This is a genomic window from Streptomyces sp. NPDC051776, assembly GCF_040681345.1.
In the GTDB taxonomy this organism is placed as follows: domain Bacteria; phylum Actinomycetota; class Actinomycetes; order Streptomycetales; family Streptomycetaceae; genus Streptomyces.
The window spans coordinates 57,672-107,848 of record NZ_JBFAYQ010000025.1 but is presented as its reverse complement, the minus strand read 5'-3'; the positions used below and the strand labels follow the sequence as shown (position 1 = coordinate 107,848).

40 protein-coding genes and 1 riboswitch (1 of these 41 only partly in view) are annotated in these 50,177 nt (G+C 72.5%); of the genes, 19 read left to right on the top strand and 21 right to left on the bottom strand.

The genetic code is table 11. The features are described 5' to 3' along the window. The first annotated feature begins 172 nt into the window (after positions 1–172). Both AB0M26_RS20170 and otsB read left to right on the top strand, forming a co-directional pair. Positions 173–415, top strand: coding sequence for a DUF3263 domain-containing protein (locus tag AB0M26_RS20170; protein WP_365262902.1), 243 nt, complete (start codon positions 173–175; stop codon positions 413–415). A 306-nt stretch (positions 416–721) separates the two neighbouring features. Continuing rightward, positions 722–1,582, top strand: coding sequence for a trehalose-phosphatase (gene otsB / locus AB0M26_RS20165; protein ID WP_365262899.1), 861 nt, complete (start codon positions 722–724; stop codon positions 1,580–1,582). Positions 1,583–1,892: 310 nt separating this feature from the next. Here the strand turns inward: otsB and AB0M26_RS20160 are convergent, their stop codons facing one another. Both AB0M26_RS20160 and AB0M26_RS20155 read right to left on the bottom strand, forming a co-directional pair. Beyond that, positions 1,893–3,347 carry a trehalose-6-phosphate synthase gene (locus AB0M26_RS20160; RefSeq protein WP_365262896.1) on the bottom strand — a complete coding sequence of 485 codons (1,455 nt, stop codon included), beginning with the start codon at positions 3,345–3,347 and terminating at the stop codon, positions 1,893–1,895. 473 nt (positions 3,348–3,820) lie between these two features. Further along, positions 3,821–4,888: a glucosyl-3-phosphoglycerate synthase gene (locus AB0M26_RS20155; protein ID WP_365262893.1), complete on the bottom strand. Its 1,068-nt coding sequence runs from the start codon at positions 4,886–4,888 to the stop codon at positions 3,821–3,823. 257 nt (positions 4,889–5,145) lie between these two features. After that, a riboswitch (SAM riboswitch) is annotated at positions 5,146–5,289 on the top strand. A gap of 17 nt (positions 5,290–5,306) precedes the next feature. Between AB0M26_RS20155 and thrC the strand changes: the two genes are divergently transcribed. The 4 genes from thrC to groL all read left to right on the top strand — a co-directional run bounded on the left by thrC (position 5,307) and on the right by groL (position 9,764). Continuing rightward, entirely contained in the window at positions 5,307–6,593 is a 1,287-nt protein-coding gene (gene thrC / locus AB0M26_RS20150) for a threonine synthase (RefSeq protein ID WP_365262890.1), read from the top strand. Between the two features lie 112 nt (positions 6,594–6,705). Further along, positions 6,706–6,984 carry a MoaD/ThiS family protein gene (locus tag AB0M26_RS20145; protein WP_365262887.1) on the top strand — a complete coding sequence of 93 codons (279 nt, stop codon included), beginning with the start codon at positions 6,706–6,708 and terminating at the stop codon, positions 6,982–6,984. 476 nt (positions 6,985–7,460) lie between these two features. Next, a complete protein-coding gene (locus AB0M26_RS20140) occupies positions 7,461–7,664 on the top strand; it encodes a cold-shock protein (RefSeq protein WP_003986833.1) in 204 nt (67 codons plus the stop codon). A gap of 477 nt (positions 7,665–8,141) precedes the next feature. After that, positions 8,142–9,764, top strand: coding sequence for a chaperonin GroEL (gene groL / locus AB0M26_RS20135; RefSeq protein WP_365262883.1), 1,623 nt, complete (start codon positions 8,142–8,144; stop codon positions 9,762–9,764). Positions 9,765–9,973: 209 nt separating this feature from the next. On the opposite strand, the gene AB0M26_RS20130 is transcribed toward groL, so the two are convergent. From AB0M26_RS20130 to AB0M26_RS20110, 5 genes are all read right to left on the bottom strand, one after another. Further along, positions 9,974–10,846: a hypothetical protein gene (locus AB0M26_RS20130; RefSeq protein WP_365262880.1), complete on the bottom strand. Its 873-nt coding sequence runs from the start codon at positions 10,844–10,846 to the stop codon at positions 9,974–9,976. A 325-nt stretch (positions 10,847–11,171) separates the two neighbouring features. Next, positions 11,172–11,699: a histidine phosphatase family protein gene (locus tag AB0M26_RS20125; RefSeq protein ID WP_365262877.1), complete on the bottom strand. Its 528-nt coding sequence runs from the start codon at positions 11,697–11,699 to the stop codon at positions 11,172–11,174. After that, entirely contained in the window at positions 11,696–13,465 is a 1,770-nt protein-coding gene (locus AB0M26_RS20120) for a PTS transporter subunit EIIC (RefSeq protein ID WP_365262874.1), read from the bottom strand. The genes AB0M26_RS20125 and AB0M26_RS20120 overlap by 4 nt, the downstream gene beginning before the upstream one ends. Before the next feature lie 120 nt (positions 13,466–13,585). Beyond that, positions 13,586–14,527: an N-acetylmuramic acid 6-phosphate etherase gene (gene murQ, locus AB0M26_RS20115; protein ID WP_365262871.1), complete on the bottom strand. Its 942-nt coding sequence runs from the start codon at positions 14,525–14,527 to the stop codon at positions 13,586–13,588. Between the two features lie 369 nt (positions 14,528–14,896). Further along, entirely contained in the window at positions 14,897–15,889 is a 993-nt protein-coding gene (locus AB0M26_RS20110) for a MurR/RpiR family transcriptional regulator (RefSeq protein WP_365262869.1), read from the bottom strand. 66 nt (positions 15,890–15,955) lie between these two features. On the opposite strand from AB0M26_RS20110, the gene AB0M26_RS20105 reads away from it, so the two are divergent. Further along, positions 15,956–16,318: a hypothetical protein gene (locus AB0M26_RS20105; protein WP_365262866.1), complete on the top strand. Its 363-nt coding sequence runs from the start codon at positions 15,956–15,958 to the stop codon at positions 16,316–16,318. A 2-nt stretch (positions 16,319–16,320) separates the two neighbouring features. Then, a complete protein-coding gene (locus AB0M26_RS20100) occupies positions 16,321–16,581 on the top strand; it encodes a DUF4031 domain-containing protein (RefSeq protein WP_365262863.1) in 261 nt (86 codons plus the stop codon). Between the two features lie 271 nt (positions 16,582–16,852). Here AB0M26_RS20100 and AB0M26_RS20095 read toward each other — a convergent pair whose 3' ends face one another. Next, the gene (locus AB0M26_RS20095; RefSeq protein ID WP_365262926.1) at positions 16,853–18,151 is read right to left on the bottom strand and encodes a Cmx/CmrA family chloramphenicol efflux MFS transporter; all 1,299 of its coding nucleotides are present in this window, start codon (positions 18,149–18,151) and stop codon (positions 16,853–16,855) included. Positions 18,152–18,491: 340 nt separating this feature from the next. Here AB0M26_RS20095 and AB0M26_RS20090 point away from each other — a divergent pair, with 340 nt between their 5' ends. Together AB0M26_RS20090 and AB0M26_RS20085 are read left to right on the top strand one after the other, a co-directional pair. Further along, on the top strand, positions 18,492–21,596 hold the full coding sequence (locus tag AB0M26_RS20090) for a helicase-associated domain-containing protein (RefSeq protein WP_365262860.1): 3,105 nt from the start codon (positions 18,492–18,494) through the stop codon (positions 21,594–21,596). A gap of 410 nt (positions 21,597–22,006) precedes the next feature. After that, positions 22,007–23,656, top strand: coding sequence for a DNA repair helicase XPB (locus AB0M26_RS20085; RefSeq protein ID WP_365262857.1), 1,650 nt, complete (start codon positions 22,007–22,009; stop codon positions 23,654–23,656). A 191-nt stretch (positions 23,657–23,847) separates the two neighbouring features. Here AB0M26_RS20085 and AB0M26_RS20080 read toward each other — a convergent pair whose 3' ends face one another. Further along, entirely contained in the window at positions 23,848–24,039 is a 192-nt protein-coding gene (locus tag AB0M26_RS20080) for a hypothetical protein (RefSeq protein ID WP_365262854.1), read from the bottom strand. Positions 24,040–24,436: 397 nt separating this feature from the next. On the opposite strand from AB0M26_RS20080, the gene AB0M26_RS20075 reads away from it, so the two are divergent. Continuing rightward, positions 24,437–26,620, top strand: a complete 2,184-nt coding sequence (locus AB0M26_RS20075) for an AAA family ATPase (protein ID WP_365262923.1) — start codon at positions 24,437–24,439, stop codon at positions 26,618–26,620. 128 nt (positions 26,621–26,748) lie between these two features. Here the strand turns inward: AB0M26_RS20075 and AB0M26_RS20070 are convergent, their stop codons facing one another. Continuing rightward, on the bottom strand, positions 26,749–27,453 hold the full coding sequence (locus AB0M26_RS20070; protein WP_365262851.1) for a copper homeostasis protein CutC: 705 nt from the start codon (positions 27,451–27,453) through the stop codon (positions 26,749–26,751). A 56-nt stretch (positions 27,454–27,509) separates the two neighbouring features. Between AB0M26_RS20070 and AB0M26_RS20065 the strand changes: the two genes are divergently transcribed. After that, the gene (locus tag AB0M26_RS20065) at positions 27,510–28,187 is read left to right on the top strand and encodes an HD domain-containing protein (RefSeq protein WP_365262848.1); all 678 of its coding nucleotides are present in this window, start codon (positions 27,510–27,512) and stop codon (positions 28,185–28,187) included. A 75-nt stretch (positions 28,188–28,262) separates the two neighbouring features. Then, the gene (locus AB0M26_RS20060; protein ID WP_365262845.1) at positions 28,263–29,570 is read left to right on the top strand and encodes a hypothetical protein; all 1,308 of its coding nucleotides are present in this window, start codon (positions 28,263–28,265) and stop codon (positions 29,568–29,570) included. A 242-nt stretch (positions 29,571–29,812) separates the two neighbouring features. Here AB0M26_RS20060 and AB0M26_RS20055 read toward each other — a convergent pair whose 3' ends face one another. The 3 genes from AB0M26_RS20055 to AB0M26_RS20045 form a co-directional block, all read right to left on the bottom strand. After that, on the bottom strand, positions 29,813–30,706 hold the full coding sequence (locus AB0M26_RS20055) for an ABC transporter ATP-binding protein (RefSeq protein ID WP_365262842.1): 894 nt from the start codon (positions 30,704–30,706) through the stop codon (positions 29,813–29,815). Then, entirely contained in the window at positions 30,703–31,785 is a 1,083-nt protein-coding gene (locus AB0M26_RS20050; RefSeq protein ID WP_365262839.1) for an iron chelate uptake ABC transporter family permease subunit, read from the bottom strand. Before AB0M26_RS20050 ends, AB0M26_RS20055 begins: the two co-directional genes overlap by 4 nt. A 187-nt stretch (positions 31,786–31,972) precedes the next feature. Next, positions 31,973–33,001 (bottom strand): iron ABC transporter permease, encoded by a 1,029-nt coding sequence (locus AB0M26_RS20045; protein ID WP_365262836.1) that lies wholly within the window; start codon positions 32,999–33,001, stop codon positions 31,973–31,975. 181 nt (positions 33,002–33,182) lie between these two features. Between AB0M26_RS20045 and AB0M26_RS20040 the strand changes: the two genes are divergently transcribed. Further along, a complete protein-coding gene (locus AB0M26_RS20040; protein WP_365262833.1) occupies positions 33,183–33,899 on the top strand; it encodes a haloacid dehalogenase-like hydrolase in 717 nt (238 codons plus the stop codon). Here the strand turns inward: AB0M26_RS20040 and AB0M26_RS20035 are convergent. Continuing rightward, positions 33,785–34,045, bottom strand: a complete 261-nt coding sequence (locus AB0M26_RS20035) for a hypothetical protein (RefSeq protein ID WP_365262830.1) — start codon at positions 34,043–34,045, stop codon at positions 33,785–33,787. The genes AB0M26_RS20040 and AB0M26_RS20035 overlap by 115 nt on opposite strands. A gap of 172 nt (positions 34,046–34,217) precedes the next feature. Between AB0M26_RS20035 and AB0M26_RS20030 the strand changes: the two genes are divergently transcribed. Further along, complete coding sequence (locus tag AB0M26_RS20030) at positions 34,218–34,601, top strand: cold-shock protein (RefSeq protein WP_365262827.1); 384 nt, start codon at positions 34,218–34,220, stop codon at positions 34,599–34,601. A gap of 99 nt (positions 34,602–34,700) precedes the next feature. Here the strand turns inward: AB0M26_RS20030 and AB0M26_RS20025 are convergent, their stop codons facing one another. From AB0M26_RS20025 to AB0M26_RS20010, 4 genes are all read right to left on the bottom strand, one after another. After that, entirely contained in the window at positions 34,701–35,558 is an 858-nt protein-coding gene (locus AB0M26_RS20025; protein ID WP_365262824.1) for a 1,4-dihydroxy-6-naphthoate synthase, read from the bottom strand. Beyond that, positions 35,555–36,394 (bottom strand): futalosine hydrolase, encoded by an 840-nt coding sequence (locus AB0M26_RS20020; protein ID WP_365262821.1) that lies wholly within the window; start codon positions 36,392–36,394, stop codon positions 35,555–35,557. The genes AB0M26_RS20025 and AB0M26_RS20020 overlap by 4 nt, the downstream gene beginning before the upstream one ends. Positions 36,395–36,488: 94 nt before the next feature. After that, the gene (locus tag AB0M26_RS20015) at positions 36,489–36,989 is read right to left on the bottom strand and encodes a hypothetical protein (protein WP_365262816.1); all 501 of its coding nucleotides are present in this window, start codon (positions 36,987–36,989) and stop codon (positions 36,489–36,491) included. A gap of 26 nt (positions 36,990–37,015) precedes the next feature. Further along, positions 37,016–38,548, bottom strand: a complete 1,533-nt coding sequence (locus AB0M26_RS20010) for an MFS transporter (protein WP_365262813.1) — start codon at positions 38,546–38,548, stop codon at positions 37,016–37,018. Positions 38,549–38,836: 288 nt separating this feature from the next. Between AB0M26_RS20010 and AB0M26_RS20005 the strand changes: the two genes are divergently transcribed. Continuing rightward, positions 38,837–39,793 carry a DUF3027 domain-containing protein gene (locus tag AB0M26_RS20005; protein ID WP_365262920.1) on the top strand — a complete coding sequence of 319 codons (957 nt, stop codon included), beginning with the start codon at positions 38,837–38,839 and terminating at the stop codon, positions 39,791–39,793. Positions 39,794–40,788: 995 nt separating this feature from the next. Further along, positions 40,789–44,439 carry a molecular chaperone Hsp90 gene (locus AB0M26_RS20000; RefSeq protein ID WP_365262917.1) on the top strand — a complete coding sequence of 1,217 codons (3,651 nt, stop codon included), beginning with the start codon at positions 40,789–40,791 and terminating at the stop codon, positions 44,437–44,439. A gap of 29 nt (positions 44,440–44,468) precedes the next feature. On the opposite strand, the gene AB0M26_RS19995 is transcribed toward AB0M26_RS20000, so the two are convergent. From AB0M26_RS19995 to AB0M26_RS19985, 3 genes are all read right to left on the bottom strand, one after another. Beyond that, the gene (locus tag AB0M26_RS19995; protein ID WP_365262810.1) at positions 44,469–47,150 is read right to left on the bottom strand and encodes a cation-translocating P-type ATPase; all 2,682 of its coding nucleotides are present in this window, start codon (positions 47,148–47,150) and stop codon (positions 44,469–44,471) included. Between the two features lie 114 nt (positions 47,151–47,264). Next, positions 47,265–47,543 (bottom strand): DUF2530 domain-containing protein, encoded by a 279-nt coding sequence (locus AB0M26_RS19990; RefSeq protein ID WP_365262807.1) that lies wholly within the window; start codon positions 47,541–47,543, stop codon positions 47,265–47,267. Positions 47,544–47,998: 455 nt separating this feature from the next. Beyond that, on the bottom strand, positions 47,999–48,184 hold the full coding sequence (locus AB0M26_RS19985; RefSeq protein ID WP_365262804.1) for a ribbon-helix-helix protein, CopG family: 186 nt from the start codon (positions 48,182–48,184) through the stop codon (positions 47,999–48,001). A 163-nt stretch (positions 48,185–48,347) separates the two neighbouring features. Between AB0M26_RS19985 and AB0M26_RS19980 the strand changes: the two genes are divergently transcribed. Then, positions 48,348–48,785: a MarR family transcriptional regulator gene (locus AB0M26_RS19980; protein WP_365262802.1), complete on the top strand. Its 438-nt coding sequence runs from the start codon at positions 48,348–48,350 to the stop codon at positions 48,783–48,785. A 409-nt stretch (positions 48,786–49,194) separates the two neighbouring features. Further along, on the top strand, positions 49,195–50,177 hold the 5' portion of the coding sequence (locus AB0M26_RS19975; RefSeq protein WP_365262914.1) for an MFS transporter. Its footprint extends 310 nt past the window's final position; only the first 983 of its 1,293 coding nucleotides appear in the window; its start codon is at positions 49,195–49,197; its stop codon lies off the right edge, out of view.

Genomic DNA, 50,177 nt, shown 5'->3' with positions numbered 1-50,177 from the left:
GTGGTTCAAAGGGCACGGCCTGTATCAACTGCGTGGCACTATTCGCTACCCGAAGGCTGCGTAACCCTGTCAAGAAGATCATCGGTAAGCCGTGTGCGGGAAAACCGCACGCACGGATTGAAAGGGGACGGAGGAAACGGGCCCGTAAGGAGCACCGCGCCTCCAACTACCAATGACGCAAGGGGAGAGCGGGGGGCTGTCCGAACGGGACCGTGCCGTGCTCGCCGTGGAGCGCCGCACCTGGTCCGGGCCCGGCGACAAGGAACGGGCGATACGGGAACGGCTCGGCCTCTCCCCGACCCGCTACTACCAATTGCTGAACGCCCTGCTCGACGACCCGTGTGCGCTCGCCCATGACCCCGTGACGGTCAACCGCCTCCGCCGCGTCCGCGACTCGCGCCGAGCCAACCGCTGAGGCGGAGCCGCAGGCGAGGTCGCGGGACCGAGGCGGCGACCAAGGCGGACGACCGAGGCGGGCGACGGCGGTGGACGAACGAGGCGGACGACCGAGTCGGATGACGGCGGTGGACGAACGAGCGGACGACCGAGGCGGGCGACGGCGGTGGACGAACGAGCGGACGACCGAGGCGGGCGACGGCTCTGGACGAACGAGGTGGACGATCGAGTCGGATGACGGCGGTGGACGACAGCGGTGGACGACTGAGCGTGATCCCGCTGGGGCGAAGCCCGCGCCGCATCCGCCGCCGGTAGGGTCGGCCGCATGGGCATTCCGGAATCCCTGCCGACCCCGGTCACCCCCGCGGGCCGCGACGGTCTCGCCGTGCTGCTCGCCCGTCCCGAACAGGTCGTCGTGGGCCTCGACTTCGACGGAACCCTCGCCCCGATCGTTCCCGACCCCGATCAGGCCCGCGCCCATCCGGGCACCGTTCCCGCCCTCGCCCGGCTGGCGCCACTGGTCGGCTCGGTCGCCGTGATCACCGGTCGACCGGCCGAGGTCGCCGTGCGCTACGGGGGCTTCGCGGGCGTCGAGGGCCTGGAGCACCTGGTGGTCCTCGGGGCGTACGGCGCCGAGCGCTGGGACGCCGCCTCCGGCTCCCTCCACGAGCCCGCCCCGCACCCCGGCGTCCAGGCCCTGCGGGCCGAACTGCCGGACGTCCTCGCCCGCGACGGCGGCCACCCCGGCACCTACGTGGAGGACAAGGGCCGGGCCATCGCCGTCCACACACGCCGTACCGAAGATCCGCAAGCCGTTTTCGAGGCGCTGCACGAGCCGCTGTACGCCCTGGCCGAGCGGCACGGCCTGATCGTCGAACCGGGCCGCCTCGTCCTGGAACTCCGTCCGCCGGGCATGGACAAGGGCGTCGCGCTGGAGGAGCACGTACGGGCGGGCAACACGAGCGCGGTGCTCTACGCCGGCGACGATCTTGGCGACCTCGCGGCCTTCGCCGCCGTGGAGAAGCTCAGGTCCAACGGCCTGCCGGGACTGCTGGTCTGCAGCGGCAGCAGCGAGGTCACCGAACTCGCCGCGCGCGCCGACCTGGTGGTGGACGGGCCGCGGGGCGTGGTCGGGCTGCTGAACTGCCTGGCCGACGCGCTCACCACGCCTCGCTCCGCGCCGTAGCGTACGCCCGGCGCGGCGGCGGGCGTACGCAGCATGCGGCCCCCGAGCCACCGGCCGCGCACATGGCCCTGCTGAACCGGAGCGAGCCGGAGCGAACCGGCTTCGAACGGCGTCAACCGGCTTGACCTGAAGCGGCGTTGGGACAGGACAAGGAAGGAGAGCCCTGTCACCGAACCGGCCCACGGCCGCGACGCCTCCCGGCGAGGGGGAGGCGGCCGCTATCCGGTCAGCCCAGTCCGGTCAGCCCAGTTCGGTCAGCCCAGTTCGGTCAGCCCAGTCCGGTCAGCCCAGTCGGGTCCGACCCGTCCTGTCAGCCCAGGGCGTTGAGCTGGTCCAGGAACCACTTCTGTGGCGGCAGGGCGGTCGCCTCCGCGGCAAGCCGCTTGGTGCGCTCGGCTCGCTCGCCCTGTGCCATCGACAGCGCCTGGTGCAGCGCCTCCGCCGTGCCCGTCACGTCGTACGGGTTGACCACGAGCGCCTCCTCGCCCAGTTCCTCGTACGCGCCCGCTTCGCGGGAGAGCACCAGTGCGCAGCCCTCGTCCGAGACCACCGGAACCTCCTTCGCGACGAGGTTCATGCCGTCCCGGATCGGATTGACCAGGGCGACATCGGCGATCCGGTACGCGGCGAGCGATCGCGCGAAGTCGTCCTTCACATGCAGGACCACCGGCTGCCAGGCGTCCGTGCCGAACTCGGTGTTGATCTCCTCCGCGATCCGCTGCACCTCCTCGGTGTAGCCGCGGTAGACAGCGAGATCCTGGCGCGAGGGATAGGCGAAGGCGAGATGGACGACCAGCCCGCGCCACTCCGGATGATCGGTGAGCAACCGCCGGTACGCGTGCAGGCCACGGACGATGTTCTTCGACAGTTCGGTGCGGTCGACCCGGACGATCACCCGCCGCTCCCGTCCGCCGATCTGTTCGCGCAGGGCGGCCATGCGCTCGATCACGTCCGGCCGGTGCGACCGCTCCCGCAGGAAGTCGGCGTCGGCACCGAGGCCGTGCACGCCGAGCCGCGTCGTACGGCCCTCGCAGGTGACGGCGTAGGCACCGGTGTCACCGGTGTCCACCTCGCCGTCGAGCACGGCCGCGGCGCAGTCGGCGAAGGCGTCCGCCCAGCGACGGGTGAGGAAGCCCGCCCGGTCCGCCCCGAGCACGCCGCGCAGAAGCTGCCGGGCGATGTCGTCGGGCAGCAGCCGGAAGTAGTCCACGGGCGCCCATGGCGTGTGCGAGAAGTGCCCGATGCGCAGATCGGGGCGGCGCCTGCGGAGCATGCCCGGGACCAGGCACAGGTGATAGTCCTGCACGAGCACCGCGGCGCCCTCCGCGGCGTCCTCGGCGAGGGCGTCGGCGAAGGCGGCGTTGTACGACTCGTAGGACGCCCACTGGGCGCGGAACTCGGCGTCGAAGGTCGGCTCGAGAGGGGTCTGGTAGAGCAGGTGGTGCACGAACCACAGCACGGAGTTCGCGATGCCGTTGTAGGCGTCCGCGAAGATCTCGGGGTCGATGTCGAGCATCCGCACCTGCTGCCCGCCGGTCTCGGTGGGGTCCAGACGCGTGCCGAGGCGGCGTACGGCCTCGCGGTCGCCTTCGCCGAGCGCGGCGCACACCCATAGCGCGCTCGCGTCGGGGCCGATGGCCGACAGCCCGGAGACGAGACCGCCTCCGCCGCGCTTGACGTCGATCGAGCCGTTCTCACGGTGGGTGTGCGAGACCGGGCCGCGGTTGGACGCGACGAGAACCCGGGCAGCCTGCTCTGCGACCATGCGGCGAGCCTAGCCCGTGACCGATCCGCGCAAACGTGCGCTTCGCCATCCGGCGGGGGTGACGGGGGCGGCGGGGGGCGGGGACGGCGGATCCGCTTCCGCCGGAGCGGAAGGCGGGCCGCTCGCGCCATGGTGCGGGGCCGTGCGCGGCACACCGCACCCGCGTCCGCCGGTTCTCCCCTCCGTCCGCGACGGAGCCGGCGTCCTGCCGGAGACCCAACCGGGGCTCCGGCCGTGGCCGACGCTTGGTGCTCGGCGCCCCCCGGGGGGCCGGTCGTGTCCGTCGGCCACCAGCCACTGGCTCACGGTGGCCCGGTTGTGTCCACCCGCTCCGCCCGCGGAACGATGGCCGCGACCCGGAGCGGCCCGCGACTGCACGCCTGTGACGCGGCGGTACCCGCCCGTTCCTCCCGGGGGGCCGGTTGTGTCCGCCCGCTCCGCCCCGCGGAACGACCGCACTGCCCGCCACCGCGTCACGCCACGCGGCCGCCCGTCGGTGCGCGCCGCGCCCGGTACTCCGGGACCGTCGTCATCGGAGGCCGCTCCTCCGCCGCCACGTCGTGCACCGTCGGGGTGAAGCCCTCGTCCGTGCGGTCGAACTGTGTCAGCACCGGCCGTACGAGGTGCCCGCGCGCCAGCCGTGCCTGGGCCGTGCGGTAGATCGTCGCCGCCATCCTCCCCAGCGCCTGACCGTCCTGGTGACGGTGCAGCCGTACGCCGACGTCGACCTGGGCCAGCGCGTCGAGCCCGGCCAGGTCGAGTGCGTCGATCAGCATCGCCAGTTCTACGCCGTAGCCGACGGGAAACGGGAGCTGCTCCAGCAACGACCGCCGCACCGCGTACTCGCCGCCGAGCGGTTGCACGAAGCCCGCAAGCCGCGGCCAGTGGAGGTTGAGCAGGGGGCGGGCCACCAGCTCGGTGACGCGGCCGCCCTGCTCGGCGGGACCGAGCCGGCGGCCCTGCTCCGCTCCGTTGCCCCCTGACTCACGTGCGCCGCCCCCGGCCGCCGCTCCGTTGCCCCCGGACTCAAGCGCGCCGCCCTCGCTCAGCGGGCGGTCGTACATCGCCTTGACCAGCTGGACGTCCGGTTCGGTCAGCAGAGGTCCGACGATCCCGGAGACGAAGCTCGCCGAGAAGGCGCGCAGGTCCGCATCCACGAAGCAGACGATTTCGCCGCTCGTGACCAGCAGCGAGCGCCACAGCACCTCGCCCTTGCCGGGTTCCGCGGGGAGCCGCGGCAGGATCGTGTCGCGGTGCACGACGCAGGCCCCGGCCGCCGCGGCCACCTCGGCCGTACGGTCGGTGGAGCCGGAGTCGATGACCACCAGCTCGTCGACCAGCGGTACGGCCTCGCTCATCAGCTCGCGCCGTATCGTCTCGACGATCGGACCGACCGTGGCCTCCTCGTCGAGGGCCGGGAGCACGACGCTGACCGTCCCCGCCGCCCCCGCGTTCCGCTTGGCGGCCAGGAGCCGGCTCAGCGGACGGTCGGCGGCCGACCAGGAGCGGTGCTCCAGCCAGTGCTCCACCTCTTCCAGCACGTCTGCGTCTCTCCCTGGGTGCCTGGGACCCGTACGGGCCCGTGTGCGATGCTCCAGCCCGGACCCGGGCCGGGCGTGATCGATCGCGGATCGGTCGGATCCGTGATCCGTGTCCGGCCGGATCCGTGATCCGTCTCGCGGTTCGGACGACTATCTCAACCGTCCGCCCCGTCCGTTACAGTCTTGAACAACGCACGTGTCCACTTCATGTCGGGGTGGGCGCAGACAAATGCCCGGGCTGCCGCCCGGAGCCACACCGCTCATCCAGAGGGGCAGAGGGAACGGCCCGTTGAAGCCCCGGCAACCCTCCAGTCGGTCTCGTGCATCCCGCGGCGAGGCTCCCGGCTCGGGAAGGTGCCAATTCCGTCTCGTGGCGAAGTCCGCCACGGGGAAGATGAGGAGAAAGGGCCTCGCCTCCATGGCTGTGCAAACCGTTGCAAGCAGCACCGACTCCGTCTCGCTCGGACCCGCCGCCGCGTTGTCCTGCCGTGAGTGCGGCGAACGCTTCCCGCTCGGCCCGATCTTCGCGTGCCAGGCGTGTTTCGGGCCGCTCGAGGTGGCGTACGACCTGCCGAGCGGTGACCCCGAGGGCCTGCGGAAGCGCATCGAGGCCGGGCCCGGCAACCTCTGGCGGTACGCCCCACTGCTGCCCGTCCCCGAGGACGTGGCGGGCAAGCCGAACCTGAACCCCGGTCTCACCAAGCTCGTGCAGGCCGACAACCTCGCCCGTGAGCTGGGCGTCAGCGGTGGCCTGCACGTCAAGGACGACTCCGGGAACCCGACCCACTCGTTCAAGGACCGCGTCGTCGCCATCGCCGTCGAGGCCGCGCGGGCCTTCGGCTTCACCACCTTGTCCTGCTCCTCCACGGGCAACCTCGCGGGCGCGGTCGGCGCCGCGGCCGCCCGCGCCGGCTTCCGCTCCTGTGTGTTCATCCCGCACGACCTGGAGGCGGGCAAGGTCGTCATGGCCGCGGTCTACGGCGGTGAACTGGTCGGCATCGAGGGCACGTACGACGACGTGAACCGATTCTGCAGCGAGCTGATCGGCGACCCTGCCGGCGAGGGCTGGGGCTTCGTCAACGTCAATCTGCGCCCGTACTACGGCGAGGGGTCGAAGACCCTGGCGTACGAGATCGCGGAGCAACTCGGCTGGCGCATCCCGGACAACATCGTGATCCCGATCGCCTCGGGCTCCCAGCTCACGAAGATCGACAAGGGGCTGAAGGAGCTGATCGAGCTCGGGCTCGTCGAGGACAAGCCGTACAAGATCTTCGGTGCCCAGGCGGAGGGCTGCTCCCCGGTGTCGCGGGCGTTCAAGGACGGCCACGACGTCGTACGGCCCGTCAAGCCGGACACCATCGCCAAGTCGCTCGCCATCGGCAACCCGGCCGACGGACCGTACGTGCTCGACATCTGCCGCCGTACGGGCGGTGCGGTCGAGGACGTCACCGATGAGCAGGTCGTCGATGCCATCAAGCTGCTGGCCCGGACCGAGGGCATCTTCGCGGAGACCGCGGGCGGCGTGACCGTCGGCGTGCTGCGCAAGCTGGTCGAGACCGGGCAGCTCGACCCGGCCGGTGAGACGGTCGTGCTCAACACCGGCGACGGGCTGAAGACCCTGGACGCCGTCGCTCCGACCGCGGGTCCCACGGCGACCATCCGGCCGAGCCTGGACGCGTTCCGCGCCGCGGGGCTGGCGGGCTGAGGGTGCGCGCGGCGCGCCGCGGGAGCGGCGCGGGCCGACGCCCTTCCGCTCCGCACGTGTTGAATCACTCCACCACCCGCTTCCTCCACCCCTCCCACCGAAGGTGAACCGCATGAGCGTCAACGTCCGCATCCCGACCATCCTGCGCACGTACACCGGCGGCCAAGCCGAGGTGAGGGCCGAAGGCGCGACTCTCGCCGAGGTCATCGAGTCGCTGGAGAAGAACCACCCGGGCATCGCCGCGCGCGTCCTGGACGACACCGGCAAGCTGCGCCGTTTCGTGAACGTCTACGTCAACGACGACGACGTGCGGTTCGAGGACGGGCTGCAGACGCCGACCCCCGACGGCGTCGGCGTCTCGATCATTCCGGCGGTCGCGGGCGGCTGCTGACAGACCGTCCACCAACAGCCCCACAACGTGCGTCGACGGTGAATTTCAACAACCTTTCGTAATCGGTCTCGCCCCCTCCGTGAGAGAAGCGGAGGGGGAAATTCCGCGCCATTGAGCGCGGTAGGGTTGGGCGCATCCCCCCTAGGCGTCTTTGCCGAACGCATATGAGTACCGACAAGTTGTGCCCCAAGTGTGTGCACGATTTGCCGGATTGGTGAGCAATGCCCGGCCCGAGTTGCCCCGAATTAACGGTAATTCAACGGGAATTGCCGTTCGAGCGTGCCCAGAATTCTCGTCTGATTGACCTGTTGCAGACGGCATTCGTGCAGATACATTCAGCCGCGGTCGACGCGTTCCGGCACACACCTGGGGCACCCCTGCCGACGGCTGGGGGCGCCGTGTGAGGTCTGGGTGAAGTCTGACCCGGGTCCGCGGAGTGCGGTCCTGCGCAAGGGCCAGTAATAGGGGAGTTAGGGATGGCTCAGGGCACCGTCAAGTGGTTCAACGCGGAGAAGGGGTACGGCTTCATCGCGGTCGACGGTGGTGCCGACGTCTTCGTGCACTACAGCGCGATTCAGATGGACGGCTACCGCACCCTCGAAGAAGGTCAGCGGGTCGAGTTCGAGATCTCGCAGGGCCAGAAGGGGCCGCAGGCGGACATGGTCCGTGTAGCGGGCTGATACCAAGGACGCGCCGACTGACCACTGGCGTACGAGCGAAGGGCTCGCCCCGTCCGGGGGCGGGCCCTTCGTCTTTGGGTGGGGCCTTCGCTTTTGGGCGGGTGCCGTCGGTGCCGTGACGGGCCGGGCGGGGCGGGGTGTTCGCGGACGGCGGTGCATCGACGCGGGTCTGTGCCGTGCCCGCCGTGCCCGCCGTGGGCCGGTCTCGGGCCGGTCGCGGGCCCGTCGCGGGCCGGTTGCGAGGGCCGCGGGAGCCTTTGGGGCGCTTGCACTCGATGGCCCCGAGTGCTAATCATTGGCGTTAGCACTCTCAGGTTGAGAGTGACAGAAGGACCGGGTCGGTGAGGCCGACAGGCCGGGCGGGGCAAGGGACCGCCGGGCAGGCAGGCCGTCCGTCGCGGGCGCCACGCGGTCCGGAGCAATCCACCGTCCCCCGGCTTCGGCGGGGGGAACCCCAGTCCGTGGAGGACACTTCACATGGCCAAGATCATCGCGTTCGACGAGGAGGCGCGGCGCGGCCTCGAGCGCGGGATGAACCAGCTCGCCGACGCCGTCAGGGTGACCCTCGGCCCCAAGGGCCGGAACGTCGTCCTCGAGAAGAAGTGGGGCGCTCCCACGATCACCAACGATGGTGTTTCCATCGCCAAGGAGATCGAGCTCGAGGACCCCTACGAGAAGATCGGCGCCGAGCTGGTCAAGGAGGTCGCGAAGAAGACGGACGACGTCGCCGGTGACGGCACGACGACCGCGACCGTTCTCGCCCAGGCTCTCGTCAAGGAGGGCCTTCGCAACGTCGCCGCCGGCGCCAACCCGATGGCTCTGAAGCGCGGCATCGAGAAGGCTGTCGAGTCCGTCTCGGCCGCCCTGCTCGAGCAGGCCAAGGACGTGGAGACCAAGGAGCAGATCGCCTCCACGGCCTCCATCTCCGCCGCCGACACCCAGATCGGTGAGCTCATCGCCGAGGCCATGGACAAGGTCGGCAAGGAAGGCGTCATCACCGTCGAGGAGTCGCAGACCTTCGGACTCGAGCTCGAGCTCACCGAGGGCATGCGCTTCGACAAGGGCTACATCTCCGCCTACTTCGCGACCGACATGGAGCGTATGGAGGCGGCCCTGGATGACCCGTACATCCTGATCGTCAACTCCAAGATCTCCGCGGTGAAGGACCTCCTTCCGCTGCTGGAGAAGGTCATGCAGTCCGGCAAGCCGCTGCTGATCATCGCGGAGGACGTCGAGGGCGAGGCGCTGTCCACCCTGGTCGTCAACAAGATCCGCGGCACCTTCAAGTCCGTTGCCGTGAAGGCCCCGGGCTTCGGTGACCGCCGCAAGGCCATGCTCGGCGACATCGCCATCCTCACCGGTGGCACCGTCATCTCCGAGGAGGTCGGCCTCAAGCTGGAGAACGCCGGTCTCGACCTTCTGGGCCGTGCCCGCAAGGTCGTCATCACCAAGGACGAGACGACCATCGTCGACGGTGCCGGTGACAGCGAGCAGGTCCAGGGCCGGGTCAACCAGATCCGCGCCGAGATCGACAACTCGGACTCGGACTACGACCGCGAGAAGCTCCAGGAGCGCCTCGCGAAGCTGGCCGGCGGCGTGGCCGTCATCAAGGCCGGTGCCGCGACCGAGGTCGAGCTCAAGGAGCGCAAGCACCGCATCGAGGACGCGGTGCGCAACGCCAAGGCCGCCGTCGAGGAGGGCATCGTCGCCGGTGGTGGCGTGGCCCTGCTCCAGGCTTCCTCGGTCTTCGAGAAGCTCGAACTCGAGGGCGACGAGGCCACCGGTGCCAACGCCGTCAAGCTGGCCCTGGAGGCCCCGCTCAAGCAGATCGCCGTCAATGGTGGTCTCGAGGGCGGCGTCGTCGTGGAGAAGGTGCGCAACCTGGCCGTCGGCCACGGTCTGAACGCCGCCACCGGCGAATACGTCGACATGATCGCCGAGGGCATCATCGACCCGGCCAAGGTCACGCGCTCCGCTCTGCAGAACGCGGCTTCCATCGCCGGTCTGTTCCTCACCACCGAGGCCGTCGTCGCCGACAAGCCGGAGAAGGCCGCCGCGGCGGCCCCGGGTGGCATGCCGGGCGGTGACATGGACTTCTGATCCGCCTCCCCAAGCGCTCGGCTGCGCCCGGGCAGGGGAAAACAGGTTGATCGACCGTCCTGAACACTGGGGCGGCACCCGTGAGGGTGCCGCCCCAGTGGCGTTCATGCGGTGATGCGGTCCCGTTTGCCGTTTGCCGTTTGCGCTGCCGCTGCCGATGTCGTTCCGCTTCCGTGCCTTCGGGGCACGGGCCGGACAGCGGGCGTGCGTCAGGAGCCGTACGGATGTCCGCCGGGCTGCTGCGGCTGGTGCGGCTGCTGCGGTTGAGTCTGCGGCTGGTGCGGCTGGTGCGGCTGGTGCGGCTGGTGCTGTTGCGGTGCGTAGGGCTGTGCCGGCTGCTGAGGTGCGTACCCCTGGGGATGCTGCGGCTGGCCCTGCGGCGGTGTCGGCGGCTGGTGCGAGGCGGGCGGGCCGTATGGGGCGCCCTGCTGGGGAACCGGAGTACCGTACGGGCTGCCGTACTGCGGGGCAGGGGCGGGGACGGCATGCGGCGGCTGCGGAGCCGCCGGAACGCCCGGCTGCAGGTGGGACCCCTGCATCGCAGGAGCCTGCTGCGGAAAGGCGGGTGCGGCCTGCTGGTCGAAGCCGGGCGCTCCCGGGGCGCCCGGCTGCTGAGGGAACCCCTGGGCGGCGGGTGCGCCCTGGGCGTACGGCGTGACCGGCGCGCCATAGGGCGCACCGGTGACGAGCGAGATTAGCTCGTCCATCTCGTTGCGCCACATCCGGTGGACGTTGATACGGGTCGGCGTCTGCTCCCCGGGGAGTGCGAACATGAAGGAACTCCACAGCGGGTTGCGCTTCACCTCGCCGAGCAGCGGCTGTGCCTGTGCGCGCGGGATGGCGCACACCAGCTCCTTGGGCCGCTGTGTGAAGCGGTTGAACGTGTGGAAGACGACGGCCTGCTCGGTGACCGTGACGAAGTAGAACTTCACCAGAAACTGCCCGATGAGCCCGAGCGCGTTCATCAGCCACGGGCTCGGGCCGGTGACCGTGGCGATGGTGACGATCAGCCGGTCCCCCGGCGCAGCCTGCGCAATCGCCTCCGCGACCTGTTCCTTCATCTTCGCCTTGCGGACTGCCATGCGGCTGCTCCCCTGTTGTTTCTGCTCACGCCCGAACTGAGCAGAGTACTCACACGCTCCGGTCCGTCAGCAGGGGGGCCGACCGATGCCGCTACGAGCGGAACAGAGCCGAAGTGGCTTCGGGTATCGACCGGTTGGTGACATGGGGATCGACTTCAGAGCATGGCACTCTCGTATCGCGCGTCGCTTGCCGATGGTGACCGAGGGCCCGGCGCCGTACCGCGTCATCGTCGACGGTGACCGGGTGTCGCTTCTGCTGTTGCGGGAGATGCAACAGGAGATCCTGTCCGCCAATGCCAGGGGGAGCCCCGGAAGGATGCGGCGCTCATTTCTTCTCGCCGCGTGGCACGGTCATCGATGTCAACCGCGCGCCTGCCGGGGCGAGATCGGGCCACGGAGGCGGGGTCCGAAGTACGGCGATGGCCGAGGTGGGAAACTTCTCCTCGGTGCGGGCCAGGGCGTCGGGGTCTCCGTCGCCGGCGAGGAGCAGGATCAGTTCCTCCACCCCGGGGCTGTGCCCCACGAGGAGCAACGTCCCCACGTCCGCGGGGGTTTCGCGTACGACGGCGAGCAACTGCTCGGCGCTTCCGTGGTAGAGACGCTCGTCGTGGCGCACCGGCGGGGCGGTGGGCAGTTCCGCCGAGGCGAGGTCCCAGGTCTCGCGCGTGCGGCGGGAGGGGGAGCAGATGACGAGATCCGGGACGCAGTCCGCGTCGCGCAGCCAGGCCCCCGAGACCGGGGCGTCGCGGCGCCCGCGCGGTGCGAGGGGGCGGTCCGTGTCGGGTACGCCCTCCGGCCTGGCGGATTTGGCGTGGCGCAGGACGACCAGGCGACGGTACTCAGTGGCTGTCATGGCGTCATCCTCCCCGAGGCGGTCAGGCTCTCGCCCTTTCTGTCCCTTCCGCCCCGCTCGTCGGGGACCGGCGACGCGGACGGGTCGGCTGTCACGGTCGCGGCCTGCTCGGGAGCGACGTTGAGTTCGGCCCGCATCCGCTTGCTGATGCCGAAGAAGTACGTGGCGACGAACCCCGCGACGTAGCCGACGAGCAGTCCCGCCGCGTACACACCGACGGTGGCGGTGAGGCTCGCGCTGCCGTCGAGCAGCGGGAACAGCGCCCAGCCGGACGGGCCGATGGCGGTCGAGCCGACCGTGTCGCCGAGCTGCCCCAGCAGTCCGACGAAGCCGCCGCCGAACGCGCCGCCGATGCACGCAGTGACGAAGGGGCGGCCGAGCGGGAGGGAGACGCCGTAGATGAGGGGTTCGCCGATGCCCAGCAGGCCCGCGGGGAGGGCGGACCGGATCGTCCTGCGGATCGAGGTGTTGCGGCGGAGGCGGAGGAGGACCGCGAAGGCGGCGCCCACCTGGCCCGCGCCCGCCATGGCGAGGACCGGGAGCAGAAGGGTGTAGCCCTGCTGCTGGATGAGCGTGGTGTGGATGGGAATCAGGGCCTGGTGCAGTCCGAGCATCACCAGGGGCAGGAAGAGGCCGCCGAGGACGAAGCCGGCGACGGCTCCGCCACTGGACAGCAGCCAGTTCGCGAAGTCGCCGATGGCGGTGGAGACTTCACCGGCCAGAAACATCAGGCCGAAGAGCGTGGCGAGACCGGAGACCAGCACGGTGAGGGTGGGCGTCAGCAGGACGTCGACGGTCTCGGGCACGTGGCGGCGGCACCACTTCTCCACCCGGACGGCGAGCAGCGCGGCGCAGAGCGCGCCGAGGACGCCGCCCTGCCCCGGGGCGAGCTTCTGGCCGAACACACTCACCTGGGCCACGCCCGCGTAGACGCTGATCGCGGCGACGGCCCCGCCGAGCACCGGCGTGCCGCCGAACTCCTTGGCCGTGTTGATTCCGACGAACACGGCGATGAGCGACATGAAGCCGGTGGCGATGGCCGCCAATGCCGGGACGAGGGACGCCGCCCATGTGGCGTGCCCGGTGTGGACCAGATTGGTCAGTAGGCCGTTGATGCCCGCGACGATGCCGCAGCCGATGAGGGCCGGGATGAGCGGGACGAAGACCTGGGCGATCCGACGCAGGAAGAGCTTGACAGGGGTGGCGTTCCTCCGCTTCTGCTCGGCCCTCAGAGCCGCGCCGCGCGCAGCCAGTTCGCCGGCGGTCACCGGGGTCGCGGCGGCCGAAGCGGCCGAAGCGGCCGAAGCGGCCGAAGCGGCCGGGGTGGCAGAGGTGGCCGGGGTGGTCGCGTTGGCAGAGGTGGCCGGGGTGGCCGTGTTGGCAGCGGGAGAGGCGGGGGTGGCCACGGTGTTCGCGCTCCCCTGGGCATCCGGGGAGGGCGGCACCGGTACGGCTCCTGCCGGGGGCTGTTCCGGTGCCGCGCGCCGCTCGGACTCAACCAGCCGCTCGGACTCGACCAGCCGCTCGAACTCCGGCGTCACTCGCGCGACCACGCCCGGCCCGAGGACGATCTGGTACGTGTCGTCCTCGACGACGCCCAGAACGGCGGGGAGGGCTCGCAGTTCGGCGTCCCGTACGAGGGTGCGGTCGGCGAGGCCCACGCGGAGACGGGTCATGCAGTGGGCCACGGACGTGACGTTCCGCGCTCCACCGACGAGGGGGAGAAGCGCGGCCGCGGTGGCGGAGTGGTCGCTGTTCTGTGCCATAGGGCGTTCGTGCCTTGCTGTGTGGGGGCGAGCCGGGGCGTTCGGGCGGCGGGGGCCGTATGCGCCCACCCTCCCCCAGGCACCCCCTGGTCCCGCGGAACGCAGGCCCGCACACGGCCGTCAGTCGCCCTTCCGGGCGGCCTGGAGAGCCGCCCGCAGATGACCGCGGGATTCATCGAGGAGGCCGGCCGCCGTGGGGGCGTCGACGGCGGCCAGGATGACGAGGATCGCGTGCTTCACCTCGCCGTCCGTGGCTGCCAGCGCCGCCTCGATCTCCGCGTCCGGCGCGCCGGTGGCGAGCGAGACGATACGGCGCGAGCGGGCTCGCAGCTTTTCGTTCGAGGCGCGGACGTCGACCATCAGGTTCCCGTACGTCTTGCCCAACCGGATCATGGTGATCGTCGAGATCATGTTGAGGACGAGCTTCTGTGCCGTGCCGGCTTTGAGGCGGGTCGAGCCCGTGAGGAGCTCGGGGCCGACGACGATCTCGATGCCGTGCTCGGCGGCCGCGGCGAGCGCCGAATCCGCGTTGCAGGACAGCCCGATGGTGAGTGCTCCGCGGTCACGGGCGTGTTCGACGGCGCCGATGGCGTAAGGCGTGCGGCCCGAGGCGGAGATGCCGACCACCGTGTCGGCTTCCCCGATCCCCAGGGCCTCCAGATCGCCGGCCGCTAGCTCCGCGTTGTCCTCGGCGCCCTCGACGGACGTGACCATCGCGGGCTGGCCACCCGCGATGAGACCGACCACCTCGTGCGGTCCGGTGTTGAAGGTCGGGGGGCATTCGCTCGCGTCCAGCACACCGAGCCGCCCCGCCGTGCCCGCACCAGCGTAGATCAGCCGACCGCCGCGGGCCATGCGCTCCGCGGTGGCGTCGATCGCCGCCGCGATCTTCGGTAGCCCGGCGGCGACGGCGCCGGGGACGGCGGCGTCCTCGCCGTTCATGATCTTGGCGATCTCGAGGGTGGGGAGTTGGTCGATGTCGGCCAGCTCGCTGCGGAAGGCCTCGGTGGTGAGGCTGTCGAGCTGGGCGCGCAGCTCTGCATGGTCGGCACTCGATGACATGAGGCAGCCTTCTCGAAGAGTGGGGGGTCTGGAGGCCCCGGCTTCGGCCGTGGCCACGGACGGGGCCCGGTCCGCGGGCGCGGTGGAGCCGGCGGAGCGTGGGCCTGCCGGCGCCCGGGGTGCGGACGCCGTGCACAGGTGCGCTCACCGGTGTGCGAGCTGTGCGTGCCTGTGTGGTCTGAGCGTGCGTGCCTGTGTGGTCTGCGCGTGTGCGTGCTCTGCGCGTGTGCGTGCGTGGTCCGGGGGGTGTGGGGGGGGTGTGTACGTGGTAAGCGGTGCGTGGCCTGCGTGCAGGGCGCGGGTGCCGGATCCTCGGGGACGGGGGGGCGCCCGAGCCGCGGGACGGGGTGGTGCCCTGCGGCCTTGCGATTACGGGCGCTTGGGGCTGTGCCGGTGGGCCAGTGCCTCGTATGACGCGGACAGGGCGGGTGCCGCGGCGTCGTAGGTCCGCTGGGCGACACCTATGAACAGGCAGTCCACGACGAGGAGCTGACTCGTCCTGCTCGACATGGCGGCGGGCCGCAGCTCGCTCTCGCGCGCGGTCGACGTCGTCAGGACGTGGTCCGCGTACTGCGCGACGTCCGCGTCCGGGCGGCCGGTGATCGCCACCGTCGTCGCGCCGTGGTCGAAGGCGACGCGCAGCGGTTCGATGACATCGGTCGTGCGCCCGGAGTGGGTGATCGCGATGGCGACGTCTCCGGAGCGGAGCTGCACGGCGTTGGTGACCGCCAGATGCGGATCGGCATGAGCGTGGGCTATCAGCCCGATCCGCAGCAGCTTCTGCACCAGGTCCTGGGCGACGAGGTTGGACGCGCCGATGCCGTAGACATCGATGCGCCGGGCCGAGGTGATCGCGGAGACCGCGGACTCCAGCTGGGTGGTGTCGAGTCCGGCCGCGGTGTCCGCCAGGCACTGCTGCTCCTCCTGCGCGAGCTTGGCCACCACGGAGGGGAGCGGATCGTCGACCGCTATGTCGGCGGTGACCGCGGGCGCGGCCCCGGACTGCTGCTGCGCGGCGAGCCCCGCGAGGGCGAGGCGTAGATCGCGGTATCCCGGATAGCCGAGGAGGCGGGCCGTGCGGACGACGGTGGCCTCACTGGTGCCGGTACGCTCCGCGAGCCCGGTGACGGTCAGCGCAGCGCACCCCGCCGGGTCGCCGGCCACGGTCTCGGCAACTCGGTGCATCGAGCGGGTCATTGACGGGCCCAGGGTGCGGACCTTGGCGGCGAGGGCGGCAGGCGCGGGCGGGTTGGGGAGCGGACCCGCGGGCGGGCCCGGGCGCGGACCCGCGGGCGGGCCTTCCCCGGAGCCGGACGGCCGGACGGCCGGGCTGTTGAAAGTTTCCTTCACATGGTTGCGCACTCTTGGAAGGTATTTTCAGCAGCGGAGTGCGTCAACCCCTGTGGACTGGCGCGTGACAATGGTCGTATGGAGCTTGAGCAGGCGCTGCACGCTACGCGTGCCCTCGTACTGGCCGATCTCTCGGCGGGCGACGTGGCCCAGGCCGACGTCGTCTCGCTCGTCGAGGACGCCGTCGCCCATCGGCGATGGTGGGTCGAGCAGTGGCCCGAGGGCGCCGTCTTCCTGGCCGGCCTCGTCGCGCAGGACGTGCAGGACGCACTGCTGGACAAGTTCGGCCGCTGGCCCGTGTGCCCCGTGTGCACCGAGACCGGCGACCCGCACGCGTTGGCCATCGAGCCCGAACTCGGCCCCGATCCGCACTGGGTGTGCCCAGAGGCGGGCGTGACCATCGCCAAAGTGGGCGGCCTCGGCACGGTCCTGGGCCCCTGAGGGTGGCGGTCTACATCGACCCGCCGAACTGGCCGGGTCACGGGCGGATGTGGTCGCACATGGTGAGCGACGTCTCGTACGAGGAGCTGCACGCGTTCGCGGCCCGGCTCGGTTCACCGGCGCGAGCCTTCGAACGCGACCACTACGACGTGCCGAGTGAGCGGTACCGCGCCGCGGTGGAGCTGGGCGCCGTGGAGGTGACCAGCAAGGAGCTGGTCCGGCTGCTCACGGATGCGGGTCTCAGAAGGCGCAAGAGCGGCTGACCGCACGGGCCCCGTGCGGAGGCGCGCACGGGCCCTCGTGCGGAGGCGCGTACGGCCGGGTGCGGAGGCGCGTACGGCCGGGTGCGGAGGCGCGTACCGGCTCCCGTGCGGAGGCGCGTACGGGATGCGAGCCGCCGCCCCCCATCGGCAGCCTTGAGCATCCGTCGTCGGCGAGGCGCGCCTCATCGGAAAGGCGGTGCGCCCGTGGACATGCGCTGCGGGCGGGGGCAGGGGCAGGGGCAGGTGCGGCCGGAACGGCCCGACCGGGCCCCTACTCCGCCTCATACGGGTGGGCGCCGTTCCGGCCGGTGTGCTCGGCGGCGGGAACTGCCGCGTGACCCGTCGTCCGAACCACCGCGTGACCGGCGACGTCGGTGGGCCGCTTGCTCCGCGACGAGCCAGTGACCAGGCGGGTGTTGGCGGCGCGACGCCGTTCCAGGCCCAGGCTCCAAGCGACCGTACCCATCGACAGTGCCACCATCGCCGCACCCGCCAACGCGGTGGAGGCGAAGCCGAACCCCAGGTCGATGACGCGTCCGCCGATCCACGGCCCGCTGGTGTTGCCCAGGTTGAAGGAGGCGGTGGTCGTCGCTCCCGCGAGCGTCGGAGCGGCCGCCGCGACGTTGAACAGGCGGGCGTTCAGAGCGGGGGCCATGAAGAAGCACGAGACGCCGAGGAGGAACGACACGGCGATTGCGGAGACCGGGTTGTGCGCGGTGAGGGCGAGGGCGACGAGACAGACGGTCGTGGCCGCGGTGCCGGCCAGCAGAACGCCGAAGAGATGCGCGTCCGCCACCCGGCCGCCGACCGTCGTGCCGATCAGCGCACCGACGCCGAACAGCCCGAGCACGGTGGGGACCCAGTCACCCCCGAGCCCCGCCACATCGCTGAGGAGCGGAGCCATGTAGCTGAACGCGCAGTAGACGCCGCCCGCGGAGAGCGCGATCGTCCCGATCGCCAGGAGCACCGGCCGGTCGCGGTAGATCCCTACCTCCTGGCGGAGCTTCGGCCTCGTCTCCGGGATGGGGATGCGCGGGATGAACGCCACCACCCCGACGAGCGCGACGGCAGACATCGCGCCCACCGCCCAGAACGCCGACCGCCAGCCGAAGTGCTCGCCCAGAAAGGCCCCCGCGGGAACGCCGACCACGTTCGCCACGCTCAGACCGCCTATGAGCACGGACAGCGCGCGGGCGCGCACGTTCTCGGGGACCATCGCGACCGCGACCGCCGCGCCGACGGCCCAGAACCCCGCGCACGCGAGAGCGCTGATGACGCGCGAGGCGAAGAGGAGGCCGTAGCCCGGCGCCAAAGCGCCGCCCACCTGGCCGAGGGCGAAGACGGTGAGCAGCGTGATCAGCGTCGTACGGCGGGGGAGCCGGAGGGTCGCGACCGCCAGCAGCGGCGCGCCCACCACCATGCCGATGGCGAACGCCGAGATCAGCAGCCCGGCCTGGGGAATGCTCACGCCCATGTCCTCGGCGATGGGCGGCAGCAGCCCGGAGAGCATGAACTCCGAGGTTCCGAGCGAGAAGACGCTCAGTCCGAGAACGTGAACAGCCTTGGGCATACGGACGCGCTGGGCTGGGCTCGGCATACCAACAGCCAACGCGCGCACCGGGCATCGCATTCCGTGCGGGGACGGCGGGTCCCCGCCCAGGGCAGGCAGTGCCCGCCGGTGTCCTGGGCCAGGGGCGTCGCCGCAGACCGCGTCGCGACCTTCCCCCGTGCCCCATGACCACTACGCCCGCTTCCGCCCCGAACCCCGAAGACCCCCACGCCCGCTTCCGCCCCGAATCCCGAAGACCCCCACGCCCGCTTCCGCCCCGAGCAGCCTGGTCCTCATGGGGTGTCCGTCCGAGCGGGTACCGTGGTGCGGATGACCACCGGGCCGGAATCGGGAGGTGCGCGTGCCGACTGAGTCCCGCCGCGACAGCGGCCGAGGCGCCTCCGCCGCGCCCCGCACCCTCGCCGAGGAGCTGCGCGCGCGTCCGGACGAGGATCTGGCGGCCCTCCTCAGGGCCCGCCCCGATCTGCTCTCCCCGGTTCCCGGCGATCTCACCCAGCTCGCCACCCGCGCCGGTACCCGTGCCTCCGTCGTACGCGCCCTGGAGCGCCTCGACCGGTTCACGCTGCAGACCGCGGAAGCGCTCGCGGTCGCCCCGGCACCCTGCACGTACGACGTGCTGCTCGGTCTCATGGCGGGCGATGCGGGTGACGAGGACGTCGCTCGCGCGCTCCCCGGCGCCGTCGCCGCGCTCCGGGCACAGGCACTCCTCTGGGGTACGGACGCCCGTCTGCACCTGGTCCGCACGGCCCGCGAAGTGCTCGCGCCCGGCACGCCCTCCGGCGCGGTCGGCGGCACCCCCGGCCCGTCCCCCACCGGACTCGGGCCGACCGTCGCCGAGGCGACCACCGGTATGTCCCCCGGCCGCCTCCAGGAGATCATCGCCGGCTGCGGGCTGCCCGCCACGCACGACCCGGTGACCGCCGTGGAGGCGCTCGCCGCGCTCTTCCGCGACCGTCAGCGGATGACGGCTCTGCTCGCGCAGGCACCGGAGGAGTCCGGGGAGATCCTGGCGCGCCTCGTGTGGGGGCCGCCGTACGGAACCGTCCCCGCCCAGCCGTCCGCGCCGGTCCGCTGGCTCACCGACCGCGGTCTGCTGCTCCCTACGGCGCCGGGCACCGTCGTCCTGCCGCGCGAGGCGGCCCTGCATCTGCGCGGCGGGCGCGCGCACCGTCATCCGGAGCCGTTGGCTCCGGCCATCGGGTCCGCGGCCGAATACCGGCCCCGCATCGTCGACTCCACCGCTGCGGGCCAGGCGCTCGCGGCCGTTGCCACGGTCGAGGACCTGCTCAAGGAGTGGGATCTCGGTGGTCCTCCCGTCCTGCGCGCGGGCGGGCTGAGCGTCCGTGACCTCAAGCGGACCGCGACGGCCCTCGATACCGACGAGCCCACCGCCGCCTTCTGGGCCGAACTCGCTTACGCCGCAGGGCTCGTCGCCTCCGACGGCGAGGCGGACGAGCGCTTCGCCCCGACTCCTGCCGGTGACGAGTGGCTGAGCCTGCCCACCGAGCGGCGGTGGGGGGCGCTGGTCGCGGCGTGGCTGACAGCGACCCGTACGGCGGGAACGGTCGGCGGCCACGACGCGAAGGGGCGTCCGCTCTCCGCGCTCGGTCCCGGGCTCGACCGCGCACCCGCCCCGCACGTCCGCCACCGGGTACTGGAGCTCCTGGCCGGTGTGCCGAGGGGGCACGCGGCCGCGCCGGCGACGCTGCTGGCCCGGCTGCGCTGGGAACACGGAGCTCCATCGGACAGTGCCGAAACCGCGGCGCACGGGTCTCTCGGCACCGCAAGGAACGGATCCCCGGCGCACGGGTCCCCAACGGACAGGTCCCCAACGGGCAGGTCCCCGGCGAACGGGCCCGCAGCAACCCGCGGTCCGGCGGCCTACGGGACCGCACGCACCGCACTCCACGGATCCGCCCGCTCCGCGGTGAGCGCCTCCGCCCGGGCGCGATCGGCCGCCGCTCGGATCGCGTCCACCGATCGGGCCGCCGCGTCGCCCACCGCTCCGGACGATCTCCGCTCGCGCCTCGCCCGCTGGACCCTGACCGAGGCCGAACTCCTCGGCATCACCGGCCGCGGCGCCTTGTCCACCCACGGGCGCGCCCTGCTGGGCGACCACCGTGCCGACCACCCGGCGGGCGCCGTACCGACCCCCGACCCCGTACCGCCCCCCAACCCCGTACCGACCCCGGGCTCGGTAGCCACTCCGGGCTCGGTAGCGACCCCGGACGGCGCACCGACCCAGGACGCCGTCCAGCCCCGGGGCCCCGTACCGCACCGGGAGGACACAGGGGCTTCTGAGGAAGTAGGGGCCCTTGAGGTCTCAGGGGCCCCTGATGAAGTACGGATCCCTGAGGTCACAGGGACCCTTGAAGAGGGACGGACCCCGCCGCCGACCCCGCACGCCGCCGCGGCATCCGCCGCCCGCGCCGCCGCGCTCCTCGCCCCACTGCTCCCCGAGCCGCTGGACCACGTGCTGCTGCAGGCCGACCTGACCGCCGTCGCGCCCGGCCCCCTGGAGCGGCCGCTGGCCGCCGTGCTCGAAGTCCTCGCGGACGTGGAGTCGAAGGGCGGCGCGACCGTCTACCGCTTCACTCCCGGATCCGTGCGCCGCGCGCTCGACGCGGGGCAGACGGCCGCCGACCTGCACGCGTTCCTCGCGCAGCACTCGCGTACGCCCGTCCCGCAGCCCCTCAGCTATCTGATCGACGACGTGGCGCGGAAGCACGGGCACCTCAGGGTCGGTGCCGCGTTCGCGTACGTCCGGTGCGACGACGACGCGCTCCTCGCCGAGATCCTCGCCGACCGCCGCGCCGCGGGGCTGGCACTGCGCCGCCTCGCCCCGACCGTGCTCGCCGCGCAGGTCACCCCCGACCTGCTGCTGGAGCGGCTGCGCAGCATGGGCTACGCACCGGCCGCGGAGTCGGAGGAGGGCGACGTGGTGGTGGCGCGTGCCGACGCCTACCGGACGCCGCCGCGCACCGCGCCCGTACCCGTCCAGTGTGGGCCGCCCCTGCCCGATGCCACGCTGCTCGGCGCGGCGGTCAGGGCCATCCGCGCGGGAGACCTGGCCGCGACGGCGGTGACCAGGGCGGTCGCTGCGGGTGCGGCCGCGGCAGCGGGCCGAGCGTCGGCAGGAGACACGTCGCGGCGCACGACAGGGCGTACGGCAGGAGGTGCCGCGGCCCGTACGGCGCCCGCGGACGGCCTCCCCCGCACGACCTCGGCCGAGACCCTGGCCGCCATGCAGGCCGCCGCGCTCACCGGCAGCGCGGTGTGGATCGGCCACGTCAACGCCGACGGCGCGGCCAGTCAGCGGGTCATCGCACCGGTCCGTGTCGAGGGCGGTTTCGTCACCGCGTACGACCACACCGCCGACGAGGTCCGCACCTTCCCCCTGCACCGCATCACCGGCGTCGCCGAACTCGCCGACGGACCGGCCTAGTAGTGCGGCACTGGCACTCAGCGCGCTCGGACCGGTCCCGCCGGAGGAGGCGTGCCGCCCGGAGAAGCCCCGGCCGTGCGGCACACTGGAGGTTTGGCGGGTCGGCATGAGGCCCGCCGGGGGCCGTCCGGCCGAGCGGTTCCCGCCCGACCTGCCGGGGGCCGTCCGGCCGAGCGGTTCCCGCCCGACCTGCCGGGGGCCGTCCGGCCGAGCGGTTCCCGCCCGAAGAAGCCGCGGCGTTCGACCGAAGCAAGGCCGGCGTACGCAACGCACGCCCGGCGACCACGACGACGACAACCGACCGAAGCACGACCCACGACCGCTCGGACTGCGCCATGGCGCACCCCGCACGACCCCGCGGCCGCACCCGCCAGTAACGGGCGCACCCGCCAGTGAAGAAGGGACGAGGCGTGACCGGACCTCTCATCGTCCAAAGCGACAAGACGCTGCTCTTGGAAGTCGACCACGACCAGGCAGACGCCTGCCGCCGCGCCATCGCCCCCTTCGCGGAGCTGGAGCGGGCGCCCGAGCACATGCACACCTACCGCGTCACGCCGCTGGGCCTCTGGAACGCCCGCGCCGCCGGGCACGACGCCGAGCAGGTGGTCGACGCGCTCGTCGAGTTCTCGCGCTACCCGGTGCCGCACGCCCTCCTCGTCGACGTCGCCGAGACCATGGCCCGCTACGGGCGGCTGCAGCTGCTCAAGCACCCCACCCACGGCCTCGTCCTGCTCACCACCGACCGCCCGGTCCTTGAGGAGATCCTCCGCTCCAAGCGGATCCAGCCGCTCGTCGGTGCCCGCATCGACCAGGACACCGTCGCCGTGCACCCCTCGGAGCGGGGCCAGATCAAGCAGACGCTGCTCAAGCTCGGGTGGCCCGCCGAGGACCTGGCCGGGTACGTGGACGGAGAGGCGCACCCCATCGAGCTGCACGAGGACGGCTGGGCGCTGCGCCCGTACCAGAACCAGGCCGTGGAGAACTTCTGGCACGGCGGTTCGGGCGTCGTCGTCCTGCCGTGCGGCGCGGGTAAGACGCTGGTCGGGGCCGGCGCGATGGCCACGGCGAAGTCGACGACGCTGATCCTGGTGACCAACACGGTCTCGGCCCGCCAGTGGAAGCACGAGCTGGTGCGGCGGACCTCGCTCACCGAGGACGAGATCGGCGAGTACAGCGGCACCCGCAAGGAGATCCGCCCGGTCACCATCGCCACGTACCAGGTCCTCACCACCAAGCGGAAGGGCATCTACCCGCACCTGGAACTGTTCGACTCCCGCGACTGGGGCCTGATCGTCTACGACGAGGTGCATCTGCTGCCCGCGCCGGTGTTCAAGTTCACCGCGGACCTGCAGGCGCGGCGGCGGCTCGGCCTGACGGCGACGCTCGTACGGGAGGACGGGCGCGAGTCGGACGTCTTCTCGCTCATCGGGCCGAAGCGCTTCGACGCGCCCTGGAAGGAGATCGAGGCGCAGGGCTACATCGCGCCCGCGGACTGCGTCGAGGTCCGGGTCGATCTGACGGACTCCGAGCGCCTGGCGTACGCGACGGCGGAGACGGAGGAGAAGTACCGGTACTGCGCCACTACGCACAGCAAGCGGCGGGTCATCGAGGCGCTCGTCGAGCGGCACCGCGGGCAGCAGACGCTCGTGATCGGCCAGTACATCGATCAGCTCGACGAGCTGGGCGAGCATCTGGACGCCCCGGTGATCAAGGGCGAGACGACGAACGCGCAGCGCGAGAAGCTCTTCGAGGCGTTCCGGCAGGGGGAGATCGGCGTTCTCGTCGTGTCCAAGGTGGCCAACTTCTCGGTCGACCTGCCCGAGGCGACGGTCGCGATCCAGGTGTCGGGCACCTTCGGATCGCGGCAGGAGGAGGCACAGCGGCTGGGGCGGGTGCTGCGGCCGAAGGCGGACGGGCACCCGGCGATCTTCTATTCGGTCGTGGCCCGCGACACCATCGACCAGGACTTCGCCGCCCACCGCCAGCGGTTCCTGGCGGAGCAGGGGTACGCCTACCGGATCGTCGACGCGGGAGACCTGCTGGCGACTGACGAGGTCTGACGGCGGTCACGACTCGCGGGGTGACCGAACCGGCTGTACGCGTCGCGGTGTGGCCGAGCGGGTCGTACGGCGGGGCATGGCCGAGCGGGTCGTACGGCGGGGCATGGTCGAGCGGGTTGTACGGCGGGGCATGGCCGAGCGGGTTGTACGGCGGGGCATGGCCGAGCCGGTCGTACGGGCGGGGACAACGGTCAGCGGCGGCTCACCGGTGATCTCTCCGCGTACTCCCCGAGGAGTACGACGCGTACGGCGGCCTCGGCGTACACGCGGATCGCTCGCAGGACATTGCCCAGGACGTGGCGGTGGTCGTCTCGGTCGGCGCCGATGGCGGAGGCGCCCGAGGGGTCCGGACGGTGGCCTGATGTGATGGATGCTGTGCTCATGTCTCCATGATGGAATTCACGCGTTCGGAGCACATCGGCCCGCGGGTGTAACCGGCGGGAGGCGGTTGTCAGCCCCCGGGAGCAGGGCCCGCCATACCTTGGTCGGACGGTCCCTGAGGGGGCCTCGGGGGCGAGGGGCGCATGTGTGAGGGGTGCGACGTCCGGAAAATTCATCGCCGTTCTCCGGTGCGATGGCTAATATGCCGCGTCTGCCCGCCTCCCGTACCGCTGAGGGAGAGCCCCCGCCCGGTCGGAAACCGGTCGGCGTCACCGCTCGTATCCACCTCCCGGAGGCATTGCCGTGCCCGCGCACGCCCCAGACCAGGCCCGCGACCGCACCCAGGACCACACCAAGAAGCACTCTGTCGGCGAGGGCCCCGCCCCTGACGGTGATCCGCTGCGCCGCGAGCGCGAGCACCTCGCCGCCTCACGCGCCGCCCTCCGCGCCATGCGCGCCGAAATCGAAGCGCTCGACATCAGCGACACCACCGCGAACTGGGTGAGCGCCCTCGTCCTGGAGCGCGAGATCGGAGACCGCATCAAGGCTCTCGCCGACCTCGCCCACGCGCCCCTGTTCTTCGGGCGCCTCGACTACCTCCACGCCCCGGGGGCCGACAAGGCGGAGGGCGGCGAGGGGGAGCGGTTCTACATCGGACGCCGCCATGTGCACGACGCCGACGGCGACCCGATGGTCATCGACTGGCGAGCCCCCGTCTCCCAGCCTTTCTACCGGGCCTCCAAGAAGGACCCGATGGACGTGGCGCTGCGCCGGCGGTTCGGCTGCACCGGCGGCGACCTGACCGCCTACGAGGACGAGCACCTCACCGATCCGGCCGGGGCCGAGATGGTGACGCGCAGCAAACTGCTCCGGACGGAGATCGAGCGGCCGCGCGTCGGGCCCATGCGGGACATCGTCGCGACCATCCAGCCCGAGCAGGACGAGATCGTACGGGCCGGGCTCTCCGGGACCGTCTGCGTGCAGGGAGCGCCCGGCACGGGCAAGACGGCCGTCGGCCTGCACCGCGTGGCGTATCTGCTGTATGCGCACCGGGAGCGGCTGGCCCGCACCGGCACCCTCGTCGTCGGACCGAACCGCTCCTTTCTCCACTACATCGAGCAAGTGCTGCCCGCTCTTGGGGAGTTGGAGGTCAGGCAGGCGACCGTCGACGATCTGGTGGCGCGCGTCGAGGTCCGCGGCCGGGACACCCCGGGCGCGGCCGCTCTCAAGGGCGACGCACGGATGGCGGAGGTGCTGCGGCGGGCCGTGCGGTCCGGCGTGTCCATGCCCGCCGAGCCCTGCGTCGTCGTCCGCGGCTCGCGCCGCTGGCGCATCCCGGCGTACGAACTGGAGGAACTGGTACGGCAGTTGCTGGCGCGCGACATCCGCTACGAAGCCGCGCGCGCCGCCCTCCCGCAGCGCATCGCCCATGCCGTGCTCGTACGGATGGAGGCCGCGGGCGAGGCACCGGACGACCGCGTGCAGGGCGCGGTGGCCCGCAATCCGGCCGTGAAGGCGACGGTCAAGGCGGTCTGGCCGCAGGTCGATCCGGCGAAGCTCGTCTTCCGGCTGCTGTCCGACCCCGGCTTCCTGGCGGAGCAGGCGGAGGGGCTGCTGACCGAAGGGGAGCAGCGGGAGATCCTGTGGCCGAAGCCGCCCCGAGGCCCGAAGTCGGCGAAGTGGTCGGCGGCCGACGCCGTGCTGATCGACGAGGTGGCGGATCTGGTGGAGCGCACGCCCTCGCTCGGGCACGTGGTGCTCGACGAGGCGCAGGACCTCTCGCCCATGCAGTACCGGGCGGTGGGGCGCCGCTGCTCCACGGGATCCGCGACGGTGCTCGGCGACCTCGCCCAGGGCACCACGCCCTGGGCGACGGCGAGTTGGCCGGAGGCGCTGGCGCACCTGGGCAAGCCGGACGCACGGATCGAGGAGCTGACGGCGGGCTTCCGCGTCCCGCGCGAGGTCATCGCGTATGCGTCCCGTCTGCTCCCGGCCATCGCCCCGGGCCTGGTGGAGGCCACCTCGGTCCGTGAGGCGCCCGGATCGCTGCGGATCCACGAGGTTGGGGTGGAGGAGTTGGAGGCGGCGGTGGTCGCGGCCTGCCGCGAGGCGCTGACGCACGAGGGGTCGGTGGGGCTGATCGGGGCGGATTCCCGTATCCCGGCGCTGGCACGGGCGTTGTCCGGCGCGGGGATCGCTCACGCGGAACTGGGCACGGAGTCTCCGGCGGCGAGGGTCCCGTCGGCCCCGGAGCAGCCCGAGGCTCCCGAGGGTGAAGGCGGGCCGGAGATCGCCGGGAAGCCGGCAGCCTCGGGGGCGGAGGGGGAGGAGGCGGCGGGCCCGCGTCTCACCCTGGTCCCTGCATCGCTCGCCAAGGGCCTGGAGTACGACCACGTGGTCCTCGACGAACCGGCCGCCGTGGTCAACGGCGAACCGCCGGTGCCGCTGCCGGAAGCCCCGCAGCGTACGGGACTTCGGCGGCTGTACGTGGCGCTCACCCGCGCCGTCTCCGGGCTCACGGTGGTCCACGCCGCCCCGCTCCCGGGGGAGTTGGCGTCGCGGGAGCCGGAGCCCGTTTGCTGACTCGGCCGACTCCGGCGCTTCGGTGAACCCGACGGCCCGGCCACCCTCGCTACGAGAGCGTGGCGTCGATGGCTTCGCCGCGAGAGCGTGGCGTCGGTGCCGTCGAAGGCCGAGGAGAGGACCTGCCGTCACAGCAGCGCCGTACGCCACCCCTCGACCGCGGCCGCCGAGACCGGTGCGGACCAGTCGCCCCCGGGGCGTGCCGCCGAGCCGATGTGGAAGGCATCGATGCCGCCCTCGCGCAGCCGCGGAACGTGTTCGAGGCGCAGGCCGCCCCCGGCCAGGATCCGCGGCTCGTACCCCGGCTCCCCGGAGCGCGCCGCTTCCGCCAGAAGGAGCGGCATGCCCTGGTCGATGCCGGATGCCGAGCCGGCGGTCAGATACGTGTCCAGGCCGGGCAGCCCCGCCAGTTGCTTGCGCAGCGCGTCGCGGTGGGCGGCGCGGTCGATGGCCCGGTGGAAGGTCCATGGGCAGGGCTCGATGACCGCGACGAGCATCTCGACCGCGACCAGGTCCGGGTGCCCTTCGTGGTCGAGGAAGCCGAAGACGAATGCGTCCGCGCCCGCGGCGCGCAGCACCTCGGCCTCCGCGCACAGGGCGTGGAGTTCGGCGGCGGTGGTGCGCTCGCGGCGCCGGCCCGCGGCTGCCGGGCGCAGCATCACGCGCACCGGGATGGTCACGGCCGCGCGGACCTCGGCGAAGGTCTCGGGGGAGGGCGTGAGGCCGTCGGCAGCCATGTCGGTGACCAGTTCGAGGCGGTCGGCCCCTCCGGCTTGCGCGGCGACCGCGTCGTCGACGCCGAGGGCGATGACCTCGAGGATTGGTCTAGACATATTCCCAGGGTGCCACAGGCGGCCCGCACGGGGAACCGTGCCACACAATTGATTCCATGGCCGAGAACGCCGCCCACCATGCCGAGGCCGCAGCCACCCGCGACCTTCTGCTCGCGCGCTGGTCGCGGCTGCTCAGCCGTTGCCAGGAGACGGACCGCCCGGACCCCGTGCCGTACGGCGAGAACCTCCTGGCCCGCTGGGCCGAGCCGCACCGGCACTACCACACCACCGAGCACCTCCTCGCCGTCCTCGACCGCGTCGAGGAGCTGGCGCACCACAGCGCGGACCCGGACGCCGTACGGCTCGCGGCCTGGTTCCACGACGCCGTCTACGATCCGGAGCGCTCCGAGAACGAGGAGCGGAGCGCGCGGCTCGCCGAGCGCGCCCTGCCGGAGGCGGGGGTGGCGGCGGCTCGTACGGCCGAGGTGGCGCGGCTCGTACGGCTCACCGTCCGGCACGACCCGGAGCCGGGTGACGCCGACGGCGAGGTGCTCTGCGACGCGGACCTCGCCGTGCTCGCCGGTCCGCCCCAGGCGTACGCCGCCTATGCCGCCGCCGTACGGCAGGAGTACGGCTTCGTGCCCCACGACGCGTTCCGTGAGGGCCGCTCAGCGGTGCTGCGCGAGCTGCTGGAGCTGCCGACCCTGTTCCGCACGCCCACGGGGCACGAGCGCTGGGAGCGGACGGCGCGGTACAACCTGGAGACGGAGCTGCGTCTGCTCAGCGTGAGTTGATACGGCGCCGGGAGCGCGGGAGGCGGTACCGTCGGGCAGTGCCATGGTGAAATGCGCGCGCCCGCAGGGGATTTGGTGGGAATCGAGAGCGACAAGCTCGTATTCGACTATTTGAGCCGGGTCGGTGACCTGGCTCAGCAGCAGCAGTTGTCGTCCGGCGACCGGATGCGTCTGGTCACCCAGCTGCGTTCGGAGATCGAGGCGCAGCGCGCCGGTTCGGCGGACTCGGCCGCGTCGGTGAAGCGCATCCTCGGCAAGCTGGGCACGCCGTCCGACGTGGTGGCCGCCGCGGGCGGGACGGACGGACGACCCGAGGCGCCCAGGCACCGGCCCGCGGCGCAGGCTGCCGATTCGGGCTCCGGAGCCCGGAAGGCCACCTCTGAGCAGGCGGGTTCCAAGAGATCCGGTGCCCGCAATCCCGGCGCCCGGAAGCCCGGTGCCCGGAAGCCCGGTGCCCGCAATCCCGGCGCCCGGAAGCCCGGTGCCCGGAAGCCCGGTGCCCGCAATCCCGGTGCCGAGAAGCAGAGTGCGAACAGGGGCCCGCTCGGAACCGGCCCGTTCGGCCTGAGGCTCGGCGGCAGAAACGTGGACAATGGCGAGGCCGCCGCTGCGGAGACCGGTGACCGGCAGGCCGGCGAACCGGACGCTCCCGCTGCGGAGCGGTCCGCGCCCCTCACCGGCAGAATTCTTGACAAGTCCACCACGGTCCCGCCGCCGCGTTCGCCGAACGAGCCGTCGCCCCCGCACCTCGCGGGCGAGGACGAACTCGGGCCGCAGGAGGCCACCCCCGACTGGTGGCGCATCGAGCCGGGGCCGTTCGGTGACGTGGGCGAGGCCGTGCCCGGATTCGTCGGCGGCATCGAGGTCCCCGAGATACTGAAACCGCCGCCGGCACCGGAAGTCGACGCCGAGCGCCTGCGGAAGGCCGAGGCGGAAGCCGCGGCCAAGGCCGCGGAGGAGGCGCAGCCTGCCGGGGCAGGGGCAGGGGCGGGGCGCGGCGCGGGCCTGGCGCGGCGCCTGCTGTTCCGACACCGCAGAGAGGTGGTGCGGCGCTCGTTCAGCCCGCTCCTGCTGCTGGCCGCGGGACTCCTCGTCGCGGGAGCCGTACTCGGCTCGCTCATCCTGCTGGGAGTGGGGTGGCTCATCGCGTACGGCACGCGCGCGTTGACGCGCGCGGAGAACAAGTGGGCCGCCCTGGGGCTGCCCGGCCTCGTCGCGGCGGGCGCGCTCGTGTGGCTGTGGGGGCGGTTCGACGGGCGGTGGGGCGAGCCGATCGCCAAGGGGCAGATGAGCGCCGCGCTCACCGAGACATGGCCGGTCGCCCTGCGGGCGGCGGCCGTCGTCTCCGCGCTCTATCTGCTCTGGCGCGCCCGCCGGCGCTGAACCGCCGCGGGCGCGGGCCCCAACCCCCGTCGCAGCAAGGGCGGTTGACCTCGGTCGACGCCCCGAAGCAGCCTCGGCGCGACCTTACGAGCCTTGGTGGCCCGCCACGAGACCGTCTGCGCGACCCTTACGAGACCGTCTGCGCGACCGGACCGTCTACGCGACCGGACCGTCTGCGCGACCGGACCGTCGGCCCGACCCTTACGAGACCGTCTGCGCGACCGGAACTGTCGGCGCGATCCTTACGAGCCCACCGCCGACGAAGTGTCCCGCATCTGCGCCACCTCCTGCTGCTCGGCCGCCTCCGCCCCCGCCGGCCATGGAGCCCCCGGCACCACCAGCGGGCTGCCCGTCACCGGGTCCGGCACGACCACCGCGTCGAGCCCGAACACTTCCCGTACCAGCTCCGCCGTGACGATCTCGGCGGGCCGTCCCTGTGCCACGATCCGCCCGGCCTTCATGGCGACCAAGTGGCCAGCGTACCGGGTGGCCTGGTTGAGGTCGTGCAGCACGGCGACGACCGTGCGTCCACGCTCTTGGTTCAACTGGCGTACGAGATCCAGGACTTCGACCTGATGCGCGATGTCCAGATACGTCGTGGGCTCGTCCAGGAGCAGCAGCTCCGTCTCCTGCGCGAGGGCCATGGCGATCCAGACGCGCTGACGCTGCCCGCCCGACAGCTCGTCGACGGGCCGCGCGGCCAGATCGGTCACATCCGTACGGGCCATGGCCTCGCCGACCGCACGCTCGTCCTGCTCCGACCACTGCTGCCACCAGTGCTGGTGAGGCTGGCGCCCCCGTGAGACCAGATCGGCGACCGTGATCGCCTCGGGCGCGACCGGTGTCTGGGGCAGCAACCCGACCGACTGAGCGACCTTCCGGGTCGGGATGCGGGCCAGTTCACGGCCGTCGAGCAGGACGGAGCCGCCGCGGGGCTTGAGGAGCCGGCCCAGAGCGCGCAACAGGGTCGATTTCCCACAGGCGTTGGGCCCGACGATCACGGTGACCTCGCCGTCCGGCACGGAGAGGTCGAGCCTCTCGACGACGGTGCGCTCCTCGTAGGCGAGGGTCAGGTCGCGGGCGGCGAGCCTGCTCGCCGCGGGCCGGCGGGCCTCAGGGTTCTCGCACGCGGTCACGCTCGTCCTCCGGTACGGCTGCGGATGATCAGCAGGATGAGATACGGGGCGCCGACGGCGGCGGTGAGCACACCCACCGGCAGCTCGGCCGGCGCGAACAGGGTCCGCGCCGGCAGGTCCGCGGCGACCACGATGAACGCGCCCGTCAACGCCGCGCACAGCAGCGGGATCTGGGCCGTACGCGTCAGGCGCCGGGCGATCTGCGGCGCGAGCAGGGCCACGAAGTCCACGGGGCCCGCGGACGCTGTGGCCACGGACGCGAGGACGACGCCGAGCAGCACCAGACCGAGCCGGGCCCGGCCCAGACGCGAGCCGAGCGCGGTCGCCGTGGCGTCGTCGAGCGACACGAACCGCTGGGCGCGCGCCGCCCACAGCACCGCGGGCAGCAGCCCGAGCAGCGTCCAGCCGAGAGGCCCGGTCTCCTCCCAGCCCCGTCCGTTGAGGGAGCCGGTCATCCACACCTGCGCCTGCTGGGCGACCAGGAAGTCCCCCTTGGTGAGGAACAGTTGGGTCACCGAGCGCAGGGCGATCGCGAAGCCGATGCCGATGAGGACGAAGCGCGCGGCGTGCAGCCCGCCGCGCCACGCGAAGACGTACACGAGCGCGGCGGCGCAGAGTCCGCCCAGGACGGAGAGGTAGGGGAGGACGGCGTACGAGGTGACGCCGAAGGTCAGCGCGCCCACCGTCAGCGCGCCCGCGCCGTGGCTGATGCCGATGACGTCGGGGCTGGCCAGCGGATTGCGCGCGACGGTCTGGATGAGCGCGCCCGCGACGCCGAACGCCGCGCCGACCAGCAGCCCGAGGGTCATGCGCGGCAGCCGCAGCGTGGAGACGACGAACTCCTCCTGCGACGGCAGCCCGAGGACCGCCTTCACGGCCTCGGCGGGCGCGGCCGTCGACTCCCCGATGCACAGATAGGCCAGGCAGACGCCGGCCAGCGCCACCGCCAGCAGACCGGCGACGACGGCCGCCCGCCGGTGCAGCAGGAACGACCCGCGCCCGGCCCGTACGACCGCGTGGCCGGCCGGACGTATGCCGTCCCCGGCACGGGACTTCGTCGTGGCGGCAACCGCCGTCATACGCCCTCCCCGGCGTGCTTGCACCCCGTGCGCTCGGCTGGGCGCCGCACCCCTGTGCGCCGCCGCGCGCGCCGTTCTCCTACGTGCTCCCCTTCGGGCCGTCCCGCCGCGTCCTCCCCTTCGGGCCGTCCTCCCGCGTGCTTTCCTTCGCGCCGCGCTTCCGCGCGCTCCACGGCGCGCCCGCCCCTCATGCGGACACCGTCCTGCGGCGGACCAGGGCGACCAGGAACGGGACACCGATCAGCGCCGTGGCCACACCCGCAGGAACCTCCGACGGCGGGAAGACGATCCGGCCGACGACGTCCGCCACGAGCAGCATCACCGGCCCGATCAGGGCGGCCATCGGCAGCACCCACCGGTGGTCGGTGCCGGCGACCGCTCGGGCGATGTGCGGCACCGCGAGGCCGACGAAGGCGATGGGCCCCGCCGCGGCGACCCCCACGCCCGTGAGGACGGTGGCGCCCAGCCCGCCCACGATCCGTACGGTCGCCACCTTCTGACCGAGGCCCTTGGCGACGTCCTCGCCCAGGGCCAGGGCGTCGAGGCCACGGGCGACACAGAGCACGAGCACCGTGCCCACCACCAGGAACGGCCAGGTCTGGTCGATGACGGCGCTCTCCCGCCCGGAGACCGAGCCGACCTGCCAGAAGCGGAACTCGTCCAGAGTCGCTGCGTCCGTGGTGAGGATGGCGTGAATCACCGAAACGAGAAGGGCGTTGATGGCAGCGCCTGCGAGCGCGAGCTTCACCGGGCTCGCCCCGCCCCGCCCGCTGGAGGCGATCGCGTACACCGCGACGGACGCGATGCCCGCGCCGAGGAAGGCGAACCAGACGTATCCGGTGAGCGAGTGCACCCCGGCGAAGGCGATGGCCAGGACGACACCGGCCGCCGCGCCCTGGCTGATGCCGAGGATGCCGGGGTCGGCGATCGGATTCCGGGTGATGCCCTGCATCACGGTGCCCGCCATCGCGAGGGCGGCGCCGACCATGAGCGCGATGACCGTACGCGGTACGCGCAGGGTGCGGACGATTTCGGCGGTCTCGCCCGAACCGCCGTGCAGCAGGGCGTCGAGGACCGCGGAGGGCGCGATGGCGCGCGCCCCGACGGCGAGGCTCAGCAGCACCGCAAGGAGCAGGGCCGCGAGGGCCGCGGCGGCCAACACGAGGCGGCGGGCCACCAGAACGCGTCCGGGGCCGGTGGCGGTCGCGGCTGTCATCGGTCCCTTCGCGTTTCTCTCGCTCGGTGCTCGGTGCTCGGTGCTCGGTGCTTGGTGCACTGCGCTGTGGTTGCTGTCGTCCGGCGCTGTGCGACGACCCGATTCCGTACAGCAGGTTAGGCGAGCCTAAGCATACGGGGGGCCGCGGATGCCCGTGAGCGCGGACGGCACAATGACGGCCATGCCCATACCCGCGCTCACGGTCGGCTTCGACCTCGACATGACGCTGATCGACTCCCGGCCCGGCATCAAGGCCGCCTACGAGGCACTGGCCGCCGAGACCGGCACGTACATCGACGTCGGTCTCGCGATCAGCCGGCTCGGGCCGCCGCTGGAGCAGGAGCTGGCGTACTGGTACCCCGCGGAGCGGATCCCGGCCGCGGCAGAGCTCTACCGGTCGCTCTACCCCGCTTTCGCCATCGGTCCGACTCTCGCCATGCCCGGCGCGGCCGATGCTCTCGCCGCGGTGCGGCGGCTGGGCGGCCGCGCCATCGTCGTCAGCGCCAAGAACCAGCCCCACGTCGAGACGCACCTGACCCACCTCGGCATCGAGGCGGACGCGGTGATCGGCGGCCTGTGGGCGGAGGCCAAGGCGGAGGCGCTGACGGCGCACGGGGCCACGGTCTACGTCGGCGACCACACCGGCGACGTGCGCGGTGCCCGCACCGCGGGCGCGCTGTCCGTCGCGGTCGCCACCGGCCCGTGCGACGCGACCGAACTCCGTGCGGCGGGCGCGGATCTCGTGCTGTCCGACCTGTCCGGTTTCCCGGCCTGGCTGGAGCGCTACACGGCCGACCGCGCCGCCTCCCTGGCCCGACGCCTCTGCGCCGCGGCCGACCGCAGCACTCCGGCCGCGGCGACGGCGAAGCCGACACCCATGAGCATGGACACGAAGTAGGCGGCCGACGGGAGCGGTTCGGCGCCCAGGAACAGCGGCGCCACGGTCGCCGACATGGCCACCGCGCCGATGACGAAGACAATCACGCCGATACGGACGAGCCGGTCGCCCGGCCAGGCCGCGGGGCGCTTGGTTTCATGGGTCACCCGACCAGGGTAGGTGGGCTCCGGGAGCGGATCGGAACCACCCGGCGACGTCTTGTCACCAGGCACCGGACCATTAGCCTTGGAGACGGCGGGTCCGACGGGCCCGCTGTACTGCTCTCCAGAGCTGTTCCGTGTGTGTTTATCCCCGACGATCACGAGGACGAGGACGGACGTGCCTACCGGCAAGGTCAAGTGGTTCAACAGTGAGAAGGGCTTCGGCTTTCTCTCCCGCGACGACGGCGGCGACGTCTTCGTGCACTCCTCCGTGCTGCCGGACGGAGTGGACACACTCAAGCCGGGCCAGCGCGTGGAGTTCGGCGTGGTCGCGGGCCAGCGCGGTGACCAGGCCCTCTCGGTGACCCTGCTCGACCCGGCACCGTCTGTCGCGGCGGCCCAGCGCCGCAAGCCGGACGAACTCGCCTCCATCGTCCAGGACCTCACGACCCTCCTGGAGAACGTCGCGCAGCAGCTCGAGCGCGGCCGCTACCCCGACAAGGCGCACGGCCACAAGATCGCCGGCATGCTGCGCGCGGTGGCCGACCAACTGGACGTCTAGCGGCGGGGCCGTACTGGAACGCGGAAGTGCGGCACGCGCAATCCCGGCCCACCGCAAGCCTGGCCCACCGCAAGCCCGGCGCACCGGAAGTGCGGCGCGTCAGAAGCTCAGCGCATCGTGGCCGAGGGGTGGTACGAGCCCTTCGGCCGCGGCGCGTGTCAGCAGTGCGCGCACCGCGGCGTAGCCCTCGTCGCCGAGACCGGCCGTGAACTCGTTGACGTACAGCGCGATGTGCCGGTCGGCGACGCCCGGGTCCATCTCCTGCGCGTGCTCCATCACATACGCGCGCGAGGCCTCCGGGTCCGCCCAAGCCATGCGCACCGAGTCGCGCGCCGCGTCCGCGAGCTGCCGCAGCCGCTCCGCGCCGAGGTCGCGGCGGGCGACGATCGCACCGAGCGGAATCGGCAGGCCGGTCGTGCACTCCCAGTGCTCGCCCATATCGGCGAGGCAGTGCAGACCGAAGTCCTGGTAGGTGAAGCGGGCCTCGTGGATCACCAGCCCGGCGTCGACCTTGCCGTCCCGTACGGCGGGCATGATCTCGTGGAACGGCATGACCACGACCTCCCCCACACCGCCCGGCACCTCGTCCGCGGCCCAGAGCCGGAAGAGGAGGTAGGCCGTCGACCGCTCGCCCGGCACGGCGACCGTACGGCCCGCCGGGTCCAGGCCCGGTTCACGGGCGAGCACCAGCGGTCCGCAGCCCCGGCCGAGCGCTCCGCCGCACGGCAGCAGCGCGTAGCGGTCGGTGATCCAGGGGAGGACGGCGTAGGACACCTTGAGGAGGTCCAGTTCGCCGTGCTCCGCCATCCCGTTGGTGATGTCGATGTCCGCGAAGGTCACGTCCAGCGCGGGCGCGCCGGGGACGTGGCCGTGGGCCCACGCGTGGAAGACGAACGTGTCGTTGGGGCACGGCGAGTACGCGATCCGCAGAGCGGGGTCCTCGGCAGCCGGTCTCATCGGAACTCCTCCTCGACGATCGGGGTGAGCAGGCCGAACGCCTGCCGCAGAGCATCCAGTGCCTCACCGATCCGCCACGCGTCGCGGTCGCGCGGGCCGACGGGGTTGGATACCGCGCGCACTTCGAGCACCGGCAGGTGGTGCGCCGCGCAGGCCTCGGCGACCCCGAAGCCCTCCATCGCCTCTGCGGCGGCGCGCGGGTGGCGTCCCCTGAGCGTGGCGGCGCGCTCGGCGGAGCCGGTCACGGTGGAGACGGTGAGAACGGGGGCGAGCACGGCTCGCAGACCGCCGCGCTCCAGTGCTTTCGCGGCGCGTGCTGCGGGTCCGACCGGGGGGTGGTGCACGGTGCGGCCGAAGCCCAACTCGTCGACGGGCACGAAGCCGTCGGGCGTCTCGGCGCCCAGGTCCGCGGCGACGATCGCGTCCGCGACGACGAGGCTGCCGAGCGGGGCGTCGGGCGCGAACCCGCCGCCGATCCCGGCAGAGACGACGATGTCGTACGGGTCGCCCGCCAGCGCGGCGGAGGTCAGCGCTTTCGCGGCGCCTGCAGCGGCGGCCGCGGGCCCGGCCCCCACGGCCAGCACATCGGCGAACAGCCCCGGGCGGCCAGGCGCGTCACCTGCCGGCGGGCGGTGCAGCCGCCGGTGCGGTGTGCGCTCATCGGCTCGTACGGGACCGGCACTTGCCGGTGGGACGTGGGCTGCGTCGGTCCGGACGGTGTCGGCATCGAGGGGCGCTGTGCGGGAGGCGTGGGTCAGTACGGCGCCGGCATCGGCCAGGCCCGCGGACACAGCGTCCGCCTCCGCCGTCACCGCTGTGACCACGAGGAGGCGCACCGGTCGCGGTTCCGCGTCCTGCGGTGGAGGTGGCGTAGGCCGCACGTCCGGCCCGCTCATCGGTCGGTGCCCGATCGCCGGGTGAGGCGGTCCGTCAGGACGCCTTGCTGAGGTTGAACTGCCACAGGCCCTTGGGCTTGTCCCCGCCCGTCAGCTCGATGATCGCGACCTTCGCGGTCTTCGGGGCGGCGGCCGCCCCGCCGGGCGTGCTCTGCTGCGGGGCGAAGATCTGGTCGAAGTCGAAGGTGCGGTAGGTGTCCTTGCTCGCCTCGGCCATCGTGGGCTGGCCGTTGACGACCATGACCCAGCCGGACTCGGCGATCTCCGGGTCGACGCCGACCCGGACCTTCTCGCCGTCGTGCACGGTGACCTTCTTGCCGGAGTTCTCGGAGAAGCAGCTCTTCAGCTTCTCCTGCGACAGGCGCTTGCCGTCGTTGTAGCACGCAGCCTCGGCGGACGCGGAGTTCGAGCCCACCGTGACCGTCGCCAGCGGGGTCGGCTTCTCGCAGGCGGAGAGGGCGACGAGGCCGAGAACGGCGGCACCGGCTGCCATCGCGGTGCGGCGGGTCTTGCTCCTGGAAAGCGCAGAGGTCATGCGCGAAGGCTATCTGCCTGCTCCGCTCACGCCACGCGGGGGTGCGGCGAGCCGCGACGCCCGGCGGTCAGCAGCCCCCGTACGGTCACGGCCGCGCCCGCCCCGCACATCGCCGCGGCCACCGACATGCCCAGAACGCCGTTGAGCGGAAGCGAGATGCCGATTACTCCGCCGACCACCCACGACATCTGGAGCAGTGTTTCGGAGCGGGCGAAGGCGGAGGTACGCACCGGCTCCGGTACGTCCCGCTGGATCAGCGCGTCCAGCGACAGCTTCGAGAGGGCCTGGGTGAATCCGGCCACGGCGCCCAGCGCCGTGGCCGTCACCTGGTTGAAGAACACCGCCGCGAGGATCGCCGTCCCCAGCGCGAGGGCCAGGACCGCGGCGATGATCGGCTCCGGCGTACGGGACCTGACCCAGGCGCCGACGGCTGTGCCCAGCGCGTTCCCCACGCCCGCCCCGACGGCCACCATGCCCAGGGAGAACGCCGCGGTCCGCTCGCCCAGCGGATGCTCGCGCAGCAGGAACGCCAGGAAGAAGATGAGGAAGCCGGAGAGCGCGCGGTGCGTGGCATTGGCCTGCAGACCGTGCAGCACCGACGGGCCGACGGTCCGCAGACCCGGCTTCTTCGGCCGCCTTCCCCCGCGGCCGCTGCCGCGCCGCAGTCCGCCGAGCCAGACGGGGGCGTGCGCGGCGCGCGACGCGCCGGCTCCCCTCACCCCCGTCGAGTGGGGCGCCTGTGCCTCGGGGTGCGCATGGGACTCATGGGAGATGAAGCGGGCCTTGCCCTCGCCCTTCGCCGAGTCCACCTTGTGCGGCAGCGTGAAGGCCAGGAACGCGCCTACACAGAACACCGCGAACGCGGCGTAGAGCGGCCACCCCGATCCGATCATCTGCAGCCCCGCCCCGACGGGCGCGGCAATGCCCGTGGCCAGCAGACCGCCGAGCGTCACGCGGGAGTTCGCCTTGACCAAAGCGAATCGCGGGGGGAGCAGCCGCGGTACGACGGCGCTGCGCACGACGCCGTACGCCTTGGACGCCACCAGGACGCCCAGTGCCTCCGGATACAGCTCGATGCCACCGGTGGACACGGCGTTCGACAGGGCCAGCGCCAGCAGGGCGCGGGCCAGCATGGAGCCCGCCATCGCCAGACGGCGCCCGTGCGGAAAGCGGTCGAGCACCGGGCCGATGACGGGGGCGAGCAGAGCGAAGGGCGCCAGTGTGATCGCGAGATAGAGCGCGACGCGGCCGCGGGCCTCTTCCGTGGGAACGGAGAAGAAGACCGTGGAGGCGAGGGCGATGGTGACGAGCATGTCGCCCGCGCCGTTGACGGCATGCAGCTCGATCAGTTTGCCCAGCCCGGACTCGCCCGCGCCGTGTGCGTGCGTGACGCGGCGGATGCCCTTGCCGGTGGCGGTGAACGGCAGGTGCAGGGCACGTCCGACCGCCGCGCCGATACGCCGGAGCGGACTCGTGCGTGCGGACGACCAGTCGGCTGCCACCCCGTCATACTGCCCCAACTCGTACAAGGCATGGCTGTTTCGCGGGCCCGGCGGCATGTCAGCTTCCGGTTCGCCGGGCCCAGGAGAGGGGGAGGGTGGGCCCCGCGGCCCCGGGCGGGGTAGCGTGCGGTGCGCGCACCGGTCGTTCTCGGCTCCGCACCTGTCGGCGATCCCGCAGAATGGGTTGTAGCAGGTGCGCCCGAGGCTGGTCGGGCACGGACGTCGACGCGGTCCTGCGGTCCGCTCCGTCCGCCGCCCTCCGGCTGCCCGGCCGGTTCGCCCGGTCCGGCCGGCGCACGCGTGATACGGCGTAGGAGAGAATCGATTCTTGTGAGTGCTGCGACGATGCGAAGCCGTACCCCAGACCGCATGTGCGCCGAGGCGGTCGAACTCGCCCTCGCCGCGGCCGTCGAAGCCGCGGGCGAGGACTCGGTCGGCGAGCACCTCGGCGCTGTGGCGGACGGTGACAGGGTCGTCACGCATTTCTTCGCCTGCCACGAAGCCGCCTACCGCGGCTGGCGCTGGGCCGTGACCGTCACCCGCGCCTCCCGGGCGAAGGTCGTGACGCTCGACGAGACTGTGCTGCTCCCCGGGCCCGAGGCGCTGCTGGCGCCGGAGTGGGTGCCGTGGAGCGAACGGCTGCGGCCGGGCGACCTCGGCCCCGGGGATCTCCTGCCGATCGAGTCGGACGACCTCCGCCTGGAGCAGGGCTTCTCCGGAGAGGACGAGCCGCCGCCCAACTCCGTGGTGGGCGAGGAGGCCGAGGCCGCGCGCGACGCGGCCGACGTCGCGGCGCGGACGGCCGGGACGGCGGCGGGGACGGACCGTGCGGTGGGGGAGGCCGCGGACGGATCCGCGGCTCCTCCCGCTGCCCGGCCCCCATCGCGCGGGAGCATCGAGGCACTTGCCGACGAACTGGGCATGCGCCGAGCGCGCGTCCTCTCCCGCTACGGCCTCCACACGGCGGCGGACCGCTGGGAGGAGGGGTACGGCCCGAAGACGCCGATGGCCCAGGCGGCACCCGCGGCCTGCGTCACCTGCGGTTTCCTCGTCCCGCTCGCCGGCTCGCTGCGGCAGGCGTTCGGCGTCTGCGCGAACGAGTTCTCCCCGGCCGACGGCCGCGTCGTCTCGCTGACATTCGGCTGCGGCGGCCACTCGGAGGCCGCGGTCATGCCGAAGCCGCCGCGCCCGGCCCCACCGGTGATCGACGAAACGAAGGTCGACCCCCTCCCGCTCCGCCCGGATCGCACGGGCGGCTCGGTGGAGGACACGGGCCCGGAGGAGGAACTGGGTCACTCCTGACGGGGCGACCTGCCGGGTGCGACTGACCCCCGGGTCGTGGTCCTGCCGGTGGCCCGGGAGCCTCCATCCACGGGAGCCTCGATCCAGGGTCTCCCTCCCGGCTCGCCCGCGCGCCGGGCGCCGGTGATCGAGAGGCGAATGCCCTGCCGCGAGCCGTTGTCGGCTGGGGGGCGCGTGCATGCGGATGTCGTGACGCGCATGCGGACGTGGTGATCGCATGCGGACGTGGTGAGGCGCATGCGGACGTCGCGACGACTGTGGCGACGTACGGACCCGTGGACCGAGTAGCCGGGACGTTCTCCCCAGGTCCCCGGTCGAGCGCGCACATACTGGGGTGGGGCCGCGGAAATCTCCGTACATGTGCGACTTTGACCCCGATCGGCGGCTTCGCGCTCCGGGGCGGGCCGACCCTGCGCATGCCCCCACAGGACTCTCGAGCGCCCAGTCGTCGGCCATCACTGCGGCCACAACGGCCGTACAGGGCCCCGTGGTTGAGCGATGGCGTGCTCCACCCGGGCAACGGTGACCAGAGGCTCCCACACGCGGGCGCGGGCGCCGATGCGCGCTGTCGATCGGGTCGCCTGCTCTCCTGCCCGTACCGGACCGGGCCGTGCGGAGTCCGGCCCGGACCGTGGCGGAGTCCGGCCCGTGCCGTGCGGTGCCGAGTCGTGCCGTGCGGTGCCGTCAGCCGTCCGGTTCTGGCAGGCCGGGTGCCGGGCGGCCGGCGGTGGTGCGGCTGCCCATGTCCTCTCCGGGCGGTTGGTGACCGTGGCTCGCGCCCGGATCGGCGCGTGCGGTGAAGGGGTTCGGGGCGGGGGGTGAGGGAACCCGGCCCGGGGCGCGGAGCGGCGGGCGCGCTCCCGCGCGCGGGTGCTCGCTCCCGGCGATCCGGTCGGCTGCCGGGGCGGGCAACCGGGCGCGCCGCGCAAGCGGTACGTTCTGCGCTGACAAGCGGTGGTGCGGCGACAGGGAGACGAGACGTGAGCGGCACGGCGATGGTGCGGGCGACGACCGACGGGGAGGACCCGTTCGGGACGGCGCGGCTGCGGCGCGGCGTGCTGGACGCGTGGGCCGCCTCCCCCGCACGCTTCCGCGAGGACGCCAACGCCGAGGAGGACCTCGCGCTCGGCGGCTACCGCGACCGGCTCGTCGTCGAACTCGCCCAGAACGCCGCCGATGCCGCCGCCCGCGCCGGGGTTCACGGTCGCTTCCGGCTCACGCTCCACCCCTCCGGGCCGGGCGGCGCGAGCGCCGGAACGGCCGCCGACAGCACCTCCGCCGTCCTCGTCGCCTCCAACACCGGTGCGCCGCTGGATGCCGCGGGCGTCGAGTCGCTGTCCACGCTCCGCGCCTCCGCGAAGCGCGACGAGGAAGCGGTACGGACCGTGGGCCGCTTCGGTGTCGGCTTCGCGGCCGTTCTCGCCGTCAGCGACGAACCGGCGGTCGTGGGCCGGACGGGCGGGGTCCGCTGGTCCCTCGCCGAGTCCCGCGAACTCGCGCGCCGGGCCGCCGAGGCCGGCACCACCAGCACCGGCGCCAACAGCGCCAACAGCGCCAACAGCGCCAACAGCGCCAACAGCACCACTGGAACCGCCGCGTCCGGCATTGATGAGACCGGCTCCCGCTCCGGGCTCGCGGACGAACTGCGACGTCGCGACGGACACGTGCCCCTCCTGCGCCTGCCGCTGCCCGCACAGGGCACCGCACCCGCCGGCTATGACACGGCCGTGGTTCTGCCCCTGCGCGACGGTGCCGCCGCGGACCTCGCCGCCCGGCTCCTCGACGGCATCGACGACGCGCTGCTCATCACCCTCCCGGGCCTGTCCGAGCTCGTGGTCGAAACCCCCGACGGTGTACGGACATTGACCCGGCGTCAGGACGGCCCGCACATCGTCGTCGAGGACAGCGCGCACGGGACGACCCGCTGGCGCACCGTCACCGCCGGCGGGACGCTGGACCCCGAACTCCTCGCCGACCGGCCCGTGGAAGAGCGGCTGCACCCGGTCTGGTCGGTGACGTGGGCCGTGCCCGTCGACGACGCCGAGGACGGTGCGCCCGCGCGCCCCGGCACCGCGCCCGTCGTCCACGCGCCCACCCCGACCGACGAACCGCTCGACCTGCCCGCGCTGCTGATCGCCTCGTTCCCGCTCGAGCCCACCCGCCGCCACGCGGCCCCCGGGCCGCTCACGGACTTCCTGGTGCGGCGGGCCGCGGAGTCGTACGCCGATCTCGTACGGGACTGGCGGCCCGTCGGCACCGGCTCCATCGGTCTCGTCCCCGGCCCGCTCGGCAAGGGCGAATTGGACGGTCGGCTGCGCAGCGAGATCCTGCGTCTGCTGCCGCGTGTGGCGTTCCTGCCCCGGGCCGCGGCACCCGCGCGGGACACGGGAGGGGACACCGCACCCGCGCTGGACACACAGGCAGCCCGCGCCGCTCAGGGCTGGGAAGCCACGCCGTACGAGCGGACCCCCGCGGAGGCGACCCCCGCGGAGGCGGCCGCCACGACCGAGGCGACCGCCATGACCGAGGCGCGCGGCGGAGAGTGGGACGGGGAGGGGTTCGCGCGGACGGGCCCCTCCGGTGAGACGACCGGCGCGCTGCGCCCCGTCGACGCCGAGATCGTCGAGGGCGCGGGGGCCGGGACCGTACGCGTCCTGGCCGACCTGTTCCCCAACCTGCTGCCCGCCGGCCTCGAGCGGCGGTCCGAGCTGCGCGCGCTCGGCGTCACACGCGTCCCGCTGGGCGAGATCATCGACCGGCTGGCGGGTGTCGAGCGCGCCCCGGCCTGGTGGTGGCGGCTCTACGACAGCCTCACCGGCATCGACCCCGACCGCCTCAGCGGTCTGCCCGTACCGTTGGCCGGCGACGCCGGGGGAGCCCGTACGACCATCGGGCCCCGCCAGGTCCTCCTGCCGGTCCCCGGCGCCGACGAGGGCGCGGAGGAGCGCCGCGGCTCCGCTGCCGCGGGCGAGGCAGCGGACGATGGCACGGACAGCGGCGCGGACTTCGGCGTGACCCGCATCCCCGCACCGGCGGGCGAGCGCGCCGCGGGCCGGGCTCCGGCCGGCGCCGCGACGCTGGCCCGCCTCGGTCTCAAGGTCGCCCACCCCGACGCCGCCCACCCCCTCCTGGAGAAGCTCGGGGCGACACCCGCCACGCCCCGCGCAGTCCTGACCACCCCTCAGGTGCGGGCCGCCGTGGCCAACTCCCTTGACAGCGGGGAGATCTGGGACGAGGACGCGGACACGCTCGACGCCGAGGAGCTCGCCGACGCCGTCCTTGCCCTCGTACGGGACGCCCGGCTCGAACCCGGCGAGGAGCCCTGGCTCGCCGCCCTCGCCCTCCCCGACGAGGACGGCGAACTCGCCCCGGCCGGTGAACTCGTCCTCCCCGGCAGCGCGTTCGAGCGCGTCATCCGTGAGGGAGAGCTGGCAGCCTGCGACACCGGACTGGCCGAGCGGTGGGGCGAGCAGCCGCTGACCGCTGTCGGGGTCATGGCCGGCTTCGCACTCGTCCGCGCCACCGATGTCGTCCTCGACCCCGATGAACTGGAGCCGGGTGACGGAGACTTCGCCGAGCCCGACGACATCGGGCTGTGCGACGCGATCGACGTGTGGTGCGAGGACGTGCTCGACCGGCTCCCCGAGACACCCGTGCCTCCGGTCGCCGCCGAGGTCATCGGGGTCCGAGACCTCGACCTGGTCGACGACGACGCCTGGCCGCAGGCCCTCGCCCTGCTCGCCCGGCCCCCGCTGCGGGAGGCACTGACCGCGCAGGTGCGGGTGCTGCTGCCGGACGGCACCAACGAGACCGTCCGCCCGTACACCGCCTGGTGGTTGCGCGGCAATCCCGTGCTCGACGGCCGCCGCCCGGCCGGCCTGCGCGCCGCGGGCAGCGACCCGCTGCTGGCAGGACTGTACGACCCGGCGGACGCGGCGGGCTTCGAGGACGAGCGGGTGCTGCGCGCCCTCGGCGTGCGGACGTCCGTGGAGGCGCTGCTCGACGAACCGGGCGGGGCCGCCGAACTGCTGGCCCGCCTCGCCGACCCCGAGCGCCCGGTGACCCACGACCAACTGCACGCTCTTTACGGCGCGTTGGCGCTGCTGGACCCCGAACGGGTCACCCTGCCCGATGAGCTGCGGGCTGTCGTCGACGGCGAGGTACGGGTCGTGGACGCCTCGGACGCCCTCGTCGCCGACGCCCCCGACCTGCTGCCGCTCGCGGCGGGCCGCGCCCTGCTGCCCGTACCGCCCGGCCAGGCGGCGGAGCTGGCCGAACTGCTGCAGGCGCCGCGGCTGAGCGAGGTGTACGAGGGCCGCGTCACCTCACCGGATGCCGTGAGCGAGGGCGAAGGAGAGGAAGGAGCCGGCGGGCGGACGTACGAAGTCCCCGATTCCGTACGGACGTTGCTCGGCCCCACCACCCCCGCCTCGTACGTCGAGTACGAGGAACTGCTCGTCGACGGGGTGGAGGCGGACTGGCGGCTGACCCCGGACGGCGTCCTGCACGCGGCGACGCTGGAGGGCGTTGCGGCGGGCCTGGCGTGGGCGGCAGGCGCATGGCAGCGGCGCTTCGAGGTCGCGGCACTCCTGGAGGACCCCTCCCGCACGGAGGAACTGGCCCGCGACCGCTGGTTCGACCAGTAGGCGCACGCCGCTGGCCTGGTGCAACCCCCCTACGCGTCGGGCCACTTGTGGTGGATCCACCACCAGGTGACATCCAGTACGACCCCGGCCAGGGCCGCGACGACGACCGCCGTCCAGGGCATCGTGGTGCCCACCAGCCGCAGCTGGAAGAACGTCTGCAGCCAGGGAGTGGCGAGGACGACCAGGAAGCAGCCGAGCATGGCCAGGACCAGGACGATGCGCCACCACGTGTACGGGCGGGCGACGATCGCCAGCACCCACAGCGCGATGAGGAACAGCGTCAGCGTCGCCACGCTCGTCTCGGCCGCGAGCGACCGCGGGCCGGAGTAGTAGTGGCGCGCCAGCATGTAGATGGCAAAGGTGGCGAGACCGGCGATGACACCGGCCGGGACCGCGTACCGCATCACGCGCCGCACGAAGCGGGGCCTCGCCCGCTCCTTGTTGGGCGCGAGCGCCAGGAAGAAGGCCGGGACGCCGATCGTCAGAACCGACAACAGGGTGAGGTGGCGGGGGAGGAAGGGATAGGGCACCTGGGAGCAGACGACGAGGAGCGCCAGCAGCACCGAGTAGACGGTCTTGGTGAGGAAGAGGGTGGCGACGCGCGTGATGTTGCCGATGACCCGGCGCCCCTCGGCGACCACGGAAGGCAGCGTGGCGAAGCTGTTGTTCAGCAGCACGATCTGGGCCACGGCCCGGGTCGCTTCGGAACCGGAGCCCATGGAGACCCCGATGTCGGCGTCCTTGAGGGCGAGCACGTCGTTCACGCCGTCACCGGTCATCGCGACCGTGTGCCTGCGTGACTGCAGTGCGGCCACCATCTCCCGTTTCTGCTGCGGTGTGACCCGCCCGAACACCGCGCCCACGTCGAGTCCTTCGGCCATCCGGTCCCGCTCGGCGGGCAGCGCACGGGCGTCCACGGGATGCCCGGCGCCCGGCAGCCCGAGCTTCGCGGCGACGGCACCGACCGAGACCGCATTGTCGCCGGAGATCACCTTCGCGGCGACGTTCTGGTCCGCGAAGTAGCGCAGGGTGTCGGACGCGTCCGGGCGGAGCCGCTGCTCCAGGACGACGAGCGCGACGGGCTGTGCGTCGCGGGACACCTCCGGGTCGTCGAGTGGGCGGGTGGCGCGGGCGAGCAGCAGGACGCGCAGGCCCTGGGTGTTGAGACGGTCGGTGTCGGCGAGGGCGGAGTCACCAGCGGGGAGGAGGACGTCGGGTGCGCCGATGAGCCAGGTGGTGGTGGCGGGGACCGCGCTCCGGTTCGCGCCCGTGCGATCCGCGGTCGTGCGGTCCTGGTCGGTACGGTCCGCGATCGTGCGATCCTCGTCCGTACGGTCCGTGGTCGTGCGGTCCTGCTCCGTGCGATCCGCGGTCGTGCGGTCCTGCCCGGCAAGGTCCTCGTCCGTGCCGCTCGGGCCGGGGGAGCCGTCCTCCTCCTGGAAACTCGCGCCGCTGTACTTGCGTGCCGAGGAGAACGGCAGCGACTGCATGACCCGCCAGCCCGCCCCGTCCGGGTACGCCTCGATGATCGCCCGGAGACTGGCGTTCGGGCGCGGGTCGGACTCGCCGAGGGCGCCGAGGACCTTGCGCAGATACGTCTCGTCCGCGCCGCCCAGCGGCCGAAGTTCGGACACGTCCATGCCGCCCTCGGTGAGCGTGCCGGTCTTGTCGAGGCAGACCACGTCGACCCGCGCCAGGCCTTCGATCGCGGGCAGCTCCTGTACGAGGCACTGCTTGCGGCCGAGCCGGACGACGCCGATCGCGAAGGCCACCGAGGTGAGCAGCACGAGCCCTTCGGGGACCATGGGCACGATCCCCGCGACCATGCGCCGTACCGCTTCCTTCCAGTCGTGGTCCTCGACGACGGACTGGCTGACGATGAGGCCGATCGCGGTCGGGATCATCATCCACGTCACGTATTTGAGGATCCGGCTGATGCCGCTGCGCAGTTCGGATGCGACCAAGGTGAAGCGGGTGGCCTCCTCGGCGAGTTGGGCGGCGTAGGCCTCGCGGCCGACTTTCGTGGCGACGAACGTGCCGGCGCCCGCGACGACGAAACTGCCCGACATCACGTGATCGCCCGCGTGCTTCGGGACCGGGTCCGCCTCGCCGGTGAGCAGCGACTCGTCGATCTCCAGGCCGTCGGCCCCGGCCACGTCGCCGTCCACGACGACCTTGTCTCCCGGCCCGAGTTCGATCAGATCGCCCAGGACGATCCCGGAGGTGGCGATCTCGGTTGATGTGCCGTCGCGGCGGACCGTGGGGCGGACCTCCCCGATGAGCGCGAGGCTGTCCAGCGTCTTCTTGGCGCGCAGTTCCTGGATGATGCCGATCGCGGTGTTGGCGACGATGACGAAACCGAAGAGGCCGTCCTGGATCGGGCCGACGACGAGGACGATCAGGAAGAGGACACCGATGATCGCGTTGAAGCGTGTGAAGACATTGGCGCGGACGATCTCGGCGGTGGAGCGCGAGGACCGTACGGGTACGTCGTTGACCTCGCCGCGCGCCACCCGTTCGGCGACTTCCGCGGCGGTCAGCCCGGTCGCAGAGGGTGGCCCGGTGACGCTGCCGGTGCCGGGCCGGGTGGCGCTGCGGGGTGCCGGTGCGGGATCGGGGTCCGCCTCCGCGTGGACGGTCTGCCGCTTCCCGGCCCCGGAGCCGCCCTGCGGCGGAGGCTCTTCGGAGGGGCTCGACGGCCGCTGCCTCATGGGTTCGACGGTACGGGCGGAATACGCGCGTCACCTGTCGGGGAGCGAGGCTCACGCCACCGCCACCACGTCCCCCGGAGAGGAGCACGTCCCCCGGAGAGGCCGTCGAAGGGCTCAGCCGGGGCGGCGCTGTGGGCCGGGCCGAACGGCGTCGGCGGCCCGCCGGAGGGAGACTTCGCGGCGGCGCACGTACCAGATGCCGACGAGACCGAGCCCGCCACCGGTCAGGCAGGTCCACAGCCACCACAGGTGTCCGTTGTCCTCGAACCACGTGTAGAAGGGGAGCTGCACCAGGAAGAGCACGAACCAGAGGGCCGTGCCGCCGGTGATCGTGGCGACGACGTTGCCCTCAAGGGGCTCCGGGGCTTTGTGCCGCGGTGTCCACTTCCCCATCGTCCGGGCGCCTTTCGGTTCGGTCGTCGTGGCCCAAGCTTATGCACCGCGCCGCACGGCCGGTCCCCGGGGGCGGTTGCGATACGGCCTCGGGCGCGGCCGCCCGCCGGGCGCCCCTGCGCGAGAGCGGCCGCAGGGAACCTGACTCTCTACGCGCGGAGATGGTGCTGAAAATGTCCGGGAGATCGACCGGAGCGACCCAATGACGCGGCTCTCGCGTTCCTGACCATGGCCTCCATCCCTCTTCTTCGGAGGGAATCCTCGCCTTCAGGCGGGGAAGGAATCCGATCCTGAGCCCTGCGGTGCGGAGCGCCGTAGTATCGCTCCGTAGTGCTCCACCAGCGGCTCGTCCACTTCCTGCTCAGCCCGATCGAGCGGGCCCTCGGCGTCGGCTGACGAGGATCCGGGGCCGGCGACGCGCGCTGCCGACGGTACGCGCGACCGCCGGACTCACTTCAGCCGTAGAACTTCTCCGTCTCGTCGACCGCCGCCTTGAAGCGCTCGTCGAAGTCGTCGCGGACGAGCGTCCGGACCACGTAGTCCTGCACGCTCATGCCGCGCTTCGCCGCGTGCCGCCGGATCCGGTCGAGAAGGCAACGATCTATCCGAAGACTGAGCACATCCGATCCCATCGATCCCATGTGAGTACGGTCCCGGCCCTGGATCCGCCGCCGCGTCACTTTCCGGAGTGGTCTCACTCATATGGGTGACCAAAGGTTTGGTTCGCCGGGGCTCCGGGCCGTCCCGAGAACTCACGGCCCCTGCCATTGTTCTTTAGCTTGGGTAATGAGTTACCCTAAAGACATGCCGGAATCGAGCAGTGCCGCCGACGCAGCCGCCATCAACGCCCTGCGGTCCGCCGTCATGCGGCTTTCCCGCCGGCTGAAGCACCAGAGGGTCGACGAGTCGCTCAGCCCCACGGAGATGTCGGTGCTGGGCACGCTCGCGCGATGCGGTACCGCCACCCCCGGCGAGCTGGCCCGCAAGGAGCACGTCCAGCCGCCGTCGATGACACGCATCGTGGCCATGCTCGAGGCCAAGGGGCTGGTACGGCTCGAACCGCATCCGGAGGACCGCCGGCAGAAGGTCGTCCGGCAGACCGAACGGGCGGAGAGCATGCTCGAGGAGAGCCGGCGCAGGCGGAATGCCTGGCTCGCCGAGCTCGCGGGCGGCCTCGATGATGAGGAATGGGCCGCGCTGCGTGCCGCAGCGCCCGTACTGGAAAAGCTCGCGCAGTTGTAGCGCGAGGCCCCGCGCGGCGCACCGCACGGACACCTGAACCAGCCGACCCGGCCTGCCACCGCCCGCCGGGGGCACTGTCCCGCCCGAGCGGACGGGACGGAGCGAAAACGAAGACCGCCGTAACCGATCGACAGACGAAGGACGACCGGACCACGACACGACGAGGAGGCGAACCACTTTGAGTACGGGACCCGGAGCAGACTCCGCCCCCGCACCTGAACCCCGTCACGACGCCACAGGCCGCCCGCACGAGCGCTGTGCCGAGCCGGAGCGCCGGGCCGAGCCCGAGCGCCGCACACCGCCCGAGCACCGCGAGGCCCCCCACGACCACGACACCGTCGCCCGCGACGCCGCTCCCGGCGCTGTCGCCGACGTCCCGCGCGAGCCGCGCGGGGGCACGTTCCGCTCCCTGAAGGTGCGCAACTACCGGCTCTTCGCCACCGGACAGATGGTCTCCAACACCGGCACCTGGATGCAGCGCATCGCCCAGGACTGGCTGGTGCTCACGCTCACCGGATCGTCCGCCGCCGTCGGTATCACCACAGCGCTGCAGTTCCTGCCCATGCTGCTCGTCGGGCTCTACGGGGGTGTCATCGCCGACCGCTTCGGCAGACGGCAGCTCCTGCTGATCACCCAGTCCGCGATGGGCCTGACGGGACTCGCGCTCGCCGTCCTGACGTTGAGCGGCCAGGTCCAGGTCTGGCACGTCTACCTCATGGCCTTCCTGCTCGGCATGATCACAGTGGTCGACAATCCCGCGCGGCAGGCGTTCGTCGCGGAGATGGTCGGCCCGCGCGAGCTGCGCAACGCCGTCAGCCTCAACTCCGCCAACTTCCAGTCCGCCAGGCTGGTCGGACCCGCCGTCGCCGGTGTCCTCATCACGGCCGTCGGCAGCGGCTGGGCCTTTCTGCTCAACGGCCTGTCCTTCCTGGCCCCCATCGCCGGCCTGCTGATGATGCGGACGGGCGAGCTGCACCCGGTCGACCGCGTGCGGCGCGGGAAGGGCCAGTTGCGCGAGGGGCTGCGTTACGTCGCCGGGCGTCCCGAACTGCTCTGGCCCATCGTCCTGGTGGGCTTCATCGGCACCTTCGGCTTCAACTTCCCCATCTGGCTGACCGCGTTCGTGGACGACGTCTTCCACGCGGGCGCCGGCACGTACGGCCTGCTCAACACGCTGATGGCCGGCGGCTCCCTCGTCGGCGCCCTGCTCGCCGCCCGCCGCCGCACCTCGCGCCTGCGGCTGCTGGCCGGCGCGGCGCTGCTGTTCGGCGTGCTGGAGATCACGGCGGCTCTTGCGCCTGCCTTCTGGATCTTCGCGGCGCTGCTGGTGCCGATCGGCATGTTCGGCCTGACGATCAACGTCACAGCCAACTCGAACGTGCAGCTGGCCAC

Bases quoted from the DNA above. Each gene is read 5' to 3' on its own strand.
- AB0M26_RS19995 (WP_365262810.1), bottom strand. From the start codon at position 47,150: ATGAGGCAGCGGCCGTCGAGCCCCTCCGAAGAGCCTCCGCCGCAGGGC.
- AB0M26_RS19980 (WP_365262802.1), top strand. From the start codon at position 48,348: ATGCCGGAATCGAGCAGTGCCGCCGACGCAGCCGCCATCAACGCCCTG.
- AB0M26_RS20105 (WP_365262866.1), top strand. From the start codon at position 15,956: ATGGAGCTTGAGCAGGCGCTGCACGCTACGCGTGCCCTCGTACTGGCC.
- AB0M26_RS20145 (WP_365262887.1), top strand. From the start codon at position 6,706: ATGAGCGTCAACGTCCGCATCCCGACCATCCTGCGCACGTACACCGGC.
- AB0M26_RS20170 (WP_365262902.1), top strand. From the start codon at position 173: ATGACGCAAGGGGAGAGCGGGGGGCTGTCCGAACGGGACCGTGCCGTG.
- AB0M26_RS20045 (WP_365262836.1), bottom strand. From the start codon at position 33,001: ATGACAGCCGCGACCGCCACCGGCCCCGGACGCGTTCTGGTGGCCCGC.
- AB0M26_RS20070 (WP_365262851.1), bottom strand. From the start codon at position 27,453: ATGTCTAGACCAATCCTCGAGGTCATCGCCCTCGGCGTCGACGACGCG.
- AB0M26_RS20140 (WP_003986833.1), top strand. From the start codon at position 7,461: ATGGCTCAGGGCACCGTCAAGTGGTTCAACGCGGAGAAGGGGTACGGC.
- AB0M26_RS20065 (WP_365262848.1), top strand. From the start codon at position 27,510: ATGGCCGAGAACGCCGCCCACCATGCCGAGGCCGCAGCCACCCGCGAC.
- AB0M26_RS20050 (WP_365262839.1), bottom strand. From the start codon at position 31,785: ATGACGGCGGTTGCCGCCACGACGAAGTCCCGTGCCGGGGACGGCATA.
- AB0M26_RS20000 (WP_365262917.1), top strand. From the start codon at position 40,789: ATGGTGCGGGCGACGACCGACGGGGAGGACCCGTTCGGGACGGCGCGG.
- AB0M26_RS20040 (WP_365262833.1), top strand. From the start codon at position 33,183: ATGCCCATACCCGCGCTCACGGTCGGCTTCGACCTCGACATGACGCTG.
- AB0M26_RS20010 (WP_365262813.1), bottom strand. From the start codon at position 38,548: ATGCCGCCGGGCCCGCGAAACAGCCATGCCTTGTACGAGTTGGGGCAG.
- AB0M26_RS20160 (WP_365262896.1), bottom strand. From the start codon at position 3,347: ATGGTCGCAGAGCAGGCTGCCCGGGTTCTCGTCGCGTCCAACCGCGGC.
- AB0M26_RS19990 (WP_365262807.1), bottom strand. From the start codon at position 47,543: ATGGGGAAGTGGACACCGCGGCACAAAGCCCCGGAGCCCCTTGAGGGC.
- AB0M26_RS20120 (WP_365262874.1), bottom strand. From the start codon at position 13,465: ATGGCACAGAACAGCGACCACTCCGCCACCGCGGCCGCGCTTCTCCCC.
- AB0M26_RS19985 (WP_365262804.1), bottom strand. From the start codon at position 48,184: ATGGGATCGATGGGATCGGATGTGCTCAGTCTTCGGATAGATCGTTGC.
- AB0M26_RS20015 (WP_365262816.1), bottom strand. From the start codon at position 36,989: ATGACCTCTGCGCTTTCCAGGAGCAAGACCCGCCGCACCGCGATGGCA.
- otsB (WP_365262899.1), top strand. From the start codon at position 722: ATGGGCATTCCGGAATCCCTGCCGACCCCGGTCACCCCCGCGGGCCGC.
- AB0M26_RS20080 (WP_365262854.1), bottom strand. From the start codon at position 24,039: ATGAGCACAGCATCCATCACATCAGGCCACCGTCCGGACCCCTCGGGC.
- murQ (WP_365262871.1), bottom strand. From the start codon at position 14,527: ATGTCATCGAGTGCCGACCATGCAGAGCTGCGCGCCCAGCTCGACAGC.
- groL (WP_365262883.1), top strand. From the start codon at position 8,142: ATGGCCAAGATCATCGCGTTCGACGAGGAGGCGCGGCGCGGCCTCGAG.
- AB0M26_RS20005 (WP_365262920.1), top strand. From the start codon at position 38,837: ATGCGAAGCCGTACCCCAGACCGCATGTGCGCCGAGGCGGTCGAACTC.
- AB0M26_RS20095 (WP_365262926.1), bottom strand. From the start codon at position 18,151: ATGCCCAAGGCTGTTCACGTTCTCGGACTGAGCGTCTTCTCGCTCGGA.
- AB0M26_RS20025 (WP_365262824.1), bottom strand. From the start codon at position 35,558: ATGAGACCGGCTGCCGAGGACCCCGCTCTGCGGATCGCGTACTCGCCG.
- thrC (WP_365262890.1), top strand. From the start codon at position 5,307: ATGGCTGTGCAAACCGTTGCAAGCAGCACCGACTCCGTCTCGCTCGGA.
- AB0M26_RS20130 (WP_365262880.1), bottom strand. From the start codon at position 10,846: ATGGCAGTCCGCAAGGCGAAGATGAAGGAACAGGTCGCGGAGGCGATT.
- AB0M26_RS20125 (WP_365262877.1), bottom strand. From the start codon at position 11,699: ATGACAGCCACTGAGTACCGTCGCCTGGTCGTCCTGCGCCACGCCAAA.